The following is a 45,071-nucleotide window of genomic DNA, read 5'->3' on the forward strand; positions in this document are numbered from 1 at the left end:
AACGTTCATGGCAAATCTCCTTGGCGCTGCGGGGAGCAGATACCTGCTTTCGCCGGCGCGAACCATGGTTCGTGAGAAAAGTTCCGTTCGCCAGCGCACTGATCAAAATGCGGCGCGAGAGTATCGGCCTAGGTTAAGTTTGCTCCTCCAACCCATGCCAGTTCGCCGGCGCTTCGTGCTCGAACTCAAGGAGATCGGTAGCAGCCTTCCCCCGCCCAGAACATTCTGCTGGACGGCATCGAAGGAGATGTGCGCCGCCCACCTCCAAGTGCTCGGGTACTGCTTCGGATCTTTTCCAGTCGCAGTGGCCTGGAATCACGCGCAGTAATTTTCCAGTAAACTCAGCCTTTCGGAATACCATCCGAACCCACACCGTTAGGTCATTCAGCTCGCAGTACGGCCGATGATCCGCGCCGAAATGTCACCGTCACCGACCGAACAGGCGTTCGCCGAAGCGGTGGCAGTGATGATTTGGAGCGATGCCACTCTTGCCGAGCGGTCGTCGCAACAAGTCCACGAATTCCAGAGCTGCTGGTGCTTCACCGTTTGAGCATGGCCGAGATGCCATGCCGGATAAGAGGAACGTGTTGGGCGAACCGAAGCCCCGCATGGCGTGCAAGCCGTGCCGCCGGTCGCTCGCTTGAGTAGAGTCGGACGAGTATATTCGTAGCATGGTAGAGCGGCGCCGCCGACAGGCGCAGCCGCCTTTCGTATCTGTGCAGCATGTCGGGATCGGCAATGTCACGGCGGTCGCGACTTGCAGTCAGGATTGCATCGGCGAGTTGCTTTTGGCTGCTGAGACCGATGTTGAAGCCATGCGCTGTCACCGGGTGCATTCCAATAGCAGCGTCACCGATGAGTGCGGCACTCGGAGCCCTGAGTTCGTGCGCCCACGTGGTGACCAGCGGAAAGGCGTGGCGGCTGCTTGCCAATGTCATTTCCCCGAGACGGCCTTGACACCGCTTCGTCAATTCCCTGAGGAACAAATCGTCGTTGGAGGCAAGCAGTCTGCCGACCTCGCTTGAGGGCAGAGTGAGCAGCAACGAGGAGACCCCCTCCCCCAGAGGCAACATCGCTATCGTTTGATGGTGATCGAACCATTCGGTTGCCACATGGTGATGGGCGCGTTCATGCCGCACCCGACAGATCAGCATCGAGTGGCCAAGCCGATTGATGTCGGCGCCGATGCCGAGCAGATCACGCGTGGGAGACAGGCGCGAATCTGCGGCAACAACAAGCCTGGCGCTCAACTGCATGCCGTCAGAAAGCGTAACCACTGCTCCTTTGTGGCTGGTCCTTGCATGGACGACCGAGTGGCCGCACCGCAGCTCTGGCTGATCACGCAGCCGAACGATTTTGAACAGCGCATCGCGAATGCGGCAGTTCGGGACCAAAATTCCGAGGGGCTCTCCACACGCTCTTGGAGCATTAAAACGCAGAGCGAAAGCGCTCGATCCGTTGAGGACGCGTGCGCCTTGAAGTGGTGATTTGTCCGAAGCGGGAATGATATCCCAGGCGCCGAGCTCCCGAAGGATTCTGATCGAGGCATGAGTCAGCGCGATCTCGCGACCGTCGAACGCCGGATTCGCGAGCCTTTCCCGGGCCTGCGCTTCAACAAGTGCCACTTTGAGTTTGCTCTGGGCAAGCGAGGCGGCGAAGGAAAGTCCGACCGGCCCCGCGCCAACGACAATGATGTCGAAGCTGTTATCGGAGACGGCCATCAGCGTGGCGCCATCGGGTCGGCTCTCCAGTGTTCAGGCACGAATTGCGAAATCAAAAACGCCTTTGATGCTAGTTTAAGCACGACGCGCGCAAGCTATGGCCGCCTAAATAAGTGGCAAGCCGCCTTATCAGCGGCAGATGCTCACAAAGCCGTTGCTTGACCGCTGATGCTGGCAAGTAAGCGGTCGATCGGGCCGTTGCTGCGGCGCGATCTCGCGATCCTGGCCACGGAAGTGCTGCTGCTGCTGCTGATATTGCTGCCGCCGCAGCCTGTTCTCCAGCATCAGTAATTGGTTCTGCTCGACCAGCGCATTGCGATTGGCGGAGTTGAGGACTGGTGCCGAGGCGACTTGATCCGGCAACGTCGCCGTTCCCAGCATTCCCGACATGAAGATCGTCAATAGGCGAAATCGCGACATCTATACACTCCTGCAAACAAAACTTTGGCATACGCAGTTGCCCGGTGATGCCACCATGCCCGCAGGACCAGCGAACATGGCCAGCGTCTGACGCCGCTCTGCTGCCGTCCCGCGATGTCTTGAGCACGCGGTCAGCAGCCTCGCGTCCGAGCGCCTTGGGTTCACATCGACGGTTGTCAGTTGCGGACGCGCCGCAAGCTCCACAACGTTCTCAAAACTAGCGAGGGCTACATCGGCATGTATTAGCGAGCCATCTCGCAGAGCGGGTCGCACGCACCCTGGGCGATCTGATCGTTGCCGCCGGAGGTCGCGTTCAGCCTTTGCTCACAAGAATCCGGCCGCCGCCTTGCGCAGCCACGCTTCGGCCCACTTTTGGCTTTGGCCGTTCTTCGTGTGGGTCTTGATTCAAACCGATCGCCGAGGCGTTCGGCGGCGCGATTCGTCGACGTAGGCATGGATTCTCTCCCTGAAGGACTGGCCGATGAAACCACGCCGATGAGTAGATAACCCTGATCTAGGTCAAGCGGTGTGAGTAATCCGGCGACCGCGGTTCGACGATCACCCGCCTGCATATTGGGCGGAATGGGCGACGTAATCTTTCGAGCGACACAGGCTTTTCACAGATCAGCGTCAACCGGCGGCAGGTGAAGCTGCCTATGCAACCTCAGCAGTAGTTCCACTCGGCTTATCACCGGCATCCCAACAGTCGTCTGCAGAGCGGCTTGAATCAGCGTTCTGGCTTGTCTTCCTGGTCGACAAGGATACGCTCTGCTGCCCCGTCGAGATCTTCGTACTGACCGCTTTTCAATGCCCATAGGAAGCCAGACAGCCCAAGCCCGCCGAGGAGCAGGGTCCCAGGTATCAAATAGGCAAGCGTCCTCATTACAACTGTACCCGTCCGCCATTGTTGGAGTGTCTATCATTGGCAACAGTTTCCGCTGGTGCGTGCCGAACAAAGCCTTCCAGGCGCAATGCATTCCCGATCACCAGCAGTGATGACGCAGACATAGCAATCGCCGCGATAAGCGGAGTGGCGTGCCCTAGAATAGCGATTGGTACAGCGATGGTATTGTAGAGAGTCGCGACGGCGATGTTTTGGCGGATCAGGCTTCCTGCCTTGCGCGAGACGTCCAGCGCGAGCGGCACCGCCAGGAGGCTTTCGCGCAGGAAGACGAAATCCGCGGCGTTGCGGCCAACATCGGCGGCGGTGGCCGGTGCGATCGAGACATGCGCTGCGCTCAGCGCCGGCGTATCATTGAGGCCGTCGCCAACCATCAGAACCCTGTGCCCCACTTTCGCGAGGGTCTCGATGCGTTCGAGCTTGCCGGATGGCAGCAGGCAGGGAACGAAGTTGTCGATTCCGAGTGACTTCGCAACCTCGGCACAGGCCGCCGCGGTATCGCCTGACAGCATTTCCACGGGAACCCTGGCGTCGCTCAATTGATCGATGGCCGCTCTGGCGTCGACCCGCAACGCATCCTCGAAAGCGAAGGAAGCGACAATCATCCCGTTCTTCGTGAGAACGGTTCCGCCGTAGCCATGTTTGGCTTCGCCGCCGGTTCGAGCCTTCCATCCAGCCCATCCGCGTCGGCCCAGTCGCCAGGTGCTTCCCGCATCAGTGGCCTCGATTCCGAATCCCGGATGCTCGGTGACGGCATCGAATTTGAGCTGCCCGCCAGGAATGGCAAAGCCGGCTATGGCCTTTGAAAACGGATGACGCGAGTGCGCCGCCAGGTCGGCTGCGACTGCCAGCATGGCCGGATCGATCGACGGCGCGTTAACGAGCCGGGGCTGGCCAAGCGTCAGCGTTCCGGTCTTGTCGAACACGGCAATGTCGACAATTGCCAGGCGTTCCATGGCGGAGCCGTCCTTGACCATAATGCCGTTCTCAAACAGGCGCCGCGCGGCGACCACCTGCACGATCGGCACGGCGAGGCCAAGCGCGCAGGGGCACGTGATGATGAGAACGGCGATGGCGATCGTCATCGCCCGGTGCCAGTCGCCGGTCGCCACTATCCAGCCCAGGAATGTCACGAAGGCGGTGAGATGAACCATGGGCGCGTAGAGCGCCGAAACGCGGTCGGCGATACGGCGATATTGCGCGCGGCCGCCCTCGGCGGCCTCCATCAACCGGACCATTTCCGCCAGGAATGAATCTTTTGCGGCGGCTGTCGCCTCAATCGTCAGCGGGCCGGTAAGATTGAGCACGCCGGCCTGTACCGCTTCGCCCGGCGCTACGTTTTTCGGCGTGCTTTCGCCTGAGGCCAGCGAGCAGTCGAGATCCGACGTTCCCTGGATGATCTTGCCGTCGACGGGGATCCTCTCACCGGCCGCGATCAACATCCGCATGCCTGGTTCGATCTCGCCGACCGGCAGATAGTCGCGCGCGCCATCGCCGCGCAGCACCATGGCGCCACGCGCGGCCAGCTGAGACAGGCCTTTCACGGCAGTTCGGGCACGCTCCCGCATCACATGATCCAGCGTGCGTCCGATCAAAAGGAAGAACAGCAGCGATACCGACGCGTCGAAATAGGCGTGGTCGCCATGATTGATCGTCTCATAGAGGCTCATGGCGTAGGCGAGCGAAACACCGACCGCGATGGGCACGTCCATATTCATGCGGCCATGACGCAAGGCGTTCCAGGCCGACCGGAAGAAGATGCCGCCGGCGAAGGCGAGGGCAGGAATGGCGATCAGCGCCGAGACCCAGTGAAACAGGTCGCGGGTAGCACCTTCGGCGCCGGACCAGACAGAGACCGAAAGCAGCATGATGTTGCCCGCCGCAAAACCGGCAACAGCGACGGCGCGGATCAGTTCGGCAAGCGTCTTGTCCTTGTCGTCGATCTCGGGTGCGAACAGATGCGCCTCGTAGCCAAGCCTGCCAAGCGCGGCGACGAACGGTGGCACCTCGTCTCCACGCCACCGGACCGCGACCCGTTTCGTCGACAGGTTGACGCGCGCGCTTTCGACGTGATCGAGCTTTCCAAGTGCCGCCTCGATCGTCTGGATGCAGGCGGCGCAATGAACCGTCGGCACTGAAAGGTCGGTCTGCCGAAGATCGTCGCCAAGCGATCGGCTCGCCAACCTGATTTCCTGGCTGGATGGCAGGACCCATGTGGCGCCGTTCAGATCCAGCGCCGTTTCAGCGCCCGGTGCACAACAGCTCATTGCAGAGCCCCATGAGAGATCATGATCCTGCTGACGTCGCGATAGGGTCGTGCCAGGCCGGCATCGGCGTCGACTTCGACGATCCAGACGCCGTCCTTCGGCATCTGCTGCGCTGCGAATTCCTTGCCTGAGGCGAGGGCGAGCGTGACGGACTTGTCGTCTTTCTCGTAGGCGGGATGACGAAACAGCACCTTGACGCCGTGCAGAGGAACCGGCTTGCCGGCCGCGTCGGAGAGGCTGTAGCGGACTTCGCCCCATGCGATGGTCAGCTTGCCGGTCCAACCGAGCGCGGCTTGGGCGCGGCCGGCCTCGGCCTCCTTGTTGAATTGCTGGCTCGCCACATATGTGTTCTCGACGACAAGGCCGGTCCAACTGGTGTTGGCGAGCGTGGCCATCGTCAGATTGACCGCGATGACCACGCCGAAGAAGGTGAGAATGATGGCCAGCATGTGCCTGCCGGTGAATTCGCGAGGCTTTTGGGCATTGGCGGTCATTTGGCGGCCTCTGGCGCGTTGAATGTTGCGGTGTACTCGTTCGACTCGGAGCTCGCTCTGTCCTCGACACGGAACTTGAAGGTCTGTGCCGGAGCGTGGATCTGGTCCGCCGGCTGGCGAACGAAGACCTTCAACGTTTTCAGGCGATCGGGCTCGACCGGGATGGCAAACGAGCGGCCCGCCTTGATGTCGTCCCCGACCACGCTCATTTCGCCTCCTTGCAAGCCCTGCATGGTGACAACAATGATCCGCGGCTCGGGGATCATGTTGAGCAGTTTGACGGTGTAGCCGTTGCGGATCGAGCCGTCGGACAACGTTACGAATTGCGGATTGCGATCGTGCAGCACATTGACTTCGAGCCTGTCGCGCGTCAGCAGCGAATAGAGCAGACCCAGGCCGATCAGCGACCACAGACCCATGTAGACGTAGGTGCGTGGCCGGAAGATCTTGCTGACATGGAAATGCGCCACCTTGTCGGAGAACAGGCCATCAGCGGTCCTGACCAGCGACGGGTTGACTGAACTGGAGCCGCCCGCGGTCGCCAACATCATGTTGGCGTTGTAATCGGAGAGCGTTGCGTAGGAAATCAGTCCGCGCTCTTTGCCGAGCTTGTCCATGACGCCGTCGCAGGCGTCGATACACAGCGCGCAGGTGATGCATTCGAGCTGCTGGCCGTCGCGAATGTCGATCCCCATCGGGCAGACCGCGACACAGGCATTGCAGTCGACGCAGTCGCCGACGGACTGCCCTGTCGCTTGCACCTTCTTGGCGTGACGCGAGCGCGGTTCGCCGCGCCAGTCATTGTAGGTGACGGTAAGCGAATTCTCGTCGAGCATGGCTGCCTGGATGCGCGGCCATGGGCACATATAGGTGCAGATCTGTTCGCGCATCAGGCCACCGAACGTGTAGGTGGTCGCCGTCAACACGGCGATGGTGATGTAGGCGACAGGCGCGGCGGTACCGGTGAAAAGTTCGCGAGCCAAACTAGGCGCATCGGCGAAATAGAAGATCCAAGCACCGCCGGTGGCCGCGCCGATGACCAGCCAGATCGTGTGCTTCGATAGGCGCAGCACCAGCTTGCGGGCGGTCCAGGGACCAGCGTCAAGCTTCATGCGGGCGTTACGGTCCCCCTCGACCGCACGTTCGACGACAAGAAACAGGTCGACCCATACGGTCTGCGGACATGCATAGCCGCACCAGGCACGGCCGACAGTCGAGGTAATCAGGAAAAGCCCAACGCCGGCCATGACCAGGAGGCCGGCCACATAGAAGAATTCCTGGGGCCATATCTCGATGAAAAAGAAGTAGAAGCGCCGGTTGGCGAGGTCGAGCAGCACGGCCTGATCCGGAGCAAATGGACCGCGATCCCAACGCAGCCAAGGCGTCAGGTAGTAGATGCCGAGCGTGATCGCCATCACCAGCCATTTGAAGCGGCGAAAGTTGCCCGAGACGCGCTTTGGGAAGACTTTCTTGCGTCTGGCATAATGCGGCTGGCGGGTATTCGAGGAATTTGGGGCCGAGCCTTCGAGCCGTTCAGTTCGCGTATCATTGCGCACGTGCGTACCACTCCCATCCGAAGTCAGAAGGGGATTTCGTGCCGCATCGACGAGCGGCGCAGCCGAAATGGTGTCGAGGCCCGGCTTGCGCCGGGCCCCGTCGCTTGGCAGGGGGAGGCCGAGAATAGGCCTTGCCTTCCTATTCTCCGCCGCCAAGCGAATGGACATAAACCGCAAGCTCCTTGACTTTGATCTCGCCGAGACGGCCGAGCCAGGCCGGCATGACACCTTCCTTTGGCGCGCGGACCTGGGCTGCGACCGCTGCCTCGCCGGCCCCGTGCAGCCAAATGGCGTCGGTGAGGTTGGGGCCCCCAAATTCCCTGTTCCCTTCCGCGTTCTCACCATGACAGGCGACGCAATTGTCGGAAAAGACTTTGGCACCGGATTGGATCAGACTTGCATCGGCGACCTTGCCAGAGAGGCTGACGACATATGCGCTAACCTGCTTGATCTCGTCGGCGGTGATGATGTCCCCGAACGCCGGCATTTCCGACAGGCGCGTGTCCGGATCCGAAGCGAAGCGGATGCCATGGGTGATCGTCTGCTGGATCTGCTCGGCCTTGCCGCCCCACAGCCAGTCGTCGTCGTTTAGGTTGGGAAAGCCCTTGGAACCTTGGGCGCCGGAGCCGTGGCACTGCGTGCAGTTGACCTTGAATGCGGCGCCGCCGGCGGCGATGGCGAATTCGCGCAAGGCATCGTCCGCAGCGATCTCCGAGACACTTTTCGACTTCACCGCCGCGAGGTATTTGCTCTTCGCTGCTTCCGCATCCGCCAGTTCGTTCTTGACGTCATTGCGGCTCGAATAGCCGAGAACACCCGTCGTCGCCGAATGCAGCAGTGGCCATGCGGGATAGGCGATTGTGTAGCCGATCGCCCACACGATGGTGACGTAGAAGATGGTGATCCACCAACGCGGAAGCGGGTTGTTCAGCTCGCGGATGCCATCCCATTCGTGGCCGGTGGTCGAGACCCCAGAGACTTCATCGATGTGCTCCTCGCTCATGATCACTCGTCCTGAAGCGGAATTCGGGCAGCTTCGTCCGCCAACTTACGGCTGCCGGGACGCAGGACGAAGACACTTGCCCCCGCAAAGAAAAGCGCCATGGCAACCAGACCCCAGCTGTCGGCAAACTCCCGCATAAGATTGTAATTCATGGAAAACTCCTCAGCGGTAACCGGCGCCTTCGTCGTAGTTCTTAAAATCGACCAGCGTGCCGAGCATCTGCAGATACGCAACGAGCGCATCCATTTCGGTGACCTGTTGCGGGTTGCCGTCGAAGTCGCCGATCTTGGCCTTGGGATAACGGGCCTCAAGACCTGATGTGTCGGCGTTGGGATCAGCCTGCGCCATCAGATCGGCGTTGGCGTTGGCGACCATGTCATCGTTGTAGGGAACGCCGACCCGCCGGTTGGCGACCAGATGCGTCGAGAAGTCCTTCACCTCGATCGGCGCGTCCTTCAGGAAGGCGTAGCTGGGCATGATGGATTCCGGCACAACGGAACGCGGATCCGAAAGATGGGCGACATGCCAGGCGTTCGAGTAGCGGTCACCGACCCGGGCCAGATCCGGCCCCGTCCGCTTCGATCCCCATTGGAAGGGGTGATCGTACATTGACTCGGCGGCCAGGCTGTAGTGGCCGTAGCGCTCGACCTCGTCGCGGAACGGCCTGATCATCTGGCTGTGGCAGAGGTAGCAGCCCTCGCGCACATAGATGTTGCGCCCGACGAGCTCGAGCGGCGAGTACGGACGCATGCCTTCCACCTTCTCGATCGTGTTGTCGAGATAGAAGAGCGGCGCGATTTCGACGATACCGCCGACAGTCACGACAAGAAGGGAGCCTACGAGAAGAAGCGTGGCGTTCTTCTCGATAATGGCATGTTTGTCGATCAAGCCCATTGGTTTGGCTCCCTGGCAGGCTGAATGACAGGCGCGGCACCCGACATCGGCCTCTCCTCGCGTTGACGGCCGAGGATTGTCATCGCGATGTTCCAGGCCATGATCAGGGCGCCCGAGAGATACATGGCGCCGCCTATGGCGCGCATGACGTAGTAGGGGCGCATGGCAGCGACGGTCTCGGCGAAGGAGTAGACCAGGAAGCCCTGCCCGTCGTATTCGCGCCACATCAGGCCCTGCGTGATGCCGGACACCCACATGGCGGCGGCGTAGACGACGATGCCGAGCGTCGCCAGCCAGAAGTGCCAGGTAACCAGCCGCAGCGAATAGAGCCGGTTACGGTTCCAGAGCTTCGGTACCATGTAGTAGATCGCGCCGAACGAGATCATGCCGACCCAGCCGAGTGCACCGGAGTGCACGTGACCAATTGTCCAGTCGGTATAATGGGACAGCGAGTTGACCGCCTTGATAGCCATCACCGGGCCTTCGAAGGTCGACATGCCGTAGAAGGCGACGGCCATCACCATCATGCGGATGATCGGGTCGGTGCGCAACTTGTCCCAGGCTCCGGACAGCGTCATCAAGCCGTTGATCATGCCGCCCCAGGACGGCATCCACAGCATGATCGAGAACACCATGCCGAGCGTCTGTGCCCAGTCGGGCAGAGCGGTGAAATGCAGGTGGTGCGGCCCGGCCCAGATGTACAGGAAGATCAGTGCCCAGAAATGGATGATCGAGAGCCGGTAGGAATAGACTGGCCGGTTCGCCTGCTTGGGCACGAAATAATACATCATGCCGAGGAAGCCGGCGGTGAGGAAGAAGCCGACGGCGTTGTGGCCGTACCACCACTGCGTCAGCGCGTCCTGGACGCCGGAAAAGGCGGAGTAACTCTTGGAACCGAGGAAAGAGACCGGCATCGACAGGTTGTTGACCACATGCAGCATCGCGATGGTCACGATGAAGGAGAGGTAGAACCAGTTGGCGACGTAGATGTGCGGTTCCTTGCGCTTCAGGATCGTGCCGAGGAACAGGATGAGGTAGGCGACCCAGACGATGGTCAGCCAGACGTCGACATACCATTCCGGTTCGGCGTATTCGCGGCTCTCGGTGATGCCGAGCAGGTAGCCTGTCGCGGCCATGACAATGAAAAGCTGGTAGCCCCAAAAGACGAACCAGGCGAGATCGCCGCCGAACAGGCGAGCGCGGCAAGTGCGTTGCACGACGTACAATGACGTGCACAGCAGCGCGTTGCCGCCGAAGGCGAAGACGACCCCGGACGTGTGCAGCGGCCGCAAGCGGCCGAAATTGAACCAAGGCTGAACGTTGAGATCGGGGTAGGCCAGCTGCAGCGCGATAACGACGCCGACCAGCATGCCGACGACGCCCCAGAACATCGTGGCGATGGCGCCGTAGCGGATCGGACCGTCCATATAGGCGGACGGGTCGATCGGAGCGGCCGGCTTGAACTCCGAGTTGCGCAACAAGATCCCGATAAAGGCAATAAGGGCAAAAGACAGCACCCCCATATGCTGGCGGAAAGGTCCATCAATGCCGAAGCCAGCAGCCACCAGGGCTGCAAAGGCAAAAAAGCCCACCACGACGATCGCTGTGCCGAATTTCATCGCAAATCCTGATCCCGAATCGGGCGCACGCCAAATCCGCTCGGCATCAATTGCGCAGCTGCCCTCTGCCCGCCCTGATCCATGTCAGGTGCCAGGTTTGTTTGGTAGAATCGAGTTTGCGCAAATCAGAGCGGACGTTGGGGCGGGCGGGTATGTCGAAGCGCGGCCGGCGAGCTTTGCGGAACTCTTGCCGGCTGCCTTGCTATCCGACAAGGGTCGCTGATGCTCTTGGGTCTATGCTACCGGGGTTCTCGAGGCTACAGCAATACATTGTGCTCGAACGCAGCATGTCCTGCCGCGGATTCGAGTTGGCGGCGCAGAGCCCGCCGCTTGGGCTTATCCAAACTGCCGCGGCCTTCGGCCGCCGCAACGCTGCTCCAGCCGGCCGACGCTCTCCACCCTCACATGGCGCTTGTTGTCGATCCGGATCACGCCTTCAGCTCGCAATCGAGTCAGCTGGCGGCTCACGGTCTCATTCGTCAGGCCAAGGAAATCAGAGATGTCGGCACGAGTCAGTGGCAGATCGAAGGACGCCGAGATAGCGGCCGGATCAACACTGGAATCCATGTTCAGGGCGAGCATGACAAGAAAACTCGCCACCTTTTCCGATGCCGTCTTGCGCCCGAGCGTCACCATCCATTCGCGTGCTGCGTCAAGTTCGTCCAGCGCCTGCTTGAGCAGGCGATGCTCGAGTTCCGGTGATTCCTTCACCATCCGTTCGAGGGCTGCCTTGGGGAACGAACACAGCGTGACAACGGTTGCCGCTTCCGCACTGATCTCGCTTTCGACCTTGAAGGGTCGCCCCAGAAAATCCGGTGCAAACTGGAGCCCTACGATCTGCTGGCGCCCATCCGAAAGGCTCTTCGTCAGCTTGACCACGCCTGAAAGCACATTCGAATAGCTGTTGACGGCCTCGCAGTCGCCGACCAGTTCGACTCCTGGCTCGATCTTGTGCCGCGATGAACTCCTGGCAAGCGCAGCCAAACGGTCTGGATCGAGCGCGCCGCAAATACCGCGACGCCTTCCCTCGCAAGAGCGGCAAAGAACGGGAATGCCGGCACTGTGAATGCCCTGCCGTAATGTCATGCGCTCGCTCTATCCTCTTCCAAGCACCGACAGGGTAGCAATCCAGGGTAGAAAAATCCTTGCGGCAGTTTGTCCGAGCTGCACTTGATCGAAATCAGGGCGTTGGCCGGCCAACCAGTCAAGAGTTCCAGCGGTGCACATGGTGACCACGACATGCAGTCGAAAGTAGCTTGCTCGGATTGTCGAAAACGTCCCTCGCTATACCAGCTATCCGACCGCACCGCATTTCCACGTGGGCGTCGATGCTGCGGCTTATCGTGGCTGGCTGGAGGCGCTCGGCGAGGACGATGAGATATCGCTCTACGTGCACATCCCTTTCTGCGCCAAGCTTTGCTGGTTCTGCGCGTGCCACACCAAGCAGACACGCCACTATGAACCGGTCACCAAATATCTGAGATCGCTGCATGCGGAGATCGCCACCGTCTCATGTCTCGCCGGAGGCAAGGGCCGGGTGCGTGCCGTCCATTTCGGTGGCGGCTCACCGACGATGCTCAAACCACAGGACATGGTGGCGCTCGGAGCCGTTCTGCGCAACAGCTTCTCATTTCTTCCCGGCGCCAAGATCAGCGGCGAAATCGAACCCAACGATATGGACGAAGCGCGCCTCGACGCACTTGCCGAAATCGGCATGACGAGGGCCAGCCTCGGGGTCCAGGATTTCGATCCGAAGGTGCAGAAGGCCATCAATCGCGAACAGATCTTCTTGCAGACCAAGACAGTCGTCGACGGCGTTCGGGCACGCGGCGTCGAGTCGGTTAACCTGGACCTGCTCTACGGCTTGCCGCACCAGACCAGGGAGAGCGTCTTGTCCACCGTCAGGCAGGCGCTGACGCTCGAGCCCGACCGGATCGCCCTCTTTGGCTATGCGCATGTGCCATGGTTCAAGAAACATCAGACAATGATCGACGAGGCCTGGTTGCCAGGCCCGGAGGAGCGGTTTGCCCAATCGCAACTGGCAGCTCGCGCCATACTCGACCAAGGATACGAAGCAATCGGGCTCGACCATTTCGCCAAACCGGGGGATGCGCTGGCGCTTGCCGCGCATGCGGGGATGTTGCGTCGCAACTTTCAGGGCTACACCGAGGATCGCTGCGAAACCTTGATCGGCCTCGGCCCGTCATCCATCAGCCAATTCCGACAAGGCTATGTACAGAACATGCCTTCGACCGCCGAGTATGGCCGCATGGTGGATGACGGTGGGTTGGCTTCGGTCCGCGGAATTGCTTTTTCCGACGACGACCGCGCTCGCGGTTGGATCATCGAGCGCCTGATGTGCGATTTCGGCTTCTCGGCAGTCGATTTGGTGGAACGCTTCGGCAAAGCCGGCCAGAAGCTCCTTCTTCGGTCGAGTACCGTGGCCCTCGACAAGTCGGTCCGACTTGAACTCGACGGCGATCGTTTCGTCGTACCGCTGGAAAGTCGTCCCTTTGTCAGATGCGTCGCTGCGAAGTTCGACAAATATCTCAAAACGGGAAAGGCCAGGCACTCCGTGGCAGTTTGAGCCAGCGAGTGCGTCGCGGTCCGCGCAGGGCCCATCATCGGTGACCTATTTGCCAGACGATGTTGCCCGCGCACACCCTTGTTTGACAGGCACGGTGCGCCACAATTGCACTTGACTGACTCTCTGCTTCGGTCATTCGGAATCTGAGGCTTTCAAAGACCGCGATTCGTCTGAGATGCTGGCCGTCGCCAGACCTTCTTTTCTGGCCTTGGCAAACGCTCGGTCGCCGTCCAGAAATCCCGCCAGCATAAAAGGAATGAGTTCCGCGACTGTTTCAGACTCGCCGTAAGTCTGACGATAGAGCGCAGCATAGGCGTTGAGTTCTTGGCTCAAGTCCGCGCTGACGGTGATGGTAATCTTCAAGGGCGTTCGGTCTGGAAGCTTGCCAAGTTTCAAGTTGGCCATAATCACTCCCGTTCAATCTTGTATGGCCGCAGCAAGAGATCCTTGTGCACGATGACGCGCAGTGGCCAGCCTGGTCGGATCGTTATGGTGGGCTGAACGTTGAGATTTTTCTCAGTTATGCGCTGGCCGGCTCGACTGACGTTCTGCTGGGCGGATTCGCGGATCGCCTTGACCAGATCGCTTTCATTGTCTCCGAGGCTCAATTCGGTGCCCACGCCAAGCAAGGTCGCGAGCGCAACCCCCTTGATCAGCTGCCAGGTGTGGAAATCCACCTTGTCCTCAAGCCCCGCATATCCGGCGGTGTCTGTCGCCGGCAGATTATCGATCTCGATCGAGGACCCGTCCGGCAGGATTATTCGCTGCCAGACCAGCAATGCGCGCTTTTGCCCAAACGCCACCACGCTGTCATAGGTGCCGATCAGCCGGGAACCTTGTGGAATGAGCAAGATGCTGCCAGTGACTGTGTCTTGCACATTCTCTGTGACCTGCGCGACGACGAGGCCGGGTAGGTCGGAATTGATCCCGGTAATGAGGCTTGCCGCGATTACGCTGCCAGCCATCAGTTGGTAGGGCGAGGCAGACGTCTGCAGCGCATGCGGATTGTAGATTCCGCTTGTGCTCCGCTGACTGACAAAATCCAGTTTGCGCTGTTGGTTGTTCTGATCGCCCTCGGCTGGTGCAACGGAAGCCGACCCGGCTGTCGCTCCGGATTGCGGCGCTTCAGGCCGCTGCTGTAGACTCTCCTCGCCGCCAGCGAGATCTGTCGGTTTGGGCCGATTGTCGATCCGGAACAACACTTGCGACTCGCGCGCTTCGATCGCCTGCTGGGCAAGGCGTTGATCCTCGGCGGAGACCTCCTGTCCCGGCGCAATTCCGAGTTGGCGCTGCCGCTCGAGGATGGGGCGGCCGAGATCACCGGGTAGCGGCGGTCCGAGCACCGGGGCCTTCGGCTTGACGCCGGAATAGTCCCTGGGCAGGCTGTCGAGCCCCTCGGCGGTGGGCTTGTGGTCAGGATGGTAGAGGTCTTCCGCCTGCTCTTTGAATCGCAATGCCGGCCCCTGAAGCGCAATGATCATGACGCCCAGAATGGCACCACATCCGGCGGCAGAGATCGCGACAATCACCCCCCGCCTGAAGCGCACAGCACCGCGGGGTGAGGCGCGCAGCTGCAGCTGGTCGGGATCGAGTTTCGGCGGCGCATTGGAGTGGGACGTATAGGTCATGAGCCTTTTCCCCTCACCTGCCGAAACCGGCAAAGAGTGGCATCCGACGCGGCAATTGCCGGCCGTCCATCCTTGAGATGCGCACGACCTGCTGCGGCTTGGCGCCGAGGCGCAGTTCGGCCGCGGCGAACAGGCGATCGACGATGTAGTAGTTGCCGCGCATGCGGTAGTTGACCAACTGATTGCCGCCGTCAGCACCGACGATGAAGAGCGGCGGCGCCTCGCCCTGATCGATGCGGCGCGGGAATTCGATATAGACTTTGCTGCCGTCGTCAAAGGCCCGTGTCGGTCTCCAGGGCGGTGTGTCGCCGGCGATCGAATAGCGGAAGCGGATATTTTCGAGCGCAACATTCGATGCGACCGGCGTTGCAGCGTCGGCCTGAACGTTTCGCCGGGAGAGCGCAAGGATCTGGTCTTCGCTGTAGGTCCAAGAGATGGCCGCCATTGCGGTCTTCTCCGTGCTTTGGAGCTGCAAGTGATAGGTGCGTCGATCCGTGGTGATCACCAGATTTGTGGTAAGCTCGGGCGCGAACGGCTTCACCAAAACATGGGTGCGCTGACCGTCACCGGTGCCACTGACGGTGTCGCCGATGACCCAGCGGATCGTGTCCCCGGCGGACACAGCCGTCAGCTTCTCGCCCGGCTGCAGAGCGATGTCGGTGACGCGCTCCGGCGCTGCAAAGAGCTGATAAAGCGCGCCATCGGTGAAGGGATAGACCTGGACCGCGTTGACATAGCCATACCTGGTTGGCTGCCGAGTTGCGGCCCTATTGGCATCGGCAACGCGTTCTTCAGGAGAGCGCTTGTCCTCGGCGAACTTGACTGGGTCAGGCTGCAACTGGCCGGGAAGCGGTAGCGGCTTTGGCACCTCGACGATTTTAACCGGTTTCTCTGGCGGCTTCTCGATCGACGCTGCTTTGAAGTCGGCAGCGTCATAGGCAATCTCGGGCGGCGGCACCGGCTTGGATGCGCAGGCGGACAGCACCGCTGCCGAGGCCGACAGGATCAGCGCGGCACGGAGCGATGGGGCTTTATTTGTCATTGGCGGGCTCCTTGGGGGAAACGGAGGTCGGCGCGGCACTGTCGAGCTCGCGCGACCAATCGATGGCGTTGATGAAGAGGCCGAGCGGATTCTTGCGCAGTTGGTCTGTATTGCTTGGCGGCCGGATCATAATGGTGAGGATCGCCGTCCAGCGGGTCGTGCTGGCAAGGCTGCCGCGCTCAAAGACCTGCTCGGTCCATTTGACCTGGAACGAGCTACCGGAGGCCCGCACCACGCTGGTCACCTGGACGGACACGCTTCGCGTTCCGATCTGACCGAAAGGATCGCTCGCCTTGGCATATTCGTTGAGGAAGAGCGCGGCGCGGTCGCTGGCAAAGTCATAGGCGGCCAACCAGTTCTGCCGCACCAACACCGGATCGGTGGAAACGGAACGGATATTCTGAATGAAACGGCCAAGATGCCAGGCGATCTGGGCGTCCGTCGGCTCGTAGTCCCGGATTGCCGAGGCTACGGCGCGCGCCTCGCCGAAGCGGTCGACCTCGACGACGTAGGGCACAACCCGGCTTTGCATTGACTGCCAAACGAGCCCGCCGGAGAGCCCGGTTGCCAATGCCAGGCAGCCAAGAGCCATCAGCCGCCAGTTGCGGGCCTGCACCCGCGATGAGCCGATGCGCTCATCCCACAGCTGGCCCGCCTTCTGGTACGGTGTGATGGGCTCGGGTGTCTTGCCGTAGCGTTGAACGGATCGCTTGAAGAGCATCTAGTCGTCCTTGTCGTTGAGAGAGGGATTGGCGCTACCGCCCGGTCTGTCACCATCGCGCACCGCCTGCATGGTGGCGTGGCGGTGGGCTCGCGCAGACTGCTGGGAACGCAGGCGCCTGGCCCAGCTAGGGGCAGCATCGGTGGTCGGACCCGCAGGAGTTTCGGTCATCGAGGCGATGGGAGACCCGCCGGTCGCGGTCCATGCGGCCTGGCGCCCGGCATCAGCGCTGCGCCCGAAGGTTTCCGCGGCAGATCGTGCCGCTCGCACAGCGGCGCCACTGGCGGCACCTGCCACGCCCTGCATCCCGGCAGCCACACCGGACAGGCCGGAGTCAGGCGAGGTTGCGCGCCCTAATTGCCAGGCAGAGGAAGCTGCCGAACCGATCGTGGTGCCGGCGCGAATTGCGGCAAGCCCGCCATCAGCTGCCATGCGCACCCCGGCGATCGCAGCGCCTCCGGCAACGAGTGACGCACCGGCGGCGGCCGCGGCCGTACCCAGTGCAGCGCCCGCACCAAGCTGCGGGGCACCCGAGACGAGACCGGACGCTATTCCAGGCCCGAAAACACCTAGCCCAAGCAGCGCCAGCGCCCCCAACACCTGTGACATGGCGGCGGCCAAATCCGGCTCCTTGCCTTGCAGCGCCGAAGCGAACTCGCCGAACAGCGTGGACCCGACACCGACAATGACCGCAAGCACCATCACCTTGATGCCCGACGAGATCACGTTGCCGAGCACGCGCTCGGCCAGGAACGCCGACCGGTTCCAGACTGCGAAGGGCACCAGAACGAAGCCGGCGAGAGTGGTGAGCTTGAACTCCAGAATGGTGATGAAGAGCTGGATGGAAAGAATGAAGAAGGCAATGATGACCAGGAACCAGGCCACGAGCAGCACGAAAATGGTGAGCGCGTTGCCGAAGATTTCGGGAAAGCCAAGAAGCTGGCTCGCCTGATCCAGCAGCGGCCACGCGCCCTCGAAGCCTGTGGCGGCAATACGTCCGGGCCGCAGGAGACTGTCGGGCGACAGATTGGCGGCCGAAGCGTTGAAGCCCAGCCCTGCGAAGGAGCGGTATATAATGTCGGCGAGATTCTTGAAATTGTTCAGGATGAAAGCGAAGACGCCGACATAGAGCACCTTGCGGATGAAGCGGCCGAGAATGTTGGGCTCGCCGGCGAATGCCCAGGCGAGCCCGGCTAACGTGATGTCGATGCCGATCAGGGTCGTGGTGAGGAAGGCGACATCGCCCGACAGCAGACCAAACCCGCTGTCAATATAGCGGATGAAAGTCTCCATGAAGCGATCGATGACCCCGAGGTCGTTCATTGCGCCTTCCTCGTGACAGATATGGTGATCAGTTGCCGGGATAGGCCGTGCCGGTGCCGAGGAAACGCTTTGTCGTCTGGCGTGCGGCTTCTTCGGACTGCGCCTTGCGAGCCGCATCCTCCGCCTCCGCGCGAAACTGCGTCGCGAGCAGCGTCTGGATCTGCATCTGCTGCTTGGTTGACAGCGCGATCAGTTGGTTGGTGGCCTGGCTTGCCTCAAGCGCACCGGCAGCACCCTGGCTGCGGTTGACGAGATCAGCAAGCAGGTCGCGATCGCCCCGGACGTTCTCGAGGATCTGCGACTGGACACCCATCGTCTGCCGGAACGCCTGCATGGCGCTCTGCCAGCGCTCGCGCGCTGCGCTTGCCACATCGCTGACCTTGATCGTGGCGTCGTAGCTTTCGGGATATTGATTGCGCCACTGGTCCTGCAGCTTGTCCAGATCAAAACTCAGGCCACTCGCCTGGTCCATGAGCCCGTCGATCCGCTGCAGCGAACCGGTGAGCTGGCCTACCGAAGAAAAATCCAGCCTCTGAAGGTTGCGCGCCATGTTCTGCAGCATGGTCGCCTGGTTCTGGAGCGACTGTATCTGGTTGTTGATCTGCTCCAGTGAGCGTGCCGCCGTCAGCACATTCTGGGTGTAGTTCGAGGGATCGAAGACAATGAGCGCGTAGGCTGGCTGGACATAGTCGGCCATCGGTTTGGCCATCAGGGAAAGGGTGATCAGGCCGGAAAGGAAACGGCGCCGCATCATGACGATTACTCCATGTCTGGTTGAGGGAATTGGCGGAGAAGCTCGGCGGCCCAATCGAGCCCGCGGGCATTCAGGAAATAAAAGGCAAAGCCGTCCTGTCCGCGTTCCGACAGGATCTTGTCGATCAGGGTCTGGCTGGCCGGATCGGAGGCGCCGCATAGCGCAAGCGCAATTGGACCCAAGCCCAGCTGAAACAGCCGGTTGCCGCGGCGCGATTGCAGATAATATTGCCGCTTCGGCGTGGCGCGCGCGACCAGTTCGATCTGCCGCTCGTTCAGGCCGAAACGCTCGTAGGCTTCCCGTGCCTGTGGTTCCACGGCACGGTCATTTGGAAGAAAAATGCGCTGTGGGCAGCTCTCGATGATGGCCGGTGCGATTGCAGAGCCAGCGATGTCGGCCAGTGACTGCGTGGCGAAAATGACAGAGACGTTCTTCTTGCGCAGCACCTTCAGCCATTCGCGTATACGCCCCGCAAAGAGCGGATTGTCGAGATAGAGCCAGGCCTCGTCGAGCATGAGCAATGTCGGTCGTCCATCGAACCGCGCCTCGAGGCGATGGAAAAGATAGGTGAGCACCGGCAGCACAGCGCCTTGGCTGTGCATCAGCTCTTCGGTCTCGAAGCACTGCACATCCGACAAGGCCAGCCGATCGTCGTCCGCGTCCAGCAACCGGCCGAAGGGCCCGTCGAGCGTGTAGGGCATCAAAGCGGACTTCAGCGCGTTGGACTGAAGCAAGACCGACAGGCCGGTGAGTGTGCGTTCCTGCGCTGGCGCCGTTGCAAGACTGGTGAGTGCCGACCAGATTGCCTCTTTCGCCTCCGGGGTGACGGTGACGTTCTCATGGGCGAACAGCCCGGCGATCCATTCGGCTGCCCAGCTGCGGATCGCCGGATCGTCAATCTTGCGCAGCGGCTGGAAGGCAAGCGCACCGTGGGCGCGCAGCGCGTGATGCTCGCCACCCATGGCAAGAATTGCGGCCCGGGCTGAATTGCCTTTGTCGAAGACATACACCTGCGCGCCGGCATAGCGTCGGAACTGCAGAGCGAAGAGGGCAACGAGAACCGATTTGCCGGCGCCGGTCGGTCCGACGATCAGCATGTGGCCGACATCGTCGACGTGGGTGGAAAGCCGGAACGGTGTCGACCCGCTGGTTGAGGCGAAGAGAAGCGGCGGGGCCTCTGCCTGTGTAACTTTGGCGAGATGCTCGTTCGCCGCCGGGCCGGCCCACACCGAGGAAAGCGGCATCAAGTGGGCGAGATTCAATGTGTGAACGAGCGGCTGACGGACATTGGCATAGACATGGCCGGGCAACGAGCCGAGCCAGGCCTCGACCGCATTCACGCCTTCACGGATCGTGGCGAAGCCGAGGCCATTGACGACGCGCTCGACCGCGCGGAGTTTCTCCGCAGCGGCTTGATGGTCCTCGTCCCAAACCGTTACCGTCGTCGTCAGATAGCCGAACCCGACATGATCGCCGCCTAACGCCTGGATTGCGGCGTCGGCATCGAGCGCCTTGTTTTCGGCGTCGGTGTCAACGAGCGGGACGGGTTCGCTGGTCACCACCTCGCGCAGGATGGCCACGATCGATTTGCGCTTGGCAAACCACTGCCGCCGCAACCGCGTGAGCGTCCTGGTGGCCTCGGTCTTATCCAGCGGAATGAAGCGCGTCATCCAGCGGTAGGGGAAATCCTGATTGTTGAGCGCATCGAGAATTCCGGGCCGTGTGACATTCGGAAAACCGAGGATGGTGAGCGTGCGCAGATGGTGGTTGCCAAGCATCGGCTCCAATCCGCCAGTAAGCGGCGCATCGACCAGGATGCCGTCGAGATACATGGGTGTTTTTGGCGCGGCGACTGGATGGCGGCGGGTGGAGATCGTGCCGTGGAGGTAAGTCAGCGTCCCGGCATCATCGAGTGCGCGTATTTCGGGCATGAAGCCCGACAGGAGATCCAGCACGCGGCCGGTCTCGTCCCGGAACCGCGTCAGTTCCTGGCGCCACTCTCTCTCGCCTCCTGAATGATGCGAGTCGACCAGAGCGCTTTGCGCCCGCGCCTGGCTGTCTGGCGGCGGGATGAACGTCAGCGTTAGGTGATAGCGGCTCTCGTAGTGCGCGACCTTGCCTTGAAAGGCCGCGCGCCGTTCTTCATCCACCAGCCATGACGCAGCGTCGGGGAAACGCGAGCTTGGGTAGCCCAGCGCCTCGATGCGCTCGGCGTCGAAGAACAATGCCCAGCCGGAGCCGAGCCGTCTGAGCGCATTGTTGGCCCGCGCGCAGATGCCGATGAGTTCGGCTTCTGTTGCACTCTCGAGATCAGGCCCGCGAAATCCAAATGAGCGCTGGAAACTTCCGTCCTTGTTGAGCACGATGCCCGGTGCCACCAGTGCGGCCCAAGGCAGATGATCGGCAAGTCGGTCGGCCTTGCCCCGATATTCGGAAAGATTCAGCATGCGAGCCACCCCTTCAGGCGAAGATGGCGGACGAGCACGCTGGCGAAATCCGGGTCGCGGCGGGCCGCGAAGACAGCCACCGTGTGCGCGCAGATCCACAGCACCAATCCGGCAATCCACTGCTGCAAGCCAAGCCCGACGGCCGCGGCAACGGTGCCACTGAAGATGGCCACCGCTCGCGGCGCGCCGCCGAGCAGGATCGGTTCGGTCAGTGCGCGGTGAACCGGAACCTCAAAGCCCTCGATATGGTGCTCTCCGGCCAACATCAGACGAGTGCCCCGCCGCCAAAGGAGAAGAAGGAGAGGAAGAAGCTCGATGCGGCAAAGGCGATCGACAGGCCGAAGACAATCTGGATGAGCCGACGGAACCCACCTGCCGTGTCGCCGAAGGCGAGTGTCAGGCCGGTGGTAATGATGATGATGACCGCGATGATCTTGGCGACCGGCCCCTGCACAGATTCCAAGATCTGCTGCAGCGGCTGCTCCCAGGGCATTCCGGAGCCGGCGGCGTATGCCGGAAACGTGAGAAGAAACGCGAGCGTGGTGGCCCAGAGAAAGCGAAGCTTCTTGCGCATGAAGTGACCTTTCAGAGTTGCTGGAGTTGCGGAAGCGTGAGCTGGGTGACGGCGTAGTCGCCACTGCCGTCGAGGCCAGTGACCTCGGCGATCGTCTCGATGCGGCGCGAGGATCCGCGGCCGGCGATGAAGACGATCAGGTCTATCGCCTCGGCGATGAGCCGGCGGGGAACGGTGACCACGGCTTCCTGTGCGAGCTGCTCGATGCGGTAGAGGGCGGACCGCGCCGAGTTCGCGTGAACGGTGGCGATGCCGCCTGGGTGACCAGTGTTCCATGCCTTCAGCATGTCGAGCGCTTCCGCGCCTCTGATCTCGCCGACGATGATGCGATCGGGTCTGAGGCGCAGTGTCGAACGCACGAGATCGGCGAGCGTGACAGAACCACGCCTGGTCCTCAGCGCAACGCAGTCTTTTGCTGCGCATTGAAGTTCGCGCGTATCCTCGATCAGGATCACCCGCTCGTGGCAGTCGGCGACCACGGCCAGCAGCGCATTGGCAAGGGTTGTCTTGCCCGATGAAGTGCCGCCCGCGACCAGGATGTTGCGCTGCTCGCGGACGGCTTTCTTCAACGCATCAGCCTGCAGCGGCAGCATGACCCCGTCGGCGACATAATCGGCTAGGCTGTAGAGCTTTGCGGCGGGCTTGCGAATGGCAAAGCATGGCGCCAACACCACAGGTGGCAGGAGGCCTTCGAACCGCTCGCCCGAGGGCAGTTCGGCGCTTACGATCGGATTATCCGCATGCGCTTCGGCGCGCACGTGGGAAGCGACGAGGCGGACAATGCGCTCCGCCTCGGTAGGATGGATGTGCACGCCTGTGTCGACCAAGCCTTCCCCGAGCCGATCGATGCGCAGTGCTCCGTCGGGATTGACCATCACCTCGATGATCGATGGGTCTGAAAGCGCTTTGGTGATCGCCGGGCCCATGGCGGTGCGCAGCATGGCGCGGCGGCGATGATCGGCTTCCGGATGAGAGTTCACCCTTCCTCTCCCCCGCCATTGTCTTTGCCAAGCGACCGCTTCCCGGAAGCGATCTGCCGGCCGACCTGCTCGACAAATTTGTCGAAGCGCTCCTGGCCGATGGCCTGCGTTACCCTGTCCGGGGCCGGCGTGTGGGCGTGAAGCGTGATCGAGAAGCGGATGAAGAGCGCCAGGCTCTCCATCGTCATCTCGGCGTCGCGCCTGACATGAGCGAGGTCGCGAGAAAGACGGTCGAGCCTTACCCCGTAGCGTTGGTCGAGCTCGTTCTTGCCACGCCGCTCGATGAAGGCTTCTACTGCCTTGGCGACGATCGCCGATTTGGTGGTCGAAGGATCACGACTGAGTTTGTCCAGCTTCTCGCTTAACTCAAACTCAAGCAGAAACTGGTGACGAATGCGGCGGGGCTTCATGTGGCTTGTTCCAACAGCCAGCGCTACGCGCCGGCGACGGGAACAAGCATCCTCCAGATGCCCAAAAACGCTTATCGCCCTTACCTACGCTGAGGTACGCCGTCAGGAAGCAGCGTTCAGAAGCCGGGCACGATGTCCTTGTCGTCGCCCCTTCCTTCATTGAGGCCGTAGACCCGGGCCGCCGTCGAAGTCCGATCCATGACACGTTTGTCGGCGACCGGCTCGCTATCATCGTCAACAGACTTGAAGAGATCGTCCTGCTCAGCTTCTTGAGAAAGCACGATTTGATGTTCCGGTAGAGCTGGATGGCGCTGCTGCTGGACGCCGCCCTCGTCCCCGATCGCCGCGTCGGCAATTTCGTCGCCTGCAGCCAGACGACCGTCAACGCTGCGCACCCGTCCAGTCCAGTCGTCCGTGCGGGAAGCCGGACGGTCTGCGTAAGGGCTGTCCCGCAGCACCGGGGAAGGTAGCACGCGTTCGGTAAAATTCCGGTCCTCATAATAGCGCAGCTTCTGGACGCGCAACGGCGGCAGCCCTGAAATCAGCACCAGCTCGTCGGTTTGGGGCAGCTGCATCACCTCGCCAGGAGTGAGCAGCGGTCGGGCCGTTTCCTGCCGGCTGACCATGACGTGCGACAGCCAGGGCGCCAGCCGGTGGCCGGCATAGTTGCGCATCGATCTAAGCTCCGTTGCGGTGCCGAGCGCATCCGAAATGCGCTTGGCGGTGCGTTCGTCATTGGAGGAAAAGGCAATACGCACGTGGCAGTTGTCGAGAATGGCACTGTTCTCGCCATAGGCCTTGGATATCTGGTTCAATGATTGCGCGATCAGGTATGCGCGAATGCCATAGCCGGCCATGAAGGCGAGCGCGGTCTCGAAGAAATCTAACCGCCCGAGCGCCGGGAATTCGTCGAGCATCATGAGGAGTCGATGTTTGCGACTCCTGCTTGGATCGCCCTCAAGGCGCTCGGTCAGGCGTCTGCCGATCTGGTTCAGGATCAGGCGCACCAAGGGCTTGGTGCGCGAGATGTCCGACGGCGGCACGACCAGGTAGAGCGATATCGGTCGCTCGGCATCCATGAGATCGACAATGCGCCAGTCGCAGGTCGATGTTGCCGCCGCGACCGTCGGGTCGCGATAGAGCCCGAGAAATGACATGGCGGTCGACAAAACACCAGAACGCTCGTTTTCCGATTTGTTCAGCAGCTCACGTGCCGCCGAGGCCACGACCGGATGGACCTCAGGCTTGTCGGGCGTGCCCAGGTGGTTGGTGGTCATCATCTGCTGCAGCGTCGCGGAAAAGGAACGTTGCGGGTCCGACAGGAAAGTGGCGACGCGGGCAAGCGTCTTCTCCTCTTCGGCATAGAGCACGTGCAAAACGGCGCCGACGAGGAGGGAATGACTTGTCTTTTCCCAGTGATTCCGGCGGTCCAGCGCGCCTTCCGGATCTACCAGGATGTCGGCGATGTTCTGAACATCGCGGACCTCTTGTGGACCCTTTCGTACCTCAAGCAGCGGGTTATAGCGCGCCGACCTAGGATCAGTTGGATTGAATAGAAGGCAATAGGAGAATTTCGACCGCCAGCCGGAGGTCAACTGCCAATTCTCGCCCTTAATATCATGAATGACCGCCGAACCGGTCCAGGACAGAAGAGTTGGAACAACCAGTCCGACGCCCTTGCCTGAACGTGTTGGGGCAAAGGCCATGACGTGCTCGGGCCCGTCATGTCGCAGATAGCGATCCTTCAGCTTGCCTAGGAAAACCCCGGCCGGCCGAAACAGCCCTGCCGTCACGATCTCCTGAGTCGTTGCCCACCTTGACGAGCCATAGGTCGTCACCGATCCGAGCTGTCGCGCGCGCCACAGCGAACCGCCGATGGCGGCGGCACAGCCCACGAACCCACTCGCGCCGGCGAGCGCACCGGCCTTATCGAAGACCTCGGGCGCATAGGCGTCAAAATGGTACCACCATTCAAACAGTTTCCACGGCTTGTAGATCGGCCAGCCAGCCGCAACAAACCACGGCGCGCCGAGTGGCGGCTGATGGCCCAGCATGTGCGCGCACCACTGCGTGGCCGTCCACACGCCGAGCATGACGATTGCGAATACGACGACGATCTGCCCAATCAGCAACTTCGTGGGCGTCATTGGCTTGCTCCGCTGTTTCGAACACCGGGGCAAGCATCGCGCGCCGCGATGTGAACTGAAATGCACACTACGCACGACCAGGTGCGATGAGGAGCAGCGCCGGGCTCGTCACAAGGATTAGCCGGAGCTATTAAGGCCTCGACGATAACGTCCGACTGCTCGTTCAGCCGAAGTGCATTTCTATCGAAGGGCCGTGACCATCATTCGACGGTAACCGATTTTGCGAGATTGCGCGGCTGGTCGACATCTTTGCCCATCAAGACCGCCGTGTGATACGCAAGAAGCTGTATCGGCAGCGCAAAGATCATTGGCGCGATAATCTCGTCGACTACCGGCAGCACGATCGTGTGCATCGTGTCGAGTTTCGAAGCAGCGGCCCCTTTCTCATCCGTGATGAGGATAATCCGACCGCCTCTGGCGGCCGCTTCCTGCATGTTCGAGACGGTCTTGTCGAAAAAGCGATCATGTGGCGCGATGACGATCACTGGCATGTTTTCGTCGACCAGTGCGAGCGGACCATGCTTCAATTCACCAGCCGCATATCCCTCGGCATGGATGTAGGATATCTCCTTGAGCTTCAGCGCACCTTCCATTGCCAGCGGGAAACTGGTGCCGCGGCCGATATACAGGACGTCATGAAATTTTGACAGTTCGCGCGATAGGAGCTCGACATCTGGCTTGATGCTGTTCAGGACCCGGCCCATGACGCCCGGCATTTCGGCAAGACTCGTGACGAGCGCCTTTGCCTCATCTTGCGTTGCCGTTCCACGGGCCCTGGCAGCGCCAATGGCGAGTGTGGCTAGAGCCACAAGCTGGCAGGTGAACGCCTTGGTGGAGGCAACGCCGATCTCCGGGCCGGCGAAGATCGGGAAGACGGCGTCGGCCTCCCGCGCGATGCTCGATTCCCGGCTGTTGACGACAGCGCCGGTCTTCAGCCCACGCGCCTTGCAGTATCTCAGGGATGCGAGCGTGTCGGCGGTTTCACCGGACTGCGAAATGAAGAGAGCCGCCGACTGCGGCGGCAACGGGATCTCCCGGTAGCGGAATTCGGACGCGACGTCGATTTCGACCGGCAGGCGCGCATAGCGCTCGAACCAGTATTTTGCGATAAGTCCAGCCAGATAGGCGGTGCCGCAAGCCGAGATCGCCAGGCTCGGGATGCCGGCGAAATCTATGCAAGACGTCGTGTCGGCGCGATTCCCTTCGAAGCTGGTGTGATAACCGAGCGCACGGGCGACAACCTCGGGCTGCTCATGAATTTCCTTCTCCATGAAATGGCGATACTTGCCCTTATCAGCCAGATATGCCCCGGCAAGGGAAGTCTGGCGCGGACGCTCGACGGGATGGCCATCGAAATTGAAGATGTCGACTCCTGTCTTGCCGATAACGGCCCAGTCGCCGTCGACGAGATACGTGACCGCATTTGTGAAGGGAGCAAGCGCGATCGCGTCGGAGCCCAGGAACATCTCGCCGACGCCATGACCGATCGCCAATGGGGGTCCATTGCGCGCCGCCATGATGGTGGACGGATCATCCTCAAAGAGAACAGCAAGCGCATAGGCACCCCTGACGCGCTTCAGCATGGCATGCATTGCCTCACCCCTCCCCATGCCCTCACGGCGGTATCGTGCCAAGAGATGTACGACAACCTCGGTGTCGGTATCGGTCTGGAACTCGGCGCCCGCCGCCGCGAGTTCATCCTTCAACTCGGCGAAATTCTCGATGATGCCGTTGTGAACCACGGCCACACCCTCCGCAATGTGCGGGTGCGCGTTGCGCTCGGTGGGTGCGCCGTGGGTCGCCCAACGCGTGTGTGCGATGCCGACGATCCCACTCAGCGGCTCTTCCTTCAACCTTCTCTCGAGGTTGACAAGCTTGCCCTTCGCGCGCCGGGAGTGCAGCGAGCCCTCGCAAATGGTGGCAAGGCCGGCTGAGTCATAGCCGCGATATTCGAGCCGCTTCAACGCGTCGACCAACCGCTCCGACACCGGCTGATGCCCGACAATGCCAACAATCCCGCACATGACTTCGTCTCCGAATTCTTCCCGGTAGCCTCAGTCGGCTCGAAGGGAACGCGCCAAGCGCTCAGCCTCCGTAGTAGAATTCTGCAAAACAGGTAAAATCGATTTTTGGGATAGCTGCCATCCAGCCAGCGGATAGGCGAGCATGTCTTTTGACATCCGGCGAGACGGATCGTTGATCTCGGCTCTGCAGGTCTCCTGACCTCAACTCACCCGTCTCGGAGAGTTAGTAAGCTGTCAAATTCGTCAGCGATTGGCGCAATTTGCGGCCATGTTCAGTGCTTTTTCGACCTTCGCGGCCGCGCAGATTGTCCCTGCAAGCTGTCCATCATGGGGACCGCCGCGTGTCGCGGAGAGGATGGCCCGGTGGCCGACTTAGTCGCGGAGTGTTCGGCGGTGCGGAGTTTCGGCCGCTGAAATTCAGCCGTGGCAACGTCGCCGAGTCGCCGACGCTGCCGCCGCAACCGCGCTGTGTCGATCTTAGACAAGGCCGAATGCCAGGCTCTGCCGATGGCCCTAAGGATCATTTGCATTGCTACCTTCCTCTGCTGCCCAGCGCATTCCCGTCGTCTGCGTCAGTCGATTTGGGATCGTGCATCAAAGATCGATGCCGATGCGAATCGGGTGGCTATCAGCCCCATTTTTCGCTGCCGATGCAAGCAGGCTCGGAGCACCTTGTCGAAGTCTTGCCCGGGCCGATCGAAGGCAGACCGCGTTCGTATAGCTGCGCAGGTCACGAGACGTTGGGCCCACTCCTTTGCCGACCGATGTTCCAAGAGATGCCCTCGCGCTGCACCAGGCCGGAAACCTCTTTGCCGACATGCCGCTCGAGAACCGGCCGCCATGGTACGAGCGTGAACTCTCGCGATTTCTCGATAACGGCGTATTTGCCGCTGGCGAGTTCAACTGACCGGCGGAGCGTGCCCTCTACGCGATGACCGGGCCGCGTTTCGGCATAGGACAGGCCAAGCTCTTCCGACAGTTGACCGGCAACACGGTTCAACTCCCGCTGGCGGAGGATCGAAACCATGTTGGCGCGATAGATGATCCGATCCTGCTCCTCATGAGCAAGGCCCTGCGCGATCAGCCACTGCTGCCGGCGGCTCCGCGCCTCCTGCACTTCACGGCCGAAGCCCGAATTGCGCAACCTCTCTGATGCCTCGGAGACAAGCTGGCTGTCGATCCAGGTCGCGCCGTCAAAGCCAACCTGCCGCTCCAGCGGCATCGATGAGAGCTTGTCGACCGTGACCGGCTGGGTCCTGGCCTGCTGGCGCTCGTAGGCGACGACACGATCGAGATGATCCGGCGCGATGATCCAGGTGCCGTCGGGCTCGCGCTCCACGCCCCCGATAGCGCGCCGGATTGCCTCCAGCCGGCGGACATGCGTATCGGCGAAGCGGTCGGTGGCGGCCGGATCGTGCTTCAGATGAATGTCGATGTTGTAGCGGCCGTCATGGGCAGCCGCGATTTCGACCACTGTGCGGTCAACCAGCCTGGGCTGTGTGTTCCTCGGCGTGACACGCACGATGCAGCCGTCGGGCGTCGGCTCTGTCGCCTCGCCCTTGCCGATGTCGATGTATCGGGTTTTGCCATCCACACCGTCGACGATGAGGTAATGCCGGTCGCTGAGCTCGTCGGCCAGCCCGCGCGCGACAACGCGGCCGACGACAGGGGCGGCCTGCTCGCCGGATCCATCGTGGATCACGCAGTCGGCGGCACTGCGGGCGATCCCCCTGCCCGTCAGTTCGCGATGCAAGGTCTTGATGATGTCGCCGCGTTCGCCGATGCGGCGCAGCGTCGCTTCAAGCCCGTCGTCGAGCCGCCAGCGGCGCGGGGCGATCTCTTCCGCCAGATGCATCCGCTCGAGCTTGCGCAGGCGCCCCTGGTGCAAGGTCTGTCGAAACGCGTCGCGGCTATCCAGCGAAACCAGCCCACTGTCGTCACGCAGCTGCAGCAGGCGGCGGTCGATGCTGGTGAAGCGTTCCTGCTGCATTTCCTGGCGCAGGCGATGCTCGATCTCGTGGTCGGTGCGCGGACCGAGATCGAGGCTGACCAGCTCGGCGGCGCGCTCGCGGATGCCGCTCGAGATGTATTCTCGCGCTATAACAAGATTCTCGCCGCGATCGTCCTTGCCACGCACGATGATGTGGGTGTGCGGATGGCCGGTATTGAAATGGTCCACGGCAACCCAGTCGAGCTTCGTGCCGAGATCCTCCTCCATCTGTGCCATGAGCCGCCGCGTCAGTGGCTTGAGGTCGTCAAATTCGATGCCGTCCTCGGGTGCGACGATGAAGCGGAATTGATGGCGATCGCCATCGGCACGATCGAGGAAGTCCTTGCCAGCGACGCAATCGCTGTCGGCGCCGTAGAGCTGGCCAGGCGCGCCGTCCCGGGTGACGCCGTCGCGCTGGATGTAGCGCAGATGCGCACGCGCCCCGTCCGCGCTCTTGCCGGCCAGCTTGACGACACGCGCCTTGACGACGACCCGGCGCTGGCGGAAGGCTGCATGGCGATCGCGTGATTTCAGCAGCGCGGCCGTCGCCCCACCCCGGCCTATCCTGCTGCCCGCGAAGCGCCCACCACGCTGGGGCCGGCCACCAGCTCGGTTGATCGCCGCCCGCACCTGGCCGGCAAAGCGTTTGCCGGCCTTCGAACCACGGGAGCCAATCTTCCCGAGCTTCGGTCTGAACTCGTCATCCCTCATGCTTGGCCTGCGCCTGGAACAGAGTCGAATCAGCCATTTGCGCTCCGAAGTTCTCCTGACGCTGGAGGGTGCCTCCGGCAAAAATGATGTGCAGACAGACACTTCGCCGGCCCTGGGAGGCGGTGCCTTTATCTTGCCTTCCGCGCCCCACCCCTTTGGACGCGTCCGGCCCCCCATTGCTAGCGTTCCGGCTCTTTGACATGTGCGACATCCCTCCCCAGCGGCACGAAGAGATCGCCGTTTCGCGCAAAAGCGCGACCACCATTTTGCGGGAAAAACAGCGAGCGCCCCGAGGGTGCATCTTGCCTGTCCGGAGCGACAGATTTGCCCTTGAACTGCTCGATGTCGGTTCGCGAAACTCCGGCAGCCCGGAGCTGCTTGAGGTAGTCGACGGTCTCTTTCGGCAGCGGCGTGCCGCGCTTCAGATGCGCCTGGTAGCGCTCGGGTCCGGCGTTGTAAGCGGCAAACAGCCCGGGGAACCCGAAGCGGTCATACATGGCGCGGAGATAGGCAGTGCCGGCCAGAATGTTGTCGTGCGGATCGTGGGGATCGGCGCCCAGTCCGTATTGCGCGCGCATGTCCTGATAGGTTTCCGGCATCACCTGCATGAGGCCCATGGCACCGGCGCGCGAGGTGATCGGCCGGCCGTGGAGCATCGTCTTGCCGCCGCTTTCGGCATCGATCACCGCGTAGATCCAGGCCTCGGGAACACGGAAACGCTTGCTTGCTTCGGCAACGAAGTGCCGCCATTTTCCAAGCTGCGGACTATGGGAGATGGCGACCGGCTCAGCGCCGGTCGAGGCGGAACAGGCGCATGGCGCGACAGCGATCATGCCAAGCATCAGGAGGGCTACTCGGTCCATAGCGGCGCGAGCCTCCCGATGATGTTGGTGGCTCGGACCGGCCCGAAATAGCGGCTGTCGAAAGAGCGCGGTGCCTCGCCGTTCAGCACGAAGAATTCGTCGTCAGCGAGCGCGCGGCAGCCGCTCCACCAGGGCAGCGGACGGCCTTGGGTGTCGGTAACTAGCCGACGTGCGACGATCTTGCCGCCGATGATGATCGCCTCGTTGAAGGCGCAGACACGTTCGTGCGGCAGCGCGGCAATGTGCTTTACAAGGGGAACGCCGTTCGGGAGATAGCCGCGTTCGGCAGCGAGGCCGGCAATGGCATCCGGTGCGCCGGCGAGCACCAGGTCGCCGCGTGCTGGCGCTCCCGCCACGACGCGATAGAGGCCAACCGGCGCGCTCGCCGAGGCGTTCCAGATCAAGAAGGGCGATGGGTTTGCAAGGGGGCCGAAGGCAACCAGGCCAAGGGCAATCGCGGTCGCGGCGATCGCCTTTGTCGCCCGAGCACGGCGCAGGCGGCTGCCGGTCAGACCGATGGAAGGAGGCCGGCTCATGAACGGCCTCCATCGTTGGAATGGGTCTGGTTATGGCGGCCTTTCGACCAGTCGTCGAGCTCGTCGATGTGGTAGCGGACGTAGCGGCCATGCTTGCGGAATTTCGGGCCGCCGCCCTTGAGCCGCATCTTTTCCAGCGTGCGCTGGGAGAGCCCTATGTAGAAGGCGGCTTGGGCTGTGTTGAGAAACGGACTGCCCTTTTTGGCGCGGGCGGCGCGTTCGTTTTCGTTGTCCATGATGATCCTCGTTTGGCTTGCGAGCGAGACGAGGATGGGGGGGCGAGGTCGTCTTGGGGACGGGCGAAGAGTTGGGGGCGAGTTTTCGCCGCTCTGTGGCAAGAGCCCCGCGCCGGCTGCGGCGCGGGGCTCCGATGAGCCCGATCAGTCGGCCGGGTTCCAGATGATGGCGTAGGTGTCGTCATCGTCCTGGCCGGCGGCGCGGCCCAGATTGGCGTAGAGCTTGCGCGGTCCGAACTCCGGCGCGGCAATCGACAGGCTCACATAATCCTTGCCGGAGGTCTCGCCGGTGCGGATCCAGCCGGCGCCAACTTCGACCCCTTGCGTCAGCACCCTGTAGTCGGGATGGTTGTCGGCGCTCTTGGCCTGGTTGGGGATGATGTCGATGTCGGCGCGGACGCTGAGGGTCTTGAGCTGGCCCTTGTAGGCGCCGTTTTCCTGCTTGTTGACGTAACCGATCGCGGTCATTTCGAAGTCTCCTTTTGCTGTCGCCGGGGACCATCCCCTGCGATGGCGGACCGTGATGGATGCGTCCGGAGCGCCTGAACCTGACAGGGCCGCAGCGCCAGCGGAGGACCCGAGCAGGCGGCTTTTTTGAAGCGGAGCGGCGCGAGGAAGCCGCCGCAGGCGGCGGGGAAAAAAGCTGCTGGCGAGGGTTTCGGGCGGCCGGACCCGTCCATAGGTCGACAAGCCAGCCGCAGGGGATGGTCCTGGCAGGGAGCATGGAGATCGTGGCGAGCGCGGTCGCTGCAGCCAAGCCAAGCAGGAGAGGATTGCGGGACTGCGGCTGATGCCGCGCCATGCCGATCGAGATCGTGCCCCACGGGTCGGGCGCCAGGGCAGGCATCCGACGGGCTGAACGACCTGCGGGACCAAGGTGGTTTGCCGGGCTGGATTGTGCCGCTGGAAACGGGGGGCAAAGGTCACGAACATGCGGCCATTGCGACCGGGGTGCGATGCCGAGCGGCGGCCATCCTGGCAGCCGCCGCCCAGCTTGACGGGCTATTGGCAGTCGAACAGGGAGCGGACCCGTGCCCATTGATCGGCGGTGCGCAAGCCGCCTCGATCCGTGTAGCTTTCGACCGGGAATTTCATCCAGCGCGGCAGCCAGGCCTCGACCTTTTGCCTGCCGTTTTCGCCGGACAGAAAGTCGCGGATGATTGTCTTTTGCGTCTTCACCTTCTCAGCGACATTGCCGTCCGCGACATGCTTGCCGCCGATTTCGGCAAGCATCGAATTGGCAATTTCCCTGTCGCGCAACAGGTCGAAGAAGGCGTCGTCCGGTTGCCAGCAAGCGGCGGTGTCGACATTGAGATGATTGCCGAGCGCCTCGATGACGGCACTGCCGGCCTCAAGCGTCTCGGCCATGACGATGCCGAGAACGCGCATCACATCATCGTCGGACAGCGTCAGCAAATGCGCAAACAGGCTTGCCGTGCCGAAGTCGCCGCCATTGCGGCCAGCGACCGCGCCACCCTCGTCCGGTTCTCCAAGCAGCGCCAGGACCTCGCGCCGCTTATCCGTGAAGGCGGTTTCGGCCTTGCAGGCTGAAAGGCTTGCCGCCACGATTTCGTTGGCGGCGCGCTGCGGCTCGGTACGCACCTGCCACAGGCTTGAGCCGGCAATCGCATGTGCCACCATCAGGCGAAGGGCTGCGGCCGGACGGTCAAGGAGCGCCAAGCGCACGATGGCATGACGGTGCAGATCGACATAATTCTGCATCGGTCCAGTGACTTCGGGCCGCGAGGGTTTGTCCGGGGTCTCGGCCTCTGCGGCCTCGCCATTGGCTCGGGCGCGGCGGGCTTGCTTGTGCGACAGCCAGCCCTCGTGACACGCGACCTCGCCGCGATGCGAGACTGATATAAAGACCTTGCCGCCCTTCTTCTTCGGCGTCTTTTCGTGGTCCCATGCGTGAAAATGTTGACTCGGTTCGAGCACGATCACTTCGCTCCATCCGGCCTCAAGAAAGGCGTTGCGCGTGGCGGCTATCGCCTCATTCTGCTTGAGCCAGAACAGGTCGGCGTCGGCAAAATAGCTTTCCTCGCCGAACAGATCGGAGACGATCAGGCCGGGATAGTCCTCGATGGCGAACAGCGCCACCTTGGTCGAGATCGACTGGCCGCCGAACAGCCATTGCTTCAATTGCCAGCCGCGCGGCGCGCGGTTGTCGGGATCGGCAAAGAGCGCCAGCCAGTCCTTCTGCTGCGCCTTCGAGGCCATGGTGAGATGGCGCACCGTCTCGGCGTCGATTTCCTCGCGGCGATAGGCTTCGCGAATCCTGGGCAGAAGCTCGCCGAGCGCCAGAATCCGCTTCACCTGATGCTCGGTGAGGCCGAACGTGGCCGCGATATCGGCGATTGTGCGACCTTCCCTGATGAGGCGGGAAAAGGTTTCCCATTGCGAGACCTCGTCGGGATCGAGGCGGGCGATATTTTCAATCAGGGAGGCTTCGAGCGCGTCGGCGTCGTCGCCATCCTCCATGATGGCGCATGGCAGCGGCGCGGCCTTGCCGCGCTCGTCGGCAACGGTCTTGGCCGCGAAATAGCGTCGGCGCCCGGCGACGATCTCGAAGGTGTCGGGCGAGCCGTTGGGCCGCACCAGAAGCGGAACAAGGACGCCGCGCGCCCGCACCGAGGGCAGGATGTCGGCGATGTCGGGCGCGCGTTTGGAATGCCGCATGTTGGCGGCGGCGATGCTCAATTGGTCGATGGAAACGTGGGCAAGCTGCATGGTCTTTCTCCTTTGCTATGGCCGAAATTGCCTGACCGCGAGGCCGCTGGCCGAGCGGCGCGACGGTTTTGCGCCGGAGGGCGCTATTGTTCCGCCCGGTCGGACGGAAGCTCGGGAAGGGAAAGCGAGAGGGCGGCGGCGGCCTGCCGCAAGAGCCCTTCGGCCTCGGTGATGTGGCCGCATAGGCGAGCGGCTTCGGCATAGACCGAGAGCGGAAACCGCGCCTTGAAATAAAGGTCGCGCTCGATGCCGAGGCCAAGCGGTCCCTTCACGGTTTGGAGCTCGGCAAGGCTGACGCTGCCGAGTTCGGGGAAGCCCAATCCGAGATCACAGAGGCCGAAGAGTGTATCGCCATCAGCATCGAGCTCGCTCAGGAGCCAGGTGGCGGCGCCCAGCGGATTGAACAGTTTCACGACCGGAACATGGTCGGCTTCGGTCTCGGCAGCGCCATTGGCGAGCAGAAGAAGGCGCAGTTCGTCAGTGATGAGGATCATTGCGGCGTTCCTTCAAAACGGTTCGTGATTGACGGCGGGTTGACCAACAGGCCGGTATTCAAGGGGTTTCCGCGCGGCCGCATCGCGCGCCGTCAGAAGCGCAAGGCTCTCGCGTAGGGCGACGAAGCGCGCTCATGCGGCGATCTCGGCATCCGCCTCGCCTTCCACGTCGGCATTGAAGCCGAGCAGGAGATCGGCGGCTTTCGAGGCATGGCTGGCGGCGCGGAAGATGGCGCGATTGTCCTCGCGCAGCACGCTCAGCCATGAGCCGATATAATCGGCATGGCGCACGGTCGGCTCGATGCCCATAGTGCTGCAGACGAAGGCTGCGCAGATTTCAGCGACCAGTTCCTCGCGCGCATAGGCCTTGGAGCCGAACGAGCCGGAGAGGTCGCGCGCAAGGCGCGTCGGGTGGCCGGTCCAGTGGCCAAGCTCGTGAAAGCAGGTCCGGTAATAGTTGATCTGCTGAAAGAAGGCCGGTTGCGGCGGCACCTGAATGAAGTCGCAGTCCGGCATGTAGAAAGCGCGATCGCCGCCGATGCGGACATCAGCGCCGGTTGCACGAATGAGCGCCTCGGCCTGCGGGATGATCTGGCGCTGCGGCAGCGGTTCGGCGGCGGCATGGAGATGTCCGGGCAGGTTCTCGCACTGCGCGACGTTGAAGACGGTGAAGCGCTTCAGGAAGGGCACCGCCTGTGGTTCGTCGCCATCGACCTTGGCGCGTTCCTTTTCGTTTTGCGGAACAAAGCGGTCGGCGTGAACGATGGTCGTGCCGCGCTCGCCTTTCCTGACATTGCCGCCAAGGGCAAGCGCCTGCCGGAAGGTCAGCCAGTTCTGGCAGGCATAGCTGCGCTCGATGACCGCGCCCCACAGGATCAGGATATTGATGCCGGAATAGCGGCGCTCGGTGGCCGCATTCCTGGGCAGGCCGAGGCCTGCCTTTGCGTTTCCCCAGGGCTTGACCCATGGCACGATGCCGCGCTCGAGCTCGGCAATGATGCGGTCCGTGATCTCTTGATAAAGGCTGGCGCCTGCGCGCCCGCCCCTGCTTGCGCCAGCCTTTCGGCTGCCGGAACGTTTGTTGGTTGAACGCATGCCCTGGTCCTCCGCTCGCCAAATCGCGCCCTCCCCCGGAAGCGGGGTGGGCGGCGAAAACGACCGGAAAGGCCCGCCGTGAAAGGCGGACCGCATCCGAAGGACCGGAACGCAGAGGAGGACCCGAAGCGCAGCGAAGGGTTGCGGGATGCCGCGGCGGGCCTAGAAGGGAGAGCCGCCCACCGCGCGCACCCGGGGACGGCCTAAAAGACAGACCACGCCGGCCGATCGGCCGGCGGCCGTGCGCAGCCGAAAGGCGGCCCAAGCCAGGGGGCGAAGCCGGATGGCCGAGACCGCCTGAGCCTTGCGAAGAAAAGCGGGCTCGGTGCACGAGCACCCGGCGCGCGCCTTCAGGCGCGCGGGATTCAGGACTGGTGGTCGGCACCGCAGCTGATGTGATACCATCGATCCTTGCGCCTGGACGCGTGGATATGGTCGACGCCGCAGAGCCGTGAATTTCCACCTCTCGGCGCCCCTTGCCGCGTAACGGGGAGAGCGTCCAGGAGCGAGATCGCGGCCGCCGGAATCTTGGGTGATAGCCGCACGCCGGGAGACGGCGCCATGTCCGGCGTCGCGCTCGCGCCCCGCGTTCCGGTCTGGTCAAGAAGCCAACCGCGAAGAAGGCGCTCAGGAGCACATCAAAACCCCAGCTCCCAAAGACGATCCCGAGACCCTCGGTCAGAACGGCACTTTTGCAGCTGTCGAAGATTTGCCTAGGCGCGGGCATCAGCAATGGAGCGTTGCAGTCGGGCCATCCCCACTTCCCCTGGGATTACTTCGTCGCCGACCACCAACGCCGGTGTGCCCTCGATATACAGATCTTTGGCGAGTGCGAAATTGCGTGTGATGGCATTTGCGATGGCTGGGTCTTGCATGTCCCGCTTCAGCTGCTCGAGATCGAGGCCCACCCGCTCTGCAACGGCTAAGGTGGTGCGCTGGTTGAGGAAGCCGGGGAAAGCCATGAGGGCGAGATGGAACGCCTGATACTTCCCCTGTTTGTACGACGCGAGCGCTGCGCGCGCTGCAAATTTGGATGCTGGCCCCAGGACTGGGAGTTCCTTGAACACAAGCTTCACATTGGGATCATTGCTGAGGGCCTCCTGTAGATCGAGAGCTGCCGCCCGGCAAACGCCGCAGTTGTAGTCGAAGAACGAGACCACAGCGATATCGCCATCCGGATTGCCCGCAATTGGCGAGGCTGGGTCGTTGAGGAGGGCGTCGCGCCGCTGTGGAATGCGTATGCGCAAGTCAGCCGCTATCAGGCGTTGGTCCTCCACACATTGCAGGTCCTCGGCCGTATCCAGATGTTGTTTCAGCGCTCCCAGCGCGAACAAAGCTAGGGCCAACAAAGCGATTACTGTGACAAGGGCGGCATTCAGCCTGGACATGGGTGGGCTCCAATCAAACATGAACGGCAGGACGCCCGCGGCGCCGGCACCCCCGGCACGTTGCGGCGCTTCTCCCGTCGCGGCTCTCCGGTCAAGCGCCGCACCCCCCGTGCCGCAATTCCCGTGCCATCGCCGCCCGCAGCAGGAGCTCACGCAGCGCTGCGCCGCGGAAAGCGTGGGCCATCGTGCATTGAAGATCACTGTGGCTCACAGCTGACTTCGTAGGCTGGGTGGCCTCGCTCGACGGGCGCACCATAAGATGGCGCAACCGGCGGCGGTTTCGCGACATAAGGTCGGGAACCGTTCAAACAACTGGCGGGGATTTGTCGGCGCTTCCTGTGCACTTTGCAGAAAATAGGTCTGTGAAATTTCACAGAGCGCGGCCACAAAACTCGAACTGTAGCCGAGTCCTCCACTGTGGCTCGCTTTGCAAGCGCTAGTTCATCTCCGGCCCGGGGAGCCACTTAATCCAGAAATGTCTTGAAACCCAAGGATTGCCCGGGTTTCCGCTTCCCCAGAGATACACCGCGCGATACACTGCGGGGTAACCGCCCGCATTGCGTACCATGCGAAGGCAGACCTTCAACACATCTGGGCAATCCTCGCTGGTACCGGATGCCGCCTCGCCGAGGTCTCAGGTCTTCGCGTTGCGGACGTGCATGTTGACCACGTCGTCCCGCACATCACGGTTGAGTGGCACGATGACCGCCGCATTAAGAATGCCGTATCGCGGCGGAATGTGCCGTTGAGAGGTCGCGCGCTGGAGGCCGCAAAGGAAGCCGTCAAGGCTGCCGGCAGCGCAACGATGCTCTTTCCGACCTACGGGCGTCCCAAAGGCGCCTCCTCAGCATCTGCTGCCTTGGGCAAGCACGTTCGGGCCTGCGTGACGGACCCAAAGGCTACCACCCACTCGCTTCGCCACCTCATGAAAGACCGACTACGCTTGGCCGGCGTCACAAAGTCGGACCAAGACATTGTTCTGGGTCACTCATCGGGCAGCGTTGGTGAGGACTTATGGGGCGACGAGGCGCGGCTTGAGGTTGCGAGACGGGCGCTTGAGAAGGCACTAATCTGACGGAACTTTCAGCGCATGACTTTGCTGGTCTCAGCGATGATTTTGGGGTTCTGCCCAATCGCAATCGTGTAACTGAAGCGCGCCACACCTTTTGCCTGCTTGTGCCTTGGCAGGCTGCGGACGACCCAGTCATAAGTGCCCGACACCATGCATCGCTCATTGGCACAGGTGACTATGACGCTCTCGTCGTGGAGATTGTATCCCCGTTCCGGCCATCGTTGGAAATAGCTTCTCTTGTCGGCGATGATCGAGCTTAGGTCCGTTGGCTTTCCGTAATAATCGACGATGCCAGCATACGAATTTTGAACCTGAGCGATCGCCAAATCTGCGTTGTCGCCATGGTGCTCGATGAGCCCCTTGATAAATGCTACCGCCGCGCTCTCTAGCTGCCGCTCGTCTGCGCTGGCTTCAGCGGGGGCCGGACTGGGCGTTGGCGACACACGCGACGTGTCAACGGACGGCGGCGTGGTAGAAACGTTGGTTACGCGCAGTTCAGCCATCTCACTGGCGGAGAGATATCGCATATCAAACCTGTCGTAACTCAATGCTACGGCCATCAACTTGGGGTCAACGCCCATCTCGGACATGTAGGACATGATATCGGCAGTTACGGCTTGAACGTTGGCCACAGCCTCGTCGGTAGACATTCCGTTCTCTGGGGCGAAGGATGAGCGATGAACACCAATAGAGCCCGGGTCGGCAACACGGCGAACGCCACCCATGTAAGCTAACGAGCAAGCCGACGCGCACTGCAACTGTCGGACTTGAAGCGTATCAAGGCCGGCTGCCCGGATCAAACGTCCAAGCTGCATTGCACTTCCGATACTGCCGCCCGGCGAGTCGAATACGACCACCCTAGCCCCACTGCTTGTGACAGCGTGGCTAAACTCATTCAGAGGTTCGTTGACCCCAAATTCACCAGAGACGATGAGAAACGGAAGCTCGCCCGGCGACGATACCGGCTTGTATTCCAGAGCCTTAGCTGAACTTGATGTGGCGACAATAACTGACGCGACAGCGAGAAACTTCACAACCGAACGCATAACCCAACATCCAAACCCACCAACCTCAACTAAGAGCCACTTAAAGATCTATTTCAAGGGGCAACTGGACCGGGGCAACTGGCGATGAGAGAACTGGTTGAAATTCAATGTCTGTTGGGAACATTAAAACGATGTGTAACCTCTACAACCTCACCACTTCGCAAGAGGCCATCCGCCAGTGGACCGGTACCTTGCGGAACATCTTGGGCAACCTTGAGCCGTCCATTGACATCTATCCCAACTGGCCCGGCCCCGTGGTCCGAAACGCTCTCGAAGGGGGCGAGAGTTGGCCTATCTCCTGAGGGGAATGCCGTCACCTTCGGAGCGAGTGACAGGCAAAGCCGATTACGGGACCACCAACATTCGCAAGACCAACTACTTTCATTGGCAGCCGTATCCGGCACCGGACGACGCTTTGGTGATTGTCGAGAAGCCCGCCACGCAGATCAAGTTTCCGCTGGGCTCGACACCCGGTGACCAACTACGTTTGCTCTAGACAGTGCGGACGCCCAACCGATGAACAGCAGCCCTCAATCCTCGGAGTCGGCGATGCGCTTCCATTCGCCGTCGCCGGTCATAAATTGGCTAAGGCGGCTGATAATGCAAATCAGCTCGACGAGACGCACCGCATCGACATCGCGCGTATGCATCGTCGGACGGCGAGTGGCGATAAGCGCCTGTAGGTCAAGCCGCAGCCTTTGTTCGTTTGGAAAGACGTACCCGAACGCTTGATTCCAGTTATCCGCGCGAAGCACGATCGCCATCAGGTCGCCAAGATCGAGATAAGAAAGCAACGCTTCATCCCGCTCGCCATTCGCCATCGCCGCCGCGCGAAGATCACGCGCCTTGTTACGGATTTCGCCCCCAACCCTCTGCTTGAACCACTGCGGTCCGCCCACCGCTTCCATCTTCTTCGAGATGAAGGACCGCAACGCGCGCTCAAAGAAGCCTATCGCGCTGAAGGCATCATTTCTGGGATTGGCCGACCGTATCTGAACGGACAGCCCCGCAACGTCCAGCAGCGCGACGGACCTACCAGCTTCCGAAGCGCCGGCCGCGAAACCGCTCTCTATGACAACCTCGATCGCACCAGTTGACGTGGTCTCGATCAGACCCGGGTCAACCTTGGCTTCGCGGTAGTGTCGTTGGCGCATTTCTGGATCGCTCCAGAAGCGGTTTGGCAGATCAGACCGCGTGTGCCAGTTGCCGAATAGCTCCTCATAGGCTGTGAAGCTTGATCTCGCCGCGAAGCCAAGCACGTCTCCAGCACCAGCCAGTGCGGAGAGCTTCAACCGGGTTGTCTGCAGCCCAGCGGACAGAGTTTCCGCTCCCAGAGCGCTCAGACGCAAGCGGCCTACCTCAGCCGAGAGGCTCAAGACGCCAGTAGCGGCCCGCTGGATTAGCTCGATTTCTTTGTTTGGCGTGCCAGTCGGCATGTGCACCGCGAGCGTACCCGTGCTAGCGAGTTGGCTTGCCCACTGGGTGGCGCGCGCAATCAATGCCATGCCAGGCGATGCCTGAAGCTCGGCAATGGTCGGCGATAGGGTCGATCCCCTTGCCTGCAGCTCGGCGAAGGTCTGCGATAGGGCCGATCCCTTTGCCTGAAGCTCGGCAATGGTCGGCGAGAACGGCGACACCTCCAGCCCGCTGATCGCCTTCGACAGGGTCGATTCCGGAAGGTTGCTGATGGCCGTTGAGAGGGTCGACAGCTCTAGCCCGCGACTCAGTCGATCGAGCGGCCCATCACTTTGGCCCGTGGCGATGTCGGATAAGCTCTTGAATTTGTCCATCGTCTTCACGCTAACGGTTGTTTGGTTCCGGCAAGTCTTTGAGCTGACCCAACGTATCATAGCGCCGTATGCGCTGAGTCGACAGTTCCCTTTGCATGAGGTCACGAGGCAGCGGGTTCACCGCTCATCCCTCCAGATGACTCGGCGCACCACTCTGATGCGGAGCGCCAAATTTCTGACGGAAAAATGTGAGCCCAGCATCGACCTGATGCAGTCTTTGGGTTTCCCTGGCGGGGTGGTCGGATCTATATGTACTTGGACGTAATGATCCGCCAGAGCATTGCTGTTGTCAGCCTCTTCGATCTTGCGCGCCGCGTTCTCACCGCTTTCTTGGTTGTCGGCACGTTCCGCTTATCGTCGTAAAAGACGATATTTCGGTCAAAGAAGGGCTTCAACATCGGATCGGCTCTGATAGCGCCAGTGATGTCTGCCAGCCAACCATGCCGAACTCCTTCGTAGGCGAGCAACCAGTCGGGACCGTCGGCTGATACGGCCTTCACCCGGCGCTCCCAATCCCGGATTGGAGCCTCCGGAGCAAGTCCGCGAGATGCCATGTCGAGAATGAGCAAGCAGATCGCTGGACATTCGATCTTCGCAAGAAGAGCAGCTTGGGCGCCCAACTGCAGCGGCAGTGCCAAGCCCTTCATGAGGAAGATCGCCCATGCAACTTCATAGTGCTCGCCGCGCTCCAAGCCGCCTTTTATAATCGACGTCAAGCGCTTGGTGATGAGACTTTCGTGTATCGTCCGCCCCTCATGGCGCATGTTGATCAGAAGCGCTGACACTAGGTCGATGTTTCTCGGATCGACCATCAGGGCTCGCATCAGGAAACTTTGCAGGTATAACGCGTCGGGCACCTTGATTTCAGAACCCTGTATCAACGACAGCGCGTAGCGAAGAGGTCGATCTACAGGGTTTTGTTTTTGTAGATCGAGAGCGACCTCACAGAAGTTTTGCAAAGCAATGCCGGACAGCTCGGGGCCTATTCGCGCCGCCACCTGGAGGGTGTGAACCCAAGGTGTTCCAACGTTGTCGACTATCCCGATAACTGTAAGCGCTGTTCTGGTGGCACCTTTCGCGCGTGGTCGTGAGGAACGATGTTCGGAGCCTTTGAGGGCTTCGACACATGACGATTTCAGAGCTTACGCTTAAATCCAGCAATCTTGAGCCCGCGCGCCGTTTCGAGGTGTTCACGGGTTCCGGTCGGCGGCGCGAATGGCTGCCGGAAGAGAAAGCCCGGATCGTGGCTGAAAGTTACGATGCCGGCGAGACCGTGAGTGCCGTGGCCCGGCGGTATGCATTGTCCCCGCAGCAGTTGTTCGCCTGGCGTCGGGCTGCTCGTGTGCCGTTGGCGGAAGCGCTGGCACCGGAACCGTTGTTCGTGCCGGCAGTGGTGCCGGCTCCGAAGCCGGAACCGACGGGGAAACAACAGCCACAACGCAAACGGAAAGCTGCCCGCGACGCCGGCGTTATCGAGTTGGAGATCGACGGCGTCGCCATGCGGGTCGGCCGTGGCGCCGACGCCAAGACGGTGGCGGCGGTGATCCGCGCGCTGAAGGCGACGTCGTGATCGGGCCGACGGGTGCGGTCAAGGTCATGGTGGCGACGAAGCCGGTCGACTTCCGCAAGGGTGCGGAGGGATTGGCGGCGCTGGTGCGAGAGACGATGGGGGCCGATCCGTTCAGCGGGGCCGTTTACGTCTTCCGGGCGAAGCGGACTGACCGGATCAAGCTGATCTTCTGGGACGGCACCGGCGTCTGCCTCTATGCCAAGCGCTTGGAGGACGGGGAGTTCCGCTGGCCAAAGGTTCAGGATGGCGTGATGCAGCTGACGGCGGCGCAGTTCTCGGCGCTGCTCGAAGGACTCGACTGGCGGCGCGTCCACGAGGCGCGCCGGACCCGTGTTCCAGCCCAGGCGGGCTGACCCGCGACCAAGTGAATCAGCCTGGATTCCGCTGTCGCGGGCTGTCGACGAATATGGTCTGATCCACTCATGGCGATGACGGCGGACCAGCTTCCCGACGATCCGGATGCGCTGAAGGCGATGGTGCTGGCGCGCGACGTCGAGAACGCCCGGTTGATCCAGATCATCAAGGAATTGCAGCGCCACCGCTTCGGCCGTCGTGCTGAGACGCTGCCGGAAGACCAGCTGCTGCTGGGACTTGAAGAAGCCGAGCAGATCGAGGCGGCCGGCGAGGAGGAGAACGAACAGGCTGCTCCCATGGAGCGTCAGGCGCGTGTCACCAAGCGTCGGGCGAACCGCGGTGCGTTGCCACCCCATCTGCCACGCACGGATATGGTGGTCGACATCGAGGACCATGCCTGCCCGTGCTGCCGCAATGACTTGCATCGGATCGGCGAGGACGTAAGCGAGCGGCTCGACATCGTTCCGGCGCAGCTGCGTGTGATCGTCGTGCGCCGACCCAAATATGCCTGCCGAGCCTGCGAAGACGTGATCGTTCAGGCTCCCGCGCCCGCCCGGCTGATCGAAGGCGGCCTGCCGACCGAGGCGACGGTTGCCCAGGTTCTGGTCTCCAAATATGCCGACCACCTGCCGCTGTATCGCCAGGCGCAGATCTACGCCCGGCAGGGCATCAATCTCGACCGCTCGACACTCGCCGACTGGGTTGGCCGTGCCGCCTGGCACCTGCGTCCGGTTCACGAACGGCTGCTGGCGAAGCTGAAGTCCTCGCCAAAGCTCTTCGCCGACGAGACCACGGCGCCGGTGCTCGATCCCGGTCGCGGCAAAACGAAGACCGGCCAGCTCTGGGCCTATGCCCGCGATGATCGGCCATGGGACGGAGCCGATCCGCGCGGCGTCGCCTATGTCTACGCGCCCGACCGCAAAGCTGAGCGTCCGATCGCTCATCTCGCGGGCTTCACAGGAATCCTGCAGGTGGACGGCTATGGCGGCTATCGCGTGCTCGCCGACAAGAGCGGCGTGACGCTCGCCTTCTGCTGGGCGCACGTGCGCCGGCGCTTCTACGAACTCGCCGCGGCCGGTCCCGCGCCAATCGCCTGCGAGGCGCTGAGACAGATCGCCGAACTTTATCGCATCGAAGACGACATCCGTGGACGATCGGCGGAGCAGCGTCGTGCCGTGCGCCAGGAAAAGAGCCTGCCGATCACCGTCGCTCTCGAGCCCTGGCTGCGCGAGAAGCTCGGGCTGATCAGCCAGAAGACCAAGCTCGCCGAGGCAATCCGCTACACGCTGTCGCGTTGGGAAGGCCTCTCGCGCTTCCTCGATGATGGCCGCATCGAGATCGATAGCAACACTGTTGAACGCTCGATCCGTCCTATCGCGCTAAACCGCAAGAATGCACTCTTTGCCGGATCGGACGGCGGCGCCGAGCACTGGGCCGTCGTCGCTTCGCTAATCGAAACCTGCAAACTCAACGGCGTCGAGCCCCTCGGCTATCTCGCCGATGTCCTCACCAGGATCGTCAATGGCCACCCGAACAGCCAGATCGACGACCTCTTGCCATGGGCCTACATCCAGGCTCACGAACTCAGCGCAGTGGCCTGAGAACATCGCTCTGATGTCCGCTGTCAAGGTTTGGAACGCAGAAGGTCGCCCGATCCGAGGAACGGCTGCTCATTCTGATGAGC

General features: G+C 62.0%; 42 protein-coding genes. 6 read left to right on the top strand and 36 right to left on the bottom strand.

Annotated features, from left to right (window positions below; translation table 11 throughout):
- Positions 1–403 precede the first annotated feature (403 nt).
- Entirely contained in the window at positions 404–550 is a 147-nt protein-coding gene (locus tag FJ425_RS32095; protein ID WP_224655927.1) for a hypothetical protein, read from the top strand.
- Here FJ425_RS32095 and ubiM read toward each other — a convergent pair.
- The 11 genes from ubiM to FJ425_RS21385 form a co-directional block, all read right to left on the bottom strand.
- Entirely contained in the window at positions 540–1,721 is a 1,182-nt protein-coding gene (ubiM, locus tag FJ425_RS21335) for a 5-demethoxyubiquinol-8 5-hydroxylase UbiM (protein ID WP_064993451.1), read from the bottom strand. The genes FJ425_RS32095 and ubiM overlap by 11 nt on opposite strands.
- 129 nt (positions 1,722–1,850) lie before the next feature.
- Positions 1,851–2,141, bottom strand: a complete 291-nt coding sequence (locus FJ425_RS21340) for a hypothetical protein (protein ID WP_084015713.1) — start codon at positions 2,139–2,141, stop codon at positions 1,851–1,853.
- A 727-nt stretch (positions 2,142–2,868) separates the two neighbouring features.
- Positions 2,869–3,024, bottom strand: a complete 156-nt coding sequence (gene ccoS, locus FJ425_RS21345) for a cbb3-type cytochrome oxidase assembly protein CcoS (RefSeq protein WP_064993450.1) — start codon at positions 3,022–3,024, stop codon at positions 2,869–2,871.
- Positions 3,024–5,309: a cation-translocating P-type ATPase gene (locus tag FJ425_RS21350; protein ID WP_064993449.1), complete on the bottom strand. Its 2,286-nt coding sequence runs from the start codon at positions 5,307–5,309 to the stop codon at positions 3,024–3,026. Before FJ425_RS21350 ends, ccoS begins: the two co-directional genes overlap by 1 nt.
- Positions 5,306–5,803 (bottom strand): FixH family protein, encoded by a 498-nt coding sequence (locus FJ425_RS21355; RefSeq protein WP_064993448.1) that lies wholly within the window; start codon positions 5,801–5,803, stop codon positions 5,306–5,308. The genes FJ425_RS21350 and FJ425_RS21355 overlap by 4 nt, the downstream gene beginning before the upstream one ends.
- Complete coding sequence (ccoG, locus tag FJ425_RS21360; protein ID WP_064993447.1) at positions 5,800–7,359, bottom strand: cytochrome c oxidase accessory protein CcoG; 1,560 nt, start codon at positions 7,357–7,359, stop codon at positions 5,800–5,802. Before ccoG ends, FJ425_RS21355 begins: the two co-directional genes overlap by 4 nt.
- A 139-nt stretch (positions 7,360–7,498) precedes the next feature.
- On the bottom strand, positions 7,499–8,362 hold the full coding sequence (ccoP, locus tag FJ425_RS21365; protein WP_064993446.1) for a cytochrome-c oxidase, cbb3-type subunit III: 864 nt from the start codon (positions 8,360–8,362) through the stop codon (positions 7,499–7,501).
- Positions 8,363–8,364: 2 nt separating this feature from the next.
- Positions 8,365–8,514 (bottom strand): CcoQ/FixQ family Cbb3-type cytochrome c oxidase assembly chaperone, encoded by a 150-nt coding sequence (locus FJ425_RS21370; protein ID WP_013533256.1) that lies wholly within the window; start codon positions 8,512–8,514, stop codon positions 8,365–8,367.
- Positions 8,515–8,524: 10 nt separating this feature from the next.
- Entirely contained in the window at positions 8,525–9,256 is a 732-nt protein-coding gene (ccoO, locus tag FJ425_RS21375) for a cytochrome-c oxidase, cbb3-type subunit II (RefSeq protein ID WP_064993445.1), read from the bottom strand.
- The gene (gene ccoN / locus FJ425_RS21380) at positions 9,247–10,875 is read right to left on the bottom strand and encodes a cytochrome-c oxidase, cbb3-type subunit I (protein ID WP_064993444.1); all 1,629 of its coding nucleotides are present in this window, start codon (positions 10,873–10,875) and stop codon (positions 9,247–9,249) included. Before ccoN ends, ccoO begins: the two co-directional genes overlap by 10 nt.
- A 336-nt stretch (positions 10,876–11,211) precedes the next feature.
- Positions 11,212–11,961 (bottom strand): Crp/Fnr family transcriptional regulator, encoded by a 750-nt coding sequence (locus FJ425_RS21385; RefSeq protein WP_064993443.1) that lies wholly within the window; start codon positions 11,959–11,961, stop codon positions 11,212–11,214.
- Positions 11,962–12,139: 178 nt separating this feature from the next.
- Between FJ425_RS21385 and hemN the strand changes: the two genes are divergently transcribed.
- Positions 12,140–13,462, top strand: coding sequence for an oxygen-independent coproporphyrinogen III oxidase (gene hemN, locus FJ425_RS21390; protein WP_064993442.1), 1,323 nt, complete (start codon positions 12,140–12,142; stop codon positions 13,460–13,462).
- Positions 13,463–13,594: 132 nt separating this feature from the next.
- Here hemN and FJ425_RS21395 read toward each other — a convergent pair whose 3' ends face one another.
- The 23 genes from FJ425_RS21395 to FJ425_RS21515 form a co-directional block, all read right to left on the bottom strand.
- The gene (locus tag FJ425_RS21395) at positions 13,595–13,867 is read right to left on the bottom strand and encodes a DUF2274 domain-containing protein (RefSeq protein WP_064993441.1); all 273 of its coding nucleotides are present in this window, start codon (positions 13,865–13,867) and stop codon (positions 13,595–13,597) included.
- Positions 13,868–13,869: 2 nt separating this feature from the next.
- Entirely contained in the window at positions 13,870–15,090 is a 1,221-nt protein-coding gene (locus tag FJ425_RS21400) for a TrbI/VirB10 family protein (protein WP_064993440.1), read from the bottom strand.
- A 13-nt stretch (positions 15,091–15,103) separates the two neighbouring features.
- Positions 15,104–16,132, bottom strand: coding sequence for a P-type conjugative transfer protein TrbG (gene trbG / locus FJ425_RS21405; RefSeq protein WP_064993439.1), 1,029 nt, complete (start codon positions 16,130–16,132; stop codon positions 15,104–15,106).
- Positions 16,122–16,853, bottom strand: a complete 732-nt coding sequence (gene trbF, locus FJ425_RS21410) for a conjugal transfer protein TrbF (protein ID WP_064993438.1) — start codon at positions 16,851–16,853, stop codon at positions 16,122–16,124. Before trbF ends, trbG begins: the two co-directional genes overlap by 11 nt.
- Complete coding sequence (gene trbL, locus FJ425_RS21415; RefSeq protein ID WP_064993437.1) at positions 16,854–18,176, bottom strand: P-type conjugative transfer protein TrbL; 1,323 nt, start codon at positions 18,174–18,176, stop codon at positions 16,854–16,856. It lies immediately after the preceding gene.
- A gap of 28 nt (positions 18,177–18,204) precedes the next feature.
- Positions 18,205–18,930 carry a P-type conjugative transfer protein TrbJ gene (gene trbJ, locus FJ425_RS21420; RefSeq protein WP_064993436.1) on the bottom strand — a complete coding sequence of 242 codons (726 nt, stop codon included), beginning with the start codon at positions 18,928–18,930 and terminating at the stop codon, positions 18,205–18,207.
- Between the two features lie 5 nt (positions 18,931–18,935).
- The gene (gene trbE / locus FJ425_RS21425; RefSeq protein WP_064993435.1) at positions 18,936–21,377 is read right to left on the bottom strand and encodes a conjugal transfer protein TrbE; all 2,442 of its coding nucleotides are present in this window, start codon (positions 21,375–21,377) and stop codon (positions 18,936–18,938) included.
- On the bottom strand, positions 21,371–21,643 hold the full coding sequence (locus FJ425_RS21430; RefSeq protein ID WP_064993434.1) for a VirB3 family type IV secretion system protein: 273 nt from the start codon (positions 21,641–21,643) through the stop codon (positions 21,371–21,373). The genes trbE and FJ425_RS21430 overlap by 7 nt, the downstream gene beginning before the upstream one ends.
- The gene (locus FJ425_RS21435) at positions 21,643–21,951 is read right to left on the bottom strand and encodes a TrbC/VirB2 family protein (protein WP_064993433.1); all 309 of its coding nucleotides are present in this window, start codon (positions 21,949–21,951) and stop codon (positions 21,643–21,645) included. Before FJ425_RS21435 ends, FJ425_RS21430 begins: the two co-directional genes overlap by 1 nt.
- A gap of 11 nt (positions 21,952–21,962) precedes the next feature.
- Entirely contained in the window at positions 21,963–22,931 is a 969-nt protein-coding gene (gene trbB, locus FJ425_RS21440) for a P-type conjugative transfer ATPase TrbB (RefSeq protein WP_013533270.1), read from the bottom strand.
- Positions 22,928–23,341 carry a CopG family transcriptional regulator gene (locus tag FJ425_RS21445; RefSeq protein ID WP_064993432.1) on the bottom strand — a complete coding sequence of 138 codons (414 nt, stop codon included), beginning with the start codon at positions 23,339–23,341 and terminating at the stop codon, positions 22,928–22,930. Before FJ425_RS21445 ends, trbB begins: the two co-directional genes overlap by 4 nt.
- 116 nt (positions 23,342–23,457) lie before the next feature.
- A complete protein-coding gene (locus FJ425_RS21450; protein ID WP_064993431.1) occupies positions 23,458–25,488 on the bottom strand; it encodes a conjugal transfer protein TraG in 2,031 nt (676 codons plus the stop codon).
- 200 nt (positions 25,489–25,688) lie between these two features.
- Entirely contained in the window at positions 25,689–27,512 is a 1,824-nt protein-coding gene (glmS, locus tag FJ425_RS21455) for a glutamine--fructose-6-phosphate transaminase (isomerizing) (protein ID WP_064993430.1), read from the bottom strand.
- A 730-nt stretch (positions 27,513–28,242) separates the two neighbouring features.
- Entirely contained in the window at positions 28,243–30,213 is a 1,971-nt protein-coding gene (rlxS, locus tag FJ425_RS21465) for a relaxase/mobilization nuclease RlxS (protein ID WP_064993429.1), read from the bottom strand.
- A 179-nt stretch (positions 30,214–30,392) separates the two neighbouring features.
- Positions 30,393–31,076 carry a lytic transglycosylase domain-containing protein gene (locus FJ425_RS21470; protein ID WP_064993427.1) on the bottom strand — a complete coding sequence of 228 codons (684 nt, stop codon included), beginning with the start codon at positions 31,074–31,076 and terminating at the stop codon, positions 30,393–30,395.
- Positions 31,064–31,612 carry a S26 family signal peptidase gene (locus FJ425_RS21475; RefSeq protein WP_064993426.1) on the bottom strand — a complete coding sequence of 183 codons (549 nt, stop codon included), beginning with the start codon at positions 31,610–31,612 and terminating at the stop codon, positions 31,064–31,066. Before FJ425_RS21475 ends, FJ425_RS21470 begins: the two co-directional genes overlap by 13 nt.
- The gene (locus FJ425_RS21480; protein WP_064993425.1) at positions 31,609–31,848 is read right to left on the bottom strand and encodes a helix-turn-helix domain-containing protein; all 240 of its coding nucleotides are present in this window, start codon (positions 31,846–31,848) and stop codon (positions 31,609–31,611) included. The genes FJ425_RS21475 and FJ425_RS21480 overlap by 4 nt, the downstream gene beginning before the upstream one ends.
- A 144-nt stretch (positions 31,849–31,992) precedes the next feature.
- Positions 31,993–32,316 carry a DUF736 domain-containing protein gene (locus FJ425_RS21485; protein WP_013533279.1) on the bottom strand — a complete coding sequence of 108 codons (324 nt, stop codon included), beginning with the start codon at positions 32,314–32,316 and terminating at the stop codon, positions 31,993–31,995.
- 534 nt (positions 32,317–32,850) lie between these two features.
- Entirely contained in the window at positions 32,851–34,578 is a 1,728-nt protein-coding gene (locus FJ425_RS21490; protein WP_064993423.1) for a ParB/RepB/Spo0J family partition protein, read from the bottom strand.
- Positions 34,579–34,661: 83 nt separating this feature from the next.
- Positions 34,662–35,072, bottom strand: a complete 411-nt coding sequence (locus FJ425_RS21495; protein WP_064993422.1) for a DUF2958 domain-containing protein — start codon at positions 35,070–35,072, stop codon at positions 34,662–34,664.
- 132 nt (positions 35,073–35,204) lie between these two features.
- Positions 35,205–36,167 carry a zincin-like metallopeptidase domain-containing protein gene (locus tag FJ425_RS21500; RefSeq protein WP_064993421.1) on the bottom strand — a complete coding sequence of 321 codons (963 nt, stop codon included), beginning with the start codon at positions 36,165–36,167 and terminating at the stop codon, positions 35,205–35,207.
- A 713-nt stretch (positions 36,168–36,880) separates the two neighbouring features.
- On the bottom strand, positions 36,881–37,555 hold the full coding sequence (locus FJ425_RS21505) for a DsbA family protein (protein ID WP_064993420.1): 675 nt from the start codon (positions 37,553–37,555) through the stop codon (positions 36,881–36,883).
- Between the two features lie 1,083 nt (positions 37,556–38,638).
- Positions 38,639–39,673, bottom strand: coding sequence for a hypothetical protein (locus FJ425_RS21515; RefSeq protein ID WP_064993418.1), 1,035 nt, complete (start codon positions 39,671–39,673; stop codon positions 38,639–38,641).
- Between the two features lie 286 nt (positions 39,674–39,959).
- Between FJ425_RS21515 and FJ425_RS32100 the strand changes: the two genes are divergently transcribed.
- Positions 39,960–40,169, top strand: coding sequence for a hypothetical protein (locus tag FJ425_RS32100; protein ID WP_224655926.1), 210 nt, complete (start codon positions 39,960–39,962; stop codon positions 40,167–40,169).
- A 34-nt stretch (positions 40,170–40,203) separates the two neighbouring features.
- Here FJ425_RS32100 and FJ425_RS21525 read toward each other — a convergent pair whose 3' ends face one another.
- Entirely contained in the window at positions 40,204–41,463 is a 1,260-nt protein-coding gene (locus FJ425_RS21525; RefSeq protein ID WP_064993416.1) for a hypothetical protein, read from the bottom strand.
- A gap of 245 nt (positions 41,464–41,708) precedes the next feature.
- Complete coding sequence (locus tag FJ425_RS21530) at positions 41,709–42,461, bottom strand: hypothetical protein (protein ID WP_064993415.1); 753 nt, start codon at positions 42,459–42,461, stop codon at positions 41,709–41,711.
- 128 nt (positions 42,462–42,589) lie between these two features.
- Here FJ425_RS21530 and FJ425_RS21535 point away from each other — a divergent pair, with 128 nt between their 5' ends.
- From FJ425_RS21535 to FJ425_RS21545, 3 genes are all read left to right on the top strand, one after another.
- A complete protein-coding gene (locus FJ425_RS21535) occupies positions 42,590–43,033 on the top strand; it encodes a transposase (RefSeq protein WP_064993414.1) in 444 nt (147 codons plus the stop codon).
- A complete protein-coding gene (tnpB, locus tag FJ425_RS21540; RefSeq protein WP_064993413.1) occupies positions 43,030–43,386 on the top strand; it encodes an IS66 family insertion sequence element accessory protein TnpB in 357 nt (118 codons plus the stop codon). The genes FJ425_RS21535 and tnpB overlap by 4 nt, the downstream gene beginning before the upstream one ends.
- Before the next feature lie 69 nt (positions 43,387–43,455).
- Positions 43,456–44,988: an IS66 family transposase gene (locus FJ425_RS21545; RefSeq protein WP_064993412.1), complete on the top strand. Its 1,533-nt coding sequence runs from the start codon at positions 43,456–43,458 to the stop codon at positions 44,986–44,988.
- The last annotated feature ends 83 nt before the right edge of the window (positions 44,989–45,071 follow it).

It is taken from the genome of Mesorhizobium sp. B2-7-2 (assembly GCF_006440775.1).
GTDB lineage: Bacteria > Pseudomonadota > Alphaproteobacteria > Rhizobiales > Rhizobiaceae > Mesorhizobium.

What these genes read in the sequence shown, in the direction of transcription:
- FJ425_RS21400 (WP_064993440.1), bottom strand. Translation starts at nt 15,090, where the DNA reads ATGACCTATACGTCCCACTCCAATGCGCCGCCGAAACTCGATCCCGAC.
- FJ425_RS21515 (WP_064993418.1), bottom strand. Translation starts at nt 39,673, where the DNA reads ATGCGTTCGGTTGTGAAGTTTCTCGCTGTCGCGTCAGTTATTGTCGCC.
- FJ425_RS21435 (WP_064993433.1), bottom strand. Translation starts at nt 21,951, where the DNA reads ATGCGCAAGAAGCTTCGCTTTCTCTGGGCCACCACGCTCGCGTTTCTT.
- FJ425_RS21545 (WP_064993412.1), top strand. Translation starts at nt 43,456, where the DNA reads ATGGCGATGACGGCGGACCAGCTTCCCGACGATCCGGATGCGCTGAAG.
- trbG (WP_064993439.1), bottom strand. Translation starts at nt 16,132, where the DNA reads ATGACAAATAAAGCCCCATCGCTCCGTGCCGCGCTGATCCTGTCGGCC.
- FJ425_RS21350 (WP_064993449.1), bottom strand. Translation starts at nt 5,309, where the DNA reads ATGAGCTGTTGTGCACCGGGCGCTGAAACGGCGCTGGATCTGAACGGC.
- ccoS (WP_064993450.1), bottom strand. Translation starts at nt 3,024, where the DNA reads ATGAGGACGCTTGCCTATTTGATACCTGGGACCCTGCTCCTCGGCGGG.
- FJ425_RS32095 (WP_224655927.1), top strand. Translation starts at nt 404, where the DNA reads ATGATCCGCGCCGAAATGTCACCGTCACCGACCGAACAGGCGTTCGCC.
- FJ425_RS21500 (WP_064993421.1), bottom strand. Translation starts at nt 36,167, where the DNA reads ATGCGTTCAACCAACAAACGTTCCGGCAGCCGAAAGGCTGGCGCAAGC.
- ubiM (WP_064993451.1), bottom strand. Translation starts at nt 1,721, where the DNA reads ATGGCCGTCTCCGATAACAGCTTCGACATCATTGTCGTTGGCGCGGGG.
- trbL (WP_064993437.1), bottom strand. Translation starts at nt 18,176, where the DNA reads ATGAACGACCTCGGGGTCATCGATCGCTTCATGGAGACTTTCATCCGC.
- FJ425_RS21485 (WP_013533279.1), bottom strand. Translation starts at nt 32,316, where the DNA reads ATGACCGCGATCGGTTACGTCAACAAGCAGGAAAACGGCGCCTACAAG.
- glmS (WP_064993430.1), bottom strand. Translation starts at nt 27,512, where the DNA reads ATGTGCGGGATTGTTGGCATTGTCGGGCATCAGCCGGTGTCGGAGCGG.
- FJ425_RS21505 (WP_064993420.1), bottom strand. Translation starts at nt 37,555, where the DNA reads ATGTCCAGGCTGAATGCCGCCCTTGTCACAGTAATCGCTTTGTTGGCC.
- FJ425_RS21355 (WP_064993448.1), bottom strand. Translation starts at nt 5,803, where the DNA reads ATGACCGCCAATGCCCAAAAGCCTCGCGAATTCACCGGCAGGCACATG.
- ccoO (WP_064993445.1), bottom strand. Translation starts at nt 9,256, where the DNA reads ATGGGCTTGATCGACAAACATGCCATTATCGAGAAGAACGCCACGCTT.
- FJ425_RS21525 (WP_064993416.1), bottom strand. Translation starts at nt 41,463, where the DNA reads ATGGACAAATTCAAGAGCTTATCCGACATCGCCACGGGCCAAAGTGAT.
- trbE (WP_064993435.1), bottom strand. Translation starts at nt 21,377, where the DNA reads ATGCTGAATCTTTCCGAATATCGGGGCAAGGCCGACCGACTTGCCGAT.
- FJ425_RS21490 (WP_064993423.1), bottom strand. Translation starts at nt 34,578, where the DNA reads ATGCAGCTTGCCCACGTTTCCATCGACCAATTGAGCATCGCCGCCGCC.
- FJ425_RS21430 (WP_064993434.1), bottom strand. Translation starts at nt 21,643, where the DNA reads ATGTTGGCCGGAGAGCACCATATCGAGGGCTTTGAGGTTCCGGTTCAC.
- FJ425_RS21495 (WP_064993422.1), bottom strand. Translation starts at nt 35,072, where the DNA reads ATGATCCTCATCACTGACGAACTGCGCCTTCTTCTGCTCGCCAATGGC.
- FJ425_RS21395 (WP_064993441.1), bottom strand. Translation starts at nt 13,867, where the DNA reads ATGGCCAACTTGAAACTTGGCAAGCTTCCAGACCGAACGCCCTTGAAG.
- trbF (WP_064993438.1), bottom strand. Translation starts at nt 16,853, where the DNA reads ATGCTCTTCAAGCGATCCGTTCAACGCTACGGCAAGACACCCGAGCCC.
- FJ425_RS21470 (WP_064993427.1), bottom strand. Translation starts at nt 31,076, where the DNA reads ATGGACCGAGTAGCCCTCCTGATGCTTGGCATGATCGCTGTCGCGCCA.
- rlxS (WP_064993429.1), bottom strand. Translation starts at nt 30,213, where the DNA reads ATGAGGGATGACGAGTTCAGACCGAAGCTCGGGAAGATTGGCTCCCGT.
- ccoP (WP_064993446.1), bottom strand. Translation starts at nt 8,362, where the DNA reads ATGAGCGAGGAGCACATCGATGAAGTCTCTGGGGTCTCGACCACCGGC.
- trbJ (WP_064993436.1), bottom strand. Translation starts at nt 18,930, where the DNA reads ATGATGCGGCGCCGTTTCCTTTCCGGCCTGATCACCCTTTCCCTGATG.
- FJ425_RS21385 (WP_064993443.1), bottom strand. Translation starts at nt 11,961, where the DNA reads ATGACATTACGGCAGGGCATTCACAGTGCCGGCATTCCCGTTCTTTGC.
- ccoN (WP_064993444.1), bottom strand. Translation starts at nt 10,875, where the DNA reads ATGAAATTCGGCACAGCGATCGTCGTGGTGGGCTTTTTTGCCTTTGCA.
- FJ425_RS21535 (WP_064993414.1), top strand. Translation starts at nt 42,590, where the DNA reads ATGACGATTTCAGAGCTTACGCTTAAATCCAGCAATCTTGAGCCCGCG.
- FJ425_RS21480 (WP_064993425.1), bottom strand. Translation starts at nt 31,848, where the DNA reads ATGGACAACGAAAACGAACGCGCCGCCCGCGCCAAAAAGGGCAGTCCG.
- FJ425_RS21450 (WP_064993431.1), bottom strand. Translation starts at nt 25,488, where the DNA reads ATGACGCCCACGAAGTTGCTGATTGGGCAGATCGTCGTCGTATTCGCA.
- FJ425_RS21340 (WP_084015713.1), bottom strand. Translation starts at nt 2,141, where the DNA reads ATGTCGCGATTTCGCCTATTGACGATCTTCATGTCGGGAATGCTGGGA.
- FJ425_RS21475 (WP_064993426.1), bottom strand. Translation starts at nt 31,612, where the DNA reads ATGAGCCGGCCTCCTTCCATCGGTCTGACCGGCAGCCGCCTGCGCCGT.
- FJ425_RS21370 (WP_013533256.1), bottom strand. Translation starts at nt 8,514, where the DNA reads ATGAATTACAATCTTATGCGGGAGTTTGCCGACAGCTGGGGTCTGGTT.
- FJ425_RS21445 (WP_064993432.1), bottom strand. Translation starts at nt 23,341, where the DNA reads ATGAAGCCCCGCCGCATTCGTCACCAGTTTCTGCTTGAGTTTGAGTTA.